This is a genomic window from Paenibacillus sp. RC73 (assembly GCF_044908085.1).
Classification (GTDB): domain Bacteria; phylum Bacillota; class Bacilli; order Paenibacillales; family Paenibacillaceae; genus Paenibacillus; species Paenibacillus terrae_A.
Genome location: NZ_JBIYCV010000010.1, coordinates 1 through 57,671, shown reverse-complemented (window position 1 = coordinate 57,671; position 57,671 = coordinate 1). Strand labels below are relative to the sequence as shown.

General features: G+C 46.2%; 54 protein-coding genes and 1 pseudogene (1 of these 55 running past the window's edge). 13 read left to right on the top strand and 42 right to left on the bottom strand.

Features of this window, described 5'->3' with window-relative positions:
* The 16 genes from ABH897_RS21520 to ABH897_RS21445 all read right to left on the bottom strand — a co-directional run.
* A protein-coding gene (locus tag ABH897_RS21520) for an aminotransferase class V-fold PLP-dependent enzyme (protein ID WP_404581206.1) crosses the window boundary here: on the bottom strand, nt 1–982 show its 5' portion. It extends 146 nt beyond the left edge of the window; 982 of the gene's 1,128 nt are visible here — the first part of the coding sequence; its start codon is at nt 980–982; its stop codon lies off the left edge, out of view.
* A 165-nt stretch (nt 983–1,147) separates the two neighbouring features.
* Nucleotides 1,148–2,023, bottom strand: coding sequence for a sulfate ABC transporter permease subunit CysW (gene cysW, locus ABH897_RS21515; RefSeq protein WP_283653373.1), 876 nt, complete (start codon nt 2,021–2,023; stop codon nt 1,148–1,150).
* A gap of 75 nt (nt 2,024–2,098) precedes the next feature.
* A complete protein-coding gene (gene cysT, locus ABH897_RS21510) occupies nt 2,099–2,932 on the bottom strand; it encodes a sulfate ABC transporter permease subunit CysT (protein ID WP_283653374.1) in 834 nt (277 codons plus the stop codon).
* Nucleotides 2,933–2,959: 27 nt separating this feature from the next.
* Nucleotides 2,960–4,021 (bottom strand): sulfate ABC transporter substrate-binding protein, encoded by a 1,062-nt coding sequence (locus ABH897_RS21505; RefSeq protein WP_404581205.1) that lies wholly within the window; start codon nt 4,019–4,021, stop codon nt 2,960–2,962.
* A 372-nt stretch (nt 4,022–4,393) separates the two neighbouring features.
* A complete protein-coding gene (locus tag ABH897_RS21500) occupies nt 4,394–5,077 on the bottom strand; it encodes a hypothetical protein (protein ID WP_283653376.1) in 684 nt (227 codons plus the stop codon).
* A gap of 121 nt (nt 5,078–5,198) precedes the next feature.
* Nucleotides 5,199–5,693 carry a hypothetical protein gene (locus ABH897_RS21495; RefSeq protein ID WP_283653377.1) on the bottom strand — a complete coding sequence of 165 codons (495 nt, stop codon included), beginning with the start codon at nt 5,691–5,693 and terminating at the stop codon, nt 5,199–5,201.
* 63 nt (nt 5,694–5,756) lie between these two features.
* Nucleotides 5,757–6,803, bottom strand: coding sequence for a leucine-rich repeat domain-containing protein (locus ABH897_RS21490; protein WP_283657327.1), 1,047 nt, complete (start codon nt 6,801–6,803; stop codon nt 5,757–5,759).
* Nucleotides 6,804–6,915: 112 nt separating this feature from the next.
* Nucleotides 6,916–8,106 (bottom strand): MFS transporter, encoded by a 1,191-nt coding sequence (locus tag ABH897_RS21485; protein ID WP_404592685.1) that lies wholly within the window; start codon nt 8,104–8,106, stop codon nt 6,916–6,918.
* A gap of 47 nt (nt 8,107–8,153) precedes the next feature.
* A complete protein-coding gene (locus tag ABH897_RS21480; RefSeq protein WP_283653381.1) occupies nt 8,154–8,726 on the bottom strand; it encodes a TetR/AcrR family transcriptional regulator in 573 nt (190 codons plus the stop codon).
* A 252-nt stretch (nt 8,727–8,978) separates the two neighbouring features.
* Nucleotides 8,979–10,280: a pyrimidine-nucleoside phosphorylase gene (locus tag ABH897_RS21475; protein WP_283653382.1), complete on the bottom strand. Its 1,302-nt coding sequence runs from the start codon at nt 10,278–10,280 to the stop codon at nt 8,979–8,981.
* Between the two features lie 32 nt (nt 10,281–10,312).
* Nucleotides 10,313–11,020, bottom strand: coding sequence for a purine-nucleoside phosphorylase (deoD, locus tag ABH897_RS21470; RefSeq protein WP_025686143.1), 708 nt, complete (start codon nt 11,018–11,020; stop codon nt 10,313–10,315).
* 54 nt (nt 11,021–11,074) lie between these two features.
* On the bottom strand, nt 11,075–12,256 hold the full coding sequence (deoB, locus tag ABH897_RS21465; RefSeq protein ID WP_404520750.1) for a phosphopentomutase: 1,182 nt from the start codon (nt 12,254–12,256) through the stop codon (nt 11,075–11,077).
* A gap of 32 nt (nt 12,257–12,288) precedes the next feature.
* On the bottom strand, nt 12,289–13,467 hold the full coding sequence (locus ABH897_RS21460) for a NupC/NupG family nucleoside CNT transporter (protein ID WP_283653385.1): 1,179 nt from the start codon (nt 13,465–13,467) through the stop codon (nt 12,289–12,291).
* A 77-nt stretch (nt 13,468–13,544) separates the two neighbouring features.
* Nucleotides 13,545–13,940, bottom strand: a complete 396-nt coding sequence (locus ABH897_RS21455) for a cytidine deaminase (protein ID WP_044644559.1) — start codon at nt 13,938–13,940, stop codon at nt 13,545–13,547.
* A 30-nt stretch (nt 13,941–13,970) separates the two neighbouring features.
* Nucleotides 13,971–14,633 (bottom strand): deoxyribose-phosphate aldolase, encoded by a 663-nt coding sequence (deoC, locus tag ABH897_RS21450; RefSeq protein WP_404592684.1) that lies wholly within the window; start codon nt 14,631–14,633, stop codon nt 13,971–13,973.
* Between the two features lie 312 nt (nt 14,634–14,945).
* Complete coding sequence (locus ABH897_RS21445) at nt 14,946–15,881, bottom strand: DNA-binding transcriptional repressor DeoR (protein WP_283653387.1); 936 nt, start codon at nt 15,879–15,881, stop codon at nt 14,946–14,948.
* A 266-nt stretch (nt 15,882–16,147) separates the two neighbouring features.
* Between ABH897_RS21445 and ABH897_RS21440 the strand changes: the two genes are divergently transcribed.
* Nucleotides 16,148–16,561 carry a chemotaxis protein CheW gene (locus ABH897_RS21440; RefSeq protein WP_283653388.1) on the top strand — a complete coding sequence of 138 codons (414 nt, stop codon included), beginning with the start codon at nt 16,148–16,150 and terminating at the stop codon, nt 16,559–16,561.
* Nucleotides 16,562–16,660: 99 nt separating this feature from the next.
* Here the strand turns inward: ABH897_RS21440 and ABH897_RS21435 are convergent, their stop codons facing one another.
* The 5 genes from ABH897_RS21435 to ABH897_RS21415 all read right to left on the bottom strand — a co-directional run bounded on the left by ABH897_RS21435 (nt 16,661) and on the right by ABH897_RS21415 (nt 22,012).
* Entirely contained in the window at nt 16,661–17,779 is a 1,119-nt protein-coding gene (locus ABH897_RS21435; protein ID WP_404592683.1) for a slipin family protein, read from the bottom strand.
* A 361-nt stretch (nt 17,780–18,140) separates the two neighbouring features.
* The gene (locus ABH897_RS21430) at nt 18,141–18,263 is read right to left on the bottom strand and encodes a hypothetical protein (protein ID WP_283653390.1); all 123 of its coding nucleotides are present in this window, start codon (nt 18,261–18,263) and stop codon (nt 18,141–18,143) included.
* A gap of 712 nt (nt 18,264–18,975) precedes the next feature.
* Entirely contained in the window at nt 18,976–20,076 is a 1,101-nt protein-coding gene (gene ribD / locus ABH897_RS21425; RefSeq protein WP_404592682.1) for a bifunctional diaminohydroxyphosphoribosylaminopyrimidine deaminase/5-amino-6-(5-phosphoribosylamino)uracil reductase RibD, read from the bottom strand.
* Nucleotides 20,073–20,837: a GTP cyclohydrolase II gene (locus tag ABH897_RS21420; protein ID WP_404581197.1), complete on the bottom strand. Its 765-nt coding sequence runs from the start codon at nt 20,835–20,837 to the stop codon at nt 20,073–20,075. The genes ribD and ABH897_RS21420 overlap by 4 nt, the downstream gene beginning before the upstream one ends.
* 71 nt (nt 20,838–20,908) lie before the next feature.
* On the bottom strand, nt 20,909–22,012 hold the full coding sequence (locus tag ABH897_RS21415) for an FAD-dependent monooxygenase (RefSeq protein WP_404592681.1): 1,104 nt from the start codon (nt 22,010–22,012) through the stop codon (nt 20,909–20,911).
* A gap of 351 nt (nt 22,013–22,363) precedes the next feature.
* On the opposite strand from ABH897_RS21415, the gene ABH897_RS21410 reads away from it, so the two are divergent.
* A complete protein-coding gene (locus ABH897_RS21410) occupies nt 22,364–22,699 on the top strand; it encodes a winged helix-turn-helix transcriptional regulator (protein WP_069290443.1) in 336 nt (111 codons plus the stop codon).
* 125 nt (nt 22,700–22,824) lie between these two features.
* Here ABH897_RS21410 and ABH897_RS21405 read toward each other — a convergent pair whose 3' ends face one another.
* The gene (locus ABH897_RS21405) at nt 22,825–23,208 is read right to left on the bottom strand and encodes a winged helix-turn-helix transcriptional regulator (RefSeq protein ID WP_404520744.1); all 384 of its coding nucleotides are present in this window, start codon (nt 23,206–23,208) and stop codon (nt 22,825–22,827) included.
* 160 nt (nt 23,209–23,368) lie between these two features.
* Between ABH897_RS21405 and ABH897_RS21400 the strand changes: the two genes are divergently transcribed.
* On the top strand, nt 23,369–23,887 hold the full coding sequence (locus ABH897_RS21400) for a DJ-1/PfpI family protein (protein ID WP_404520743.1): 519 nt from the start codon (nt 23,369–23,371) through the stop codon (nt 23,885–23,887).
* A gap of 36 nt (nt 23,888–23,923) precedes the next feature.
* On the opposite strand, the gene ABH897_RS21395 is transcribed toward ABH897_RS21400, so the two are convergent.
* Nucleotides 23,924–25,000 carry a DUF1835 domain-containing protein gene (locus ABH897_RS21395; protein WP_404592680.1) on the bottom strand — a complete coding sequence of 359 codons (1,077 nt, stop codon included), beginning with the start codon at nt 24,998–25,000 and terminating at the stop codon, nt 23,924–23,926.
* Nucleotides 25,001–25,115: 115 nt separating this feature from the next.
* Between ABH897_RS21395 and ABH897_RS21390 the strand changes: the two genes are divergently transcribed.
* A complete protein-coding gene (locus tag ABH897_RS21390) occupies nt 25,116–25,820 on the top strand; it encodes a YoaK family protein (RefSeq protein ID WP_404581192.1) in 705 nt (234 codons plus the stop codon).
* Between the two features lie 7 nt (nt 25,821–25,827).
* On the opposite strand, the gene ABH897_RS21385 is transcribed toward ABH897_RS21390, so the two are convergent.
* Both ABH897_RS21385 and ABH897_RS21380 read right to left on the bottom strand, forming a co-directional pair.
* On the bottom strand, nt 25,828–27,003 hold the full coding sequence (locus ABH897_RS21385) for an alanyl-tRNA editing protein (RefSeq protein WP_283653396.1): 1,176 nt from the start codon (nt 27,001–27,003) through the stop codon (nt 25,828–25,830).
* A 22-nt stretch (nt 27,004–27,025) separates the two neighbouring features.
* Complete coding sequence (locus ABH897_RS21380) at nt 27,026–27,901, bottom strand: LysR substrate-binding domain-containing protein (protein ID WP_404520741.1); 876 nt, start codon at nt 27,899–27,901, stop codon at nt 27,026–27,028.
* Between the two features lie 117 nt (nt 27,902–28,018).
* On the opposite strand from ABH897_RS21380, the gene ABH897_RS21375 reads away from it, so the two are divergent.
* The 4 genes from ABH897_RS21375 to ABH897_RS21360 all read left to right on the top strand — a co-directional run bounded on the left by ABH897_RS21375 (nt 28,019) and on the right by ABH897_RS21360 (nt 32,514).
* Nucleotides 28,019–29,179, top strand: a complete 1,161-nt coding sequence (locus ABH897_RS21375) for an MFS transporter (RefSeq protein WP_283653398.1) — start codon at nt 28,019–28,021, stop codon at nt 29,177–29,179.
* A 117-nt stretch (nt 29,180–29,296) separates the two neighbouring features.
* Complete coding sequence (locus ABH897_RS21370) at nt 29,297–29,827, top strand: MarR family winged helix-turn-helix transcriptional regulator (RefSeq protein ID WP_283653399.1); 531 nt, start codon at nt 29,297–29,299, stop codon at nt 29,825–29,827.
* Between the two features lie 133 nt (nt 29,828–29,960).
* Nucleotides 29,961–31,280, top strand: coding sequence for an HlyD family secretion protein (locus ABH897_RS21365; RefSeq protein WP_404592679.1), 1,320 nt, complete (start codon nt 29,961–29,963; stop codon nt 31,278–31,280).
* The gene (locus tag ABH897_RS21360) at nt 31,264–32,514 is read left to right on the top strand and encodes an ABC transporter permease (protein ID WP_283653401.1); all 1,251 of its coding nucleotides are present in this window, start codon (nt 31,264–31,266) and stop codon (nt 32,512–32,514) included. Before ABH897_RS21365 ends, ABH897_RS21360 begins: the two co-directional genes overlap by 17 nt.
* Before the next feature lie 89 nt (nt 32,515–32,603).
* Here ABH897_RS21360 and ABH897_RS21355 read toward each other — a convergent pair whose 3' ends face one another.
* On the bottom strand, nt 32,604–33,164 hold the full coding sequence (locus ABH897_RS21355) for an NAD(P)H oxidoreductase (RefSeq protein WP_044644578.1): 561 nt from the start codon (nt 33,162–33,164) through the stop codon (nt 32,604–32,606).
* A 164-nt stretch (nt 33,165–33,328) separates the two neighbouring features.
* On the opposite strand from ABH897_RS21355, the gene ABH897_RS21350 reads away from it, so the two are divergent.
* A complete protein-coding gene (locus ABH897_RS21350; protein ID WP_283653402.1) occupies nt 33,329–33,715 on the top strand; it encodes a winged helix-turn-helix transcriptional regulator in 387 nt (128 codons plus the stop codon).
* Between the two features lie 108 nt (nt 33,716–33,823).
* Here the strand turns inward: ABH897_RS21350 and ABH897_RS21345 are convergent, their stop codons facing one another.
* Nucleotides 33,824–34,408 (bottom strand): LysE family transporter, encoded by a 585-nt coding sequence (locus ABH897_RS21345; protein WP_283653403.1) that lies wholly within the window; start codon nt 34,406–34,408, stop codon nt 33,824–33,826.
* A gap of 112 nt (nt 34,409–34,520) precedes the next feature.
* Here ABH897_RS21345 and ABH897_RS21340 point away from each other — a divergent pair, with 112 nt between their 5' ends.
* Nucleotides 34,521–35,075 (top strand): helix-turn-helix domain-containing protein, encoded by a 555-nt coding sequence (locus ABH897_RS21340; RefSeq protein WP_283653404.1) that lies wholly within the window; start codon nt 34,521–34,523, stop codon nt 35,073–35,075.
* Between the two features lie 17 nt (nt 35,076–35,092).
* A complete protein-coding gene (locus ABH897_RS21335) occupies nt 35,093–36,319 on the top strand; it encodes a sugar efflux transporter (RefSeq protein WP_404520807.1) in 1,227 nt (408 codons plus the stop codon).
* 176 nt (nt 36,320–36,495) lie between these two features.
* Here the strand turns inward: ABH897_RS21335 and ABH897_RS21330 are convergent, their stop codons facing one another.
* Both ABH897_RS21330 and ABH897_RS21325 read right to left on the bottom strand, forming a co-directional pair.
* A complete protein-coding gene (locus ABH897_RS21330; RefSeq protein WP_404581187.1) occupies nt 36,496–37,713 on the bottom strand; it encodes a macrolide family glycosyltransferase in 1,218 nt (405 codons plus the stop codon).
* 275 nt (nt 37,714–37,988) lie between these two features.
* A complete protein-coding gene (locus ABH897_RS21325; protein WP_404581186.1) occupies nt 37,989–41,354 on the bottom strand; it encodes a pectinesterase family protein in 3,366 nt (1,121 codons plus the stop codon).
* A gap of 231 nt (nt 41,355–41,585) precedes the next feature.
* Here ABH897_RS21325 and ABH897_RS21320 point away from each other — a divergent pair, with 231 nt between their 5' ends.
* The gene (locus ABH897_RS21320; protein ID WP_404520736.1) at nt 41,586–42,425 is read left to right on the top strand and encodes a helix-turn-helix domain-containing protein; all 840 of its coding nucleotides are present in this window, start codon (nt 41,586–41,588) and stop codon (nt 42,423–42,425) included.
* Nucleotides 42,426–42,653: 228 nt separating this feature from the next.
* Here ABH897_RS21320 and ABH897_RS21315 read toward each other — a convergent pair whose 3' ends face one another.
* From ABH897_RS21315 to ABH897_RS21260, 12 genes are all read right to left on the bottom strand, one after another.
* Nucleotides 42,654–43,691, bottom strand: coding sequence for a threonine aldolase family protein (locus ABH897_RS21315; RefSeq protein ID WP_283653409.1), 1,038 nt, complete (start codon nt 43,689–43,691; stop codon nt 42,654–42,656).
* On the bottom strand, nt 43,684–44,106 hold the full coding sequence (locus ABH897_RS21310; RefSeq protein ID WP_044644586.1) for a MarR family winged helix-turn-helix transcriptional regulator: 423 nt from the start codon (nt 44,104–44,106) through the stop codon (nt 43,684–43,686). The genes ABH897_RS21315 and ABH897_RS21310 overlap by 8 nt, the downstream gene beginning before the upstream one ends.
* A gap of 207 nt (nt 44,107–44,313) precedes the next feature.
* Nucleotides 44,314–44,778, bottom strand: a complete 465-nt coding sequence (locus ABH897_RS21305; protein WP_283653410.1) for a hypothetical protein — start codon at nt 44,776–44,778, stop codon at nt 44,314–44,316.
* Nucleotides 44,771–46,795 (bottom strand): S9 family peptidase, encoded by a 2,025-nt coding sequence (locus tag ABH897_RS21300; RefSeq protein ID WP_404581185.1) that lies wholly within the window; start codon nt 46,793–46,795, stop codon nt 44,771–44,773. The genes ABH897_RS21305 and ABH897_RS21300 overlap by 8 nt, the downstream gene beginning before the upstream one ends.
* A gap of 45 nt (nt 46,796–46,840) precedes the next feature.
* Nucleotides 46,841–47,845, bottom strand: a complete 1,005-nt coding sequence (locus ABH897_RS21295) for an ABC transporter ATP-binding protein (RefSeq protein ID WP_283653412.1) — start codon at nt 47,843–47,845, stop codon at nt 46,841–46,843.
* Complete coding sequence (locus ABH897_RS21290) at nt 47,842–48,819, bottom strand: ABC transporter ATP-binding protein (RefSeq protein ID WP_044644590.1); 978 nt, start codon at nt 48,817–48,819, stop codon at nt 47,842–47,844. The genes ABH897_RS21295 and ABH897_RS21290 overlap by 4 nt, the downstream gene beginning before the upstream one ends.
* 23 nt (nt 48,820–48,842) lie before the next feature.
* A complete protein-coding gene (locus ABH897_RS21285) occupies nt 48,843–49,775 on the bottom strand; it encodes an ABC transporter permease (protein ID WP_283653413.1) in 933 nt (310 codons plus the stop codon).
* 17 nt (nt 49,776–49,792) lie between these two features.
* Nucleotides 49,793–50,710: an ABC transporter permease gene (locus ABH897_RS21280; protein ID WP_044644592.1), complete on the bottom strand. Its 918-nt coding sequence runs from the start codon at nt 50,708–50,710 to the stop codon at nt 49,793–49,795.
* An 85-nt stretch (nt 50,711–50,795) separates the two neighbouring features.
* Nucleotides 50,796–52,349, bottom strand: coding sequence for an ABC transporter substrate-binding protein (locus ABH897_RS21275; protein ID WP_404592678.1), 1,554 nt, complete (start codon nt 52,347–52,349; stop codon nt 50,796–50,798).
* Between the two features lie 57 nt (nt 52,350–52,406).
* Nucleotides 52,407–53,603 carry a M20 metallopeptidase family protein gene (locus tag ABH897_RS21270; RefSeq protein ID WP_283653414.1) on the bottom strand — a complete coding sequence of 399 codons (1,197 nt, stop codon included), beginning with the start codon at nt 53,601–53,603 and terminating at the stop codon, nt 52,407–52,409.
* A gap of 48 nt (nt 53,604–53,651) precedes the next feature.
* Nucleotides 53,652–54,377 (bottom strand): FadR/GntR family transcriptional regulator, encoded by a 726-nt coding sequence (locus tag ABH897_RS21265; protein WP_283653415.1) that lies wholly within the window; start codon nt 54,375–54,377, stop codon nt 53,652–53,654.
* Between the two features lie 269 nt (nt 54,378–54,646).
* Complete coding sequence (locus ABH897_RS21260; protein WP_283653416.1) at nt 54,647–55,174, bottom strand: hypothetical protein; 528 nt, start codon at nt 55,172–55,174, stop codon at nt 54,647–54,649.
* Nucleotides 55,175–55,557: 383 nt separating this feature from the next.
* On the opposite strand from ABH897_RS21260, the gene ABH897_RS21255 reads away from it, so the two are divergent.
* Nucleotides 55,558–56,910: an alkaline phosphatase gene (locus ABH897_RS21255; protein WP_283653417.1), complete on the top strand. Its 1,353-nt coding sequence runs from the start codon at nt 55,558–55,560 to the stop codon at nt 56,908–56,910.
* 287 nt (nt 56,911–57,197) lie between these two features.
* Here the strand turns inward: ABH897_RS21255 and ABH897_RS21250 are convergent.
* Nucleotides 57,198–57,575: pseudogene (locus tag ABH897_RS21250) on the bottom strand (Rossmann-fold NAD(P)-binding domain-containing protein); the annotation flags it as partial.
* Between the last annotated feature and the right edge of the window lie 96 nt (nt 57,576–57,671).

Below are 57,671 nucleotides of genomic sequence, written 5' to 3'. Positions count from 1 at the left end.
CCTCAACAGCGATGAGGCCAGGTAAAGCTCCTTCCCCGGAAGGCAAACGTATGCTTAACCCTTTGCGGCGGCCATACTCCATAGAAAATTCCAGCAATTCGCTCATATACGCCTGAATGTCCGTGACCCCGATTTCCAGCAGCAGCTTTAAGGCCGCATTGGCGGCAAAGATACTAATGAATGAAGGCAATCCCGTCTCAAAGCGTCGGGCTCCTGCCGCCAGAACCGAGCGTGTAATATCAAACCGGGAAGCGGCTTCCTGTCCGAGCCATCCGGTAAGTTTGGGCTTGAAGCGGTCTATCCAATCGTTGCTTACATAAAGAAAAGCGACTCCCGGAATCCCCAGCATATATTTGCGGGCTCCTGCCACCAGAATATCCACGCCCATCGCTTTTACATCCATAGGTATGATTCCCGCAGACTGATAGGCATCTACAAACAGCAACGCCTGATTTCGGTGAGCCACATCCGCCATAGATTTTAGATCCTGCTGAAATCCGTTGGTGTAGTTCACATGGGACACCATAACAAGTGCAGTGTTTTCGGTAATGTGTTTCTCGTACTGCTGCAAAGTAACCTCACCATGCATGGAGGGGATACAACGAATGTGCTCACGGAATTGGTCCTGCGCTTGCCAGATGTGCCCTACGGTCGGGAAGTCAGTATCTGCGTACACAATACCTTCTTTTCCCGATACATAAGGAAGTGCAGTTGCCACCCTGGCAATCGCCTCGGAGGCTGAGGACAGCACCGCAATCTCGTCAGGCTCCGCCCCGATCAGTTTGGCAAAATGTCCTCTGGCCTCCTCCACCCGTGCCATAGACAAGTCGCCATTATGCCCGTGTTGCAGCAAGCTTCGATGGTATTCCTCGATTGCAGCAGAAACTGGCCTTGATATGGCTCCTTGGGAGCAGCTCCCTAGATGAATATGTGAGGACAGCACTGGAAATAGCTGACGGTAGGACTGAAACGGATGTTTCATAATTCCCTTCGCTCCTCTTGGGCACAGCTGCGTGCCTTGATATGATCATTTTATTATCCATATAAGTCATCTTAGAACAAGGGTCTCCCTTCCCATCTTATCGCCAAACATCGACGATAGACGCGAAGAGAGACCCTGTGGAATCAAGCATGTTCCTGCGTTTCATTAATGAACCCGTTTGCGCCCAAACCAGCTTTTAAGCACTAAGGTGGCGAGAGCCAACAATAACAGCAGCGAGGCCACCGCAAAGGATGCCGAGAATTGATATTCGTTATACAAAATTTCCACATGGAGCGGCAGTGTGTTTGTCTCTCCACGGATATGTCCCGAGACCACGGACACCGCCCCGAATTCACCCATCGCTCTCGCATTACACAAAATAATGCCATACAGCAGACCCCATTTGATATTCGGCAGCGTCACCTTCCAGAAAATACGCCAGCCGCGTGCGCCCAGCGTAACCGCCGCTTCTTCCTCCTGGTGTCCCTGATCCTCCATTAGCGGAATCAGCTCCCGCGCTACAAAAGGAAACGTGATGAACAGCGTCGCCAATATAATGCCCGGCAAGGCAAAAATAATTTTGATATCATGCTCGTCCAGCCACGGCCCAAGCCAGCCCTGTGCGCCGAATACCAACACATACATCAATCCGCCGACGACAGGAGAGATGGCAAAGGGCAAATCAATCAGGGTGACCAGCAGGCCCTTACCACGAAATTGAAACTTTGTAATCAGCCAAGCCGCCGCTACGCCAAATACCGTATTCAACGGTACTGTTATCGCCGCCACCAACAGCGTCAGCCGCAGCGCCGACATGGCGTCCGGGTCGCGTAACGCTTCAACGTATACGCTCCAGCCCTGCTTGAGCGCTTCGGTAAGTACGACGATCAGCGGCAGTACCAGCACCCACAGCAAAGCCAGAAAAGCGGCACCGATCAGCGTCCACTTCACCCAAGGGGCTTCGGTTGTAACCCTGTTGGGCGGTGCAGATGAAGGCACAGATGCATGGGTAAGCTCCTGTCCGGTTATCGCTTGTGACATGATGTTTCTTCCTCCTTAAACAGCGGATATACCGCTATCGTATGAACCAAACGCATACTGTCCTGCGTGATAACGTTAGACAGTACGTCGCCGCGACCAGCGCTGAATGCTGTTAATCACCAGCAGCAGCAGGAATGAAATGACCAACAGCATCAATGCTACCGCCGTAGCTCCGGCATAGTCATTTTGCTCCAGCTTGGACATAATGAGCAGCGGCGCGATCTCGGTCTTCATCGGCATATTGCCGGAAATGAAGACGACTGAGCCATACTCCCCGATGCCACGGGCAAAGGCGAGCGCAAAGCCCGTCAGCAGCGGTGGTATCAGCTCGGGCACAATAACGCTGCGAAAGGTACGCCATCTGCCCGCTCCCAGCGTAGCGGCGACCTCCTCCTCGTCCTTGTCCAGCTCCTCCAGCACGGGCTGGACCGTCCGCACGACGAACGGGATGCCGATAAACATCAGCGCGAGCGTAATACCCGTCTGCGAGTAGGCCATCCTCCAGCCAAGCGGTTCGAACAACGAGCCGATCCAGCCATTTTGCGCATATAGAGCTGTCAAAGCAACACCCGCAACCGCTGTAGGCAATGCAAAGGGCAGATCAATCACCGCATCAAAAATCCGTTTTCCCGGAAATTCATAACGCACCAGCACCCAGGCGATCAGAAAACCGAGGAACAGGTCAATCAGCGCCGCAGCGGCAGCGCACAAAAAGCTTACCTTGTAAGAAGCCAGTACCCTGACGTCAGTCGCCACATCCCAAAACTTCTCCCACGTCAATCCGGTTGAGTTCAGAAGCAGCGCCGATAAAGGCACCAGCACCACCAGACTGAGGTACAGCACACTATATCCCATCGTTAACCCGAACCCGGGAAGTACGCGTTTTCGGGTGACTTGCACTTGACTCATGTTCTGTCCATCCCTCTCTGAAATCCATTAACTTCCAGGTACATAAATTTGGTCAAAGATGCCCTTGTCGCTAAAATGCTTTTGCTGCGTCTCCTTCCACGTTCCGAATACATCCTTCAAGGTCACCAGTTCCAGCTTGGGAAATTGATCCTTGAACTTCGCCTTTACGCTATCCAGCGTTGGACGATAATAGTTCTCGGCAGCAATGGTTTGCCCCTCTTCGCTGTACAAATATTTCAAGTACGCATCCGCTACCTCTCGTGTACCTTTTTTATCCACAACCTTATCGACCACCGCTACCGGAGGCTCGGCCAAAATGCTGATCGACGGGTATACGATATCGAATTTATCCGTACCCAGCTCCTTCACGGAAAGCAGCGCTTCATTTTCCCAAGCGATCAGTACATCACCAATTCCGCGCTCCACAAAGGTCGTTGTCGCTCCACGCGCACCGCTGTCCAGTACCGGCACATGTTTGTACAGCTCCTGTACAAACTGCTGGGCTTTAGCTTCATCGTTATTGTTTTTCTTGAGCGCATAGGCCCATGCCGCAAGGTAGTTCCAGCGGGCTCCACCTGACGTCTTGGGGTTCGGCGTAATAACCTGCACATCACCCCGGATCAGATCGTCCCAGTCTTTAATCCCTTTCGGATTACCTTTACGCACCAACAGCACAATGGTTGAAGTGTATGGAGAGCTATTATGCTCATATTTATCCTGCCATCCCTCTTTAATCAGCCCTTTTTCCTGTAACGCATCAATATCGTAGCCCAGAGCCAGAGTAACTACGTCCGCATCCAGCCCGTCCTGCACAGAACGGCTTTGTTTACCAGATCCTCCATGAGATTGCTTGATCGTAACCTTCTGCCCTTTCTCCTTCTCCCAGTGAGCGGCAAACGCCTTGTTATACGCCTCATACAGCTCACGGGTCGGATCATAAGAAACATTGAGCAGCTCCACATCTTTGGAACCCGCAGCAGAGCTGCCATTCGCCTGTGTTTCTCCTTTGCTTGCTCCGCAAGCACTTAACGTCAACGTCAAAACCAAAGATAGCCCGAGAATAAGTCCACTTTTCCATTTCCCTTTCATCAAAACCCTCCTAATTCTATGTAATTAATAAAAACAAATTCATTTACGCCTGTTATTGACAGACGTATCCAAAAAAAAGAGCGGAGAATTCCCTGATGCAGCCCTGATAGGTCAAACCTGTCGCTTGGACAGTGTCTGCCTGCTGTTCCTAGAGGTTCTCCGCCACAATGGCGAGATCATACTTTAATACTTTAATTCTTTAATTCCTACCTGTTTAATGAGTTATGTAGATATAATACGAGAGTTTATGAGCGTTGTCAAACCTTTTTTTGGGATGGATGATCTGTGCTTCGCTTCCTTCAGGGGATAAAAGTCAGGAACAACAGGATGTTCCCGACTGCTTACAGGCTATTTTCACACACGAGGTACTGCTTAATTGGCGACCGTTTCAAGATTGACTGAAAAAACTCCAAAAAGCTTCGGATTGTTTGTATCTCTTCTCAACCACAGCTCGCCTGAGCCAACCATGACTCCCTGATAATTGACAAACAAGTCGTCTGTCTTTTGATTCACCAACGCTTCACGAATTGCGTCCGTAAAAATCTGATCGTACTTGGCAATGAACTCTTTCTTATTCGGAATTGTTAGTGCCTTTTCACTGTCGTTGACGCGCAGAGGATAGAAAATGTAATTGGCCACCTTTTCCTTGTCATTGTCGGCAACAGCCTTCTGCAACGCTTTGAACGTGTTCAAAAACGCCTTAGGGTCCTGAATACCTGCTACCTCAAAAGGATTGTGGGATGGATTGGCGGATTTTGGGGAGGAAGAAACATCCGATGAAGTAGCCGGGGCCGATGGACTTGACTTTTCCGCTTCATTTCCGTTGTTTTCCGCACTCTCGCTCTCTTTCGCTACTTTTTCATTTGGGGCTGAACCACTACGATCCGCATCAGCTCCATGCTCTATCGCACTTGTATTGCTTCCGGTCTCGACGGTTTCAGCATTCTTATCCTGGCCGCAGCCAGCGAGAGCTACAAATGTAAGTGTAAGTAAAATGGCTGTGAGTGACAGCCTCCGTGACATTTTCTGATTACCGTATTCTTGGTTTTTGGGCACAACGGGTCATCCTTTCTGCTTCTGCTTTCTGCTCTGACCTATTCTGTTCATTAAGTCTTCAACCGTTCTATTGTAACATAAGTAGGCTAATGACCGCATGTCGTGCCCATATGGAAGGAGCTTACAGTGTAATATAAGCGAACGTTTTCACTGATCCTTTGGAGCCATCGTCCGTATTTACATCCAAAATCAGCTCAGTTGTGGAATCCTTCGTTGCTTCATTTTGTTCCTCCGGCTTTACCAACAACAGATCATGCCGTTCTCCCGGCTGCAACGTTCGGCTGGAAAATCCATCTGTCTGACCTGACAAGCCTGACGTACCCGCGCTTTTAAGCTTATATCGTATAGGTTGCTTCCCTGTATTCTTGATGCTGATATACAGCTTCCGTCCCTCTTCAAATGTAAAGTTCGTATGAGCAGGCCCCTCAAATTGCATCTCCTGATCATGTACAATGCGCTTCGTTACGCCCCCTTGCTCATTCTGCACACTTAACGGAGCAGCCGGGTGCACCACACTCGCCGTTGATGTAGTATGCGTAGTCGTCGATAAGTTGGCAAAAGCGGCATACCCCACAATTGCCCCTGCGACCCCCATCCAAACCCACTTATCTACCATTTCATTTCCTCCTTTATAGAAATATGTTGAATCCTAAACGATATAAGCCATTTTCCATACCATTTAGTCGTCGCCGTGATTACACAGATGGAACGGCTTATCTTCCACAAGAAAACGATCCAGCCAGGTCATTTTGAATATAAAATCGGGGGCAGATTCAATCAATCCGTTCACAACATTTAAGGAGCGCAGATTTTTCAGATTTTGTATTTCAGGGGGCAGTGTACGAATTCCGCTATATTGTATATCCAAATACTCCAACTGTTGTAGCTCTCCTATCTCAGGCGGCAAATGCCGGAATGACAACTCATCCTTGGGAATCACCTTGTAATCCGGTGCTGGACGGTCATAGCTCCCACAAGCGATATTCAAGCTTTGGAGTCGGGTTAGCTTGGCAATGTTGGCTGGTAGCTCTTCCAGATCCGCTACTTGTATCGTCAGTGACTCCAAGGATTCCAATTCGAACAAAGCTGGAGGTAATGATCGTATATCCTGCTCGAAGATGGTCAGATGCTGCAAAGAATACAATTCTCTGATCCGTTCCGGTATCTCCGTCAAAGCAAACCCCATCAACTCCAACCGATCTGGCTGATGCCGAATGGCATCGTTCAGAAAAGCATCTATATCCCGATGCTCAGGCTTGTGAATGAACACACCGGGGATAAGCTCCTCCAATGCAGCGACCTCTTCTCTACCCATGTTCAGTCTGCCTATTCGCTCGTGAGCAACGTTGATGATCCAATCCTCTCCTTCGGCATTCTGGAAACACAAATCCTCAGGTACTTTCGGATGCATCCAGGAAAACAAGCTGGACGCCGCTCGCTTTAACAGCTCCCCCGCCGCCGGCGTGCATTGGTATCGATAGAACGTTCCTTGTGTGTAGGCTACAGCATGTTTTCCTCTCATCTCCTCATAGGAATGCGTTGACAGCAAAAATGGATTCAATTGCTGTAACAGTTCCTTGAACATGATAGTCGTGTCGAAATCAATACCCATGTCCTCTGTCTCCCATTCATGTACGCCTAGCATAAAAGTGTCCGCTCGTTCCATAGCATAATCAATCAGCCGTTCATAGGCCGTTCCCCGGACATCGCTGTATAATTCGAACATGTCTCTCCCCCTCTATGATGCCCTTCTGCCTTACTATACAAAAAACCGAACTCATATCTATTATGAGTCCGGCTGTCATATTTTTCAAACTTGATCCAAGGCATCTATGCGCTTATACGTTCAGCGTGTTACGGGACTTTTTCTTATCCAATACACTATAAACCACAAATATAATTAAATATGCCGCAATCAGGAGAGTGGAGAACAAATACATCGTTTTATAGGAGGTTAATCCCGCAACCATACCCAAAATCAAAGAGCCTCCCCCGATGCCCAAATCGAAGAAATTATAAAACGAACCCACGGCATCCTCTCGCTCATCTTCTCCGACCACACTGATGGCCCAAGCCTGCAAAGCCGGGAAAATAGCTCCAAAGCTCAAGCCATACAGCACAGCAGCGACCAAAAATTGCAATTCCGTCCGCGATGAGGCCACCATGATAATGGCGGCGATAAGCACAACCCCTGCGGGAATCAGGATATAAGCCGGGCCTTTGGTATCAAAAATTTTACCGGACACCAGTCGGACGAGGAAGCTTGCCATAGCCACCGTAAAGAAGAACCATGCTACGTTGGTAAATCCCTGCTCCTTGGCAAATAAGGCCACGAAAGACATCACTCCACCTGCCACTACGCCGACCAGCAGTACAAGACAGGATTGCAGCAGCACTTTTTTTTCAAATAATTTGAGTGGAACCTTCGTTTTTTCCTTCGTTGTATCTGCACTCGTCGGTTGAACAGAATGGCGACGAGCCAATACGATCATAGCAAGAGCTAGCAGCATAATGACAGCGCCCATGGAAAACAGTCCGTTAAAGCCCGCTGCATGCAGCATCCATATGCCAATCAACGGCCCCACGGAGATCGCTACCGTCTCACCTACGCCAAAATAGCCCATTCCTTCTCCCATACGATGAGAAGGCAATTCATCCGAGGCAGAAGTCGCATATAGAGTACTAGCAATACCAAATCCAAAGCCATGCACCAGCCGGAACACCAGCAACAGCAGCAAACTGGTGGAAAACATGTAGCTGCCCGTGGCAAGTATACAAATCGCCACCCCGATAATGAGAACATACTTCCTGTCCATAAGCTGGATCAGCTTACCAGAAAATGGACGAATGAATATCGCTGAGCACACAAACACACCTGTCACCAGGCCGATCTGTGACGGACTACCACCAAGACTTTCCACAAACAGCGGCAGCGTCGGCAAAAGCATTTCGAATGCCATGAATAATATAGCATTGGAAATCATCAAAAGTATAAAGTTTCTGGACCAAAAGCTTTCCTTCACAGACACACTTCTCTTCCCCCAATAAAATTATGTTGACTCAAATGCCTGGATGCTCAGGCCTGAATCAAGCCATGCCAGTAAATATCCCAAGAGCTTTCCAGACGCGGATCAAAATCGGCGGTACCGTTATACACCAGCTCTACCAGCATGCCTTCGATCAAATTCATATAAGCTGTTGCAGCGGATCGAGCTGGAACACGAAGCTTAACCGATGTTTCGGCTGCCAGCCGCTCATATACCAAGCTGGTTTTATGCTCTACATAGCGTGTGACCAGGGCCTGAACCTGGGCTTCCAGCGTAGACGGAATTAGAAAGCCGACATACAGGATCAAACGCAAATTCATGGCGCTCTCATAGCGTTCCTTAAATTCAATGATTAACCCTCGCAGGACAGCTTCAAGGGACTGTTCGGATTGATCTTGAAAATAACGATCCAGCTCCAAAATCTCCTGATCCACCGCATCCGCAAATATATCCAAAAATAAATCGTCCTTGCTTTTAAAATGAGCATAAATCGACTGCTTCTTAATCCCTACCTCATCAGCAATCAGTTGCAGGGAGGCCGCATCGTATCCCTTTCTCGCAAATTGCTGCAAGCCAGCCGCTTTAATTTTCTGCAGTGTCATGTTCTTCCTCCAATAACCTTACGAACGGTCGTCAGTTTGTAGGTTCAGTATAGTACCCTCACTGGACATTGACAATAGCATTTTTTCCTTTCGGCTTAAAATAGCTCCGCTCATCCTTTCTTTTCATCATTGAAATTCCTTGTTGTTTGGTTAACCAAAGCGGGAGCTACAAAAGCCGGAAGCCCTCTAACTGAGGGTCTCCGGCTCGATAACCACGATATCTATTACAACCTTATGAGTACGGCTTAACGCTTACTCTGTCACCGTTCCGTAGATCAGTACGGGAGCTTCGGCGTGATCCGCAATGCGGATGTTCGCGTAAATTTTCTCCAGCACTTGGGCTACATCTTCACGGTTGGCATGAATGGTAACCAGTGAATCGCCCACTTTTACAGCATCGCCGACCTTTTTGTTCAGCATCAGGCCGACAGCCAGATCAATCTCGGATTCTTTGGTTGCGCGTCCTGCTCCAAGCAGCATCGCAGCCGTACCGATTTCGTCAGCCACGATTTCAGCGACCACACCATCCTGCTTCGCAGGTACTTCAATAAGATACTGTGCTTGTGGCAAGCGTTCTGGATGATCCACAACCGAAGCGTCACCGCCCTGGTTTGCAATAAACTCTTTGAATTTCTCCAGCGCTTTGCCGTTGCGAATGACTTCTTTGAGCTTCTCTTCGGCGTCTTCGAGGGAATTGGCTTTGCCAGCCAAAAATACCATCTGACTGCCCAAGGACATACACAGCTCTTCCAGATCCTTTGGTCCTTGACCGCGAAGTGTATCAATCGCTTCTTTGACTTCCAGCGAGTTACCAATGGCAAGACCCAGCGGCTGACTCATATCGGAAATGACAGCCATCGTTTTGCGGCCGACGTTGTTACCGATGCTTACCATCGCGTGTGCCAGTTCTTTGGCATCATCGACGGTTTTCATGAACGCACCTGCACCTGTCTTCACATCGAGTACGATGGCATCAGAACCGGCAGCGATTTTTTTACTCATAATCGAGCTGGCAATCAGCGGAATCGAGTTTACCGTAGCGGTAACATCACGCAGCGCATACAGCTTTTTGTCCGCAGGTGTCAGGTTGCCGCTTTGTCCAATGACCGCAATTTTGCTGCGATTGACCAGATCCACGAATTCGTCCTTACTGATTTCTACGTGGAAGCCTGCAATAGCCTCCAACTTATCAATCGTTCCTCCGGTATGTCCAAGGCCGCGACCTGACATTTTCGCTACCGGAATATCCAAAGCCGCTACGAGCGGAGCCAGCACCAGCGTTGTCGTATCACCCACACCGCCAGTAGAATGCTTATCGACCTTCACGCCTTCAATCGCGGACAGATCAATTGTGTCACCTGAATGAACCATTGCCATCGTCAGATCCGCGCGTTCGCGCTCGGTCATATCTTTGAAGAAAATGGACATCGCTAACGCACTCACCTGATAGTCAGGAATTTCCCCCTGCGTGTAGCCCTGGATAATAAAATTTATTTCCTCGGTGGTCAGTTCTTTTCCATCACGCTTTTTCTCGATCAAGTCTACCATTCTCATATGTCATTTCTCCTCACTGTGCGTATGATCGTTTACAGGGATATTGCTGTATCCAGGGCAACTTCCATCATTTCTTTAAAGGTCGTTTGCCGTTCTTCCGCTGTCGTTTCTTCACCCGTCAGCAAATGATCGCTTACCGTCAGAATCGTCAACGCGTTTACGCCAAATTTGGCTGCCAGCGTGTACAATGCCGAAGTCTCCATCTCGACACCCAGTACGCCGTATTCCATCAGCTTTTGTGTAATTGATTTGTCATCACGATAAAAGCTGTCCGAGCTGAACACGTTACCGACATGCATTTTTAAGCCCTTGGCAACACCGCGATCATAAGCGCCCTTTAATAAAGGGAAGCTGGCAATCGGCGAATAGTCGTAGCCGCCAAAAATATGGCGGTTCATGCCGGAATCCGTGCAAGAAGCCTGTGCCAAAATAACGTCACGAACGTGTACATGCTCCTTCATCCCGCCACATGTACCTACGCGGAACAAGTTTTTCACACCGTACTCACTAATGAGCTCATTGACATAAATACTGATGGACGGCAGTCCCATTCCGGTTCCCTGTACAGACAGGCGTTTGCCCTGATACGTTCCCGTAAATCCGAGCATTCCGCGTACCTCGTTGTAGCAGGTCACGTCTTCCAGATACGTTTCAGCAATAAATTTCGCCCGCAACGGGTCTCCAGGCAGCAGAATCGTTTCTGCAATCTCTCCTGGTTTGGCTCCAATGTGTACACTCATGTTTTTTATTCCTCCGTCCCATTTGTCCGAGCTTAATCCTGATTCTAATTCCGATTATTGAAGCTCTGCCAAAAAGCTCGTTCCGTGTTCAGGCAGCTTCACACCAAAGTTATCCGCTACCGTCGCTCCGATATCCGCAAACGTTTTACGTACCGCAAGCTCCTTGCCTCCAGCTGCAAAACGTGGGGAGTACACCAACAGAGGCACATATTCACGTGTATGATCCGTTCCCCGATACGTCGGGTCATTCCCGTGGTCTGCGGTGATAATCAGCAGATCTTCATCCGTCATTTTAGCGAATACCTCCGGCAGACGGGCATCATAATCGTCCAAAGCCTGACCATATCCCTGCGGATCACGGCGATGACCATATACGGCATCAAAGTCGACCAGATTCAAGAAGCTTAACCCGGTAAAATCTTCATCCAGCGTAGTCACCAGCTTATCCATACCGTCCATATTAGACACGGTGCGCACTGCTTTCGTAACACCCTCGCCGTCATAAATGTCGGAGATTTTACCCAATGCGATCACATCCAGACCTGCATCCTTCAACTCGTTCATTGTGGTACGACCAAACGGCTTGAGCGCATAATCATGGCGATTGGAGGTGCGGGAGAAGTTCCCAGCCTCTCCTACGAACGGACGCGCAATAATCCGGCCCAGCATGTACGGGTCTTCCAGCGTGATTTTACGACAGAACTCGCAAATCTCATAAAGCTCCTTCAAAGGTACAACTTCCTCATGCGCCGCAATTTGCAGCACCGAATCCGCCGATGTATAGATGATGAGCGCTCCTGTTTTCACATGTTCCTCGCCCAGCTCGTCAATGATTTCCGTTCCGCTGGCAGGCTTGTTGCCGATGACTTTGCGGCCCGTATGCTCCTCAATGCGCTGAATCAGCTCATCCGGAAAACCATCAGGGAATACGCGGAAAGGAACCGCAATATTCAAGCCCATGATTTCCCAGTGTCCGGTCATTGTATCCTTACCGTTGGACGCTTCCTGCATTTTGGTGTAATACGCCAAAGGTTGCTCAGCGGCTTGCACCCCTTCAATAGAACGAATATTGGACAGACCGAGCTTACCCATATTCGGCATGTTCAGACCGCCGCGTTCGCGGGCAATATGACCCAGTGTATCTACATCGTAATCATCAAACTGGGCAGCATCCGGCGCTTCGCCGATCCCCACAGAGTCCATAACAACCAAGTGAATCCGTTTGAATTTAGACATGATGAAATTCCTTTCCTAACTCGCTGTTTTTTTTACAAAAACAACCCTGCAATCGTTGCCGACAGCACGCTAACCAGCGTCGCGCCGTACAACAGCTTCAGACCAAAGCGGGCCACCACATTCCCCTGCTTCTCATGCAGACCCTTCACAGCCCCGGAAATGATACCGATGGACGAGAAGTTTGCAAAAGATACGAGGAACACCGATACGATCCCGATTGTGCGATCCGACAAGCCCGTTTGCTTGGTCAGATCCAGCATCGCCACAAATTCGTTAGACACGAGCTTGGTGGCCATAATGCTGCCCGCCTGAACCGCTTCGCTCCATGGAATCCCCATGACAAAAGCGATAGGCGCAAACACATAACCAAGCAAGGATTGAAAGCTTATTCCAAGCGCCCAGGAGAAAATCCCGTTAACCATGGCAATCAGCGCCACAAAACCGATCAGCATCGCAGCTACCGTAATGGCGACTTTGAAACCGTCCATAATATACTCCCCGAGCATTTCGAAGAAGGACTGCTTCTCTTCCTCCTGAACCTCCAGCAAATCATCTTCCTTCTCAATCTTGTACGGATTAATAATCGAAGAGATAATAAAGCCGCCGAACAGGTTCAACACCAAAGCAGTAACCACATATTTGGGGTTCAACATTTGCATGTAGGCTCCCACAATCGACATGGACACCGTAGACATCGCAGACGCACACAGCGTATATAGTCGATGCTTCGGCAGGAGACCAATTTGCTTTTTAACGGAAATAAACACCTCGGATTGACCCAGAATAGCCGAAGCTACAGCGTTGTAGGATTCCAGTTTACCCATTCCGTTTACTTTGCTCAAGACAAGCCCGATATATTTAATAATAAAAGGCAGCACTTTTACATATTGCAAAATCCCAATCAGCGCGGATATGAACACGATTGGCAGCAATACACCGATAAAGAACGGCGCCGCTCCTTCATTCGCAATCCCGCCGAATACAAAGTTAATTCCTTCCATAGCATATCCAATCAGACTATTAAACCCTTTTGCAAAACCTTTGACCAGAATTTCACCAATCTCTGTATGCAGCAATACAAAAGCAAGTGCCGCCTGCAATACAACCATTACCACCAACGGACGATACCTGATTTTACGTTTGTCACTGCTGGCAACGTAAGTAAGTGCAAATACAACAAGCAGTCCCACCAGAGCAATTACATATTTCATTTTATTTTCCCCCTCATTACATTAAGCGCTTACATTACCCATAAAAAGAATGCGCCCCGAAAGAGGCATTCTTTTTTTTATTTCCCCAGATCGGCAGGTCGAAAAGCACCCGGCAGTAGTTGGTCCACCGTCCACTCTTCCGTGTTGCCATGAAGGTTGGTCAGATACACTTTGGTATCTGGTTGAGCAAATTCGGAAATCACCTGACGACAGGCTCCGCATGGAGACACAGGCCCTTCCGTATCTGCTACAATCGCAATGGCATCAATTTTACGGCAGCCTTCGGATACCATTTTAAAAATCGCTGTCCGTTCCGCACAATTGCATAAGCCGTAGGAGGCATTTTCCACATTACATCCTCGATAAATCGTGCCATCGCTTCCGAGAACCGCAGCACCGACCTGAAAATTCGAGTACGGAATATATGCCTGTTTACGCGCCTCAAGCGCTTCCTGAATCAATTGATCCTTCATCGCGAATCCCTCCATGACTTTAAAATGAACTTAGTAGGAAGATGTAGACTGCTGGCCCTCGATGATTGTCACACCGGAACTTGCACCGATCCGGCTTGCGCCCGCTTCTACTAATTTCTGTACGTCTTCCAGACTGCGTACGCCGCCGGAAGCCTTAACACCAATCTCAGGTCCTACGGTTTTGCGCATCAAAGCCACATCTTCCACAGTAGCTCCGCCTGTAGAGAAGCCTGTCGAAGTTTTCACGAAATTAGCTCCTGCTTTGACCGACAGCTCGCAAACCAGTACCTTTTCTTCGTCTGTCAGCAAGCATGCTTCAATAATTACTTTTACCAGTGTACCCGCGGCTGCTTCCACGACTGCACGGATGTCCTGCTCAACGAGCTGTAAATCACGCGCTTTCAAAGCGCCTATATTAATAACCATATCAACCTCAGTCGCACCGTTAGCAATAGCATCCTTCGTTTCGAACGCTTTCGTTGCCGTCGTATTGGCTCCCAGCGGGAAACCGATAACGGTACAAATGTTCACACCTGTTCCTGCCAGTTGCTCTGCCGAGTAAGCTACCCAGGTCGGGTTCACACATACGGAAGCAAACTGATATTTCTTCGCCTCAGCGGTCAATTTTGTAATTTCATCCTTCGTCGCGTCTGCACGCAACAATGTATGGTCGATCAATCCTGCAATGTTCATTCTCTAAACGCTCCTTCATTAGAGAGATCGTATTAGGACCGATGTCCTTTACTTCTCTGTGATAAGACCATCATAGCACGGCATTGAACATATGTAAAACACATTTTGAAATTATGTTCAAGCCTGCACATAAGACGTTATCTACAGTCCACATTACCCATCTATGAACTGAACTTAAAAGTTACCTATTGCGCCACTTTGCGCCACTGCGCAGTCGGATGGTGCTTCGCTTGTACAGCACCACTCCGCCTACTCCGTTTTAACTGTTCATTTTTTAGTTTAGCTTATATTTCCTCACGCCGAACCATATGTCTACTGTAAAAGTGCCTGTGCCGTAAACTGATCCGTCACCAAAATATTCGCATACTTACCACGCAGCGATGCCCGTATGGCCTCCACTTTGCGCTGTCCTCCTGCTACGAGAATCGCCTTCTCCTTCTTGCGCAAATCAGGCAAATCAATGCCAACGGTACGACTGTTAATTTCCTGACTACATATATTGCCCTCATCATCAAAAAAACGTGAGCAAATATCGCCCTTGCCGATTTTTTGCAACAACTTCTGTTCCTCATGGTTAAAATAGCCCAATCTGAACAACAGCGCATCCTCTTTGACCGTCCCCACCGTAAACACGGCAATGTTCGCCTGCTTGCCAAGCTCAATGATACGCTGGATGTGCCGATCCTCCTCGACCATTTTCTTGACGGCGTGGCTATCAAAAATCACAGGCAACGGCAAATACCGTGCAATCGTGTGAAAGGCTTCCGCGAACAAATTCACCGTCTCCACGGCATACGTGTTGACATGCGAATGGCTTACGCCTCCTTTGAGCTGAACGACCTCGACGCCCTTCACCTGCTTTTGCTGGAGATGAAGCGCCACCGCATGCATCGTCGTTCCCCACGTCACTCCAATAATATCTGCATCTTGTACCGTTTCATGCAAATAATCGGCAGCTTTTTTGCTAATATGCTTCTTGATCTCCTGATATTCATTTAACGGCGAATAGCAGACCAGAACGGTATCCAGCCCGTATTTCTTCTTGATCTGCTCTCCGAGCTCATCCATATCCTCCATCGGATCAACAATACTGATTCTCACATATCCCTGTTCCTTGGCAGCTTGAAGCAACCGCGATACCGTGGGACGCGATACCCCGAGTCTGACTGCAATTTCTTGCTGGCTATAGTCGTTCAGATAGTATAATCTGGCTGCCTCGATACTTAGACGCTGCTTTTCATGATCCATTCTACCTCAACCCGCTTATCTTAAAATGTAGTGCCACCGGACACAACTTCAATCTCCTAAAGCATCTCATATTAGGAGAAACTGAGCGCCATGCCTTGGCCATTTGGAAGATTTAACTGCTATTTTGTGATATTCTGTGAATAGAACCTGGCTACATAGCACCTTCAACTTTATCTTTCCATTTGTTAAAACGCAATAGTTAACCCATTTTAACGTCACTTCACAACCTGTAGTAGTCTTATCTCAAATGTAAGGAGAATTGGCCTATGTCCGAATTTATTGTGTGCAAACTGGCGAGCAAAACGTTCGCTTTAAACTTTGTAGAAGTGGAAGAAGTCATGAATGCCAAGAAAGGAACACCGCTTCCTTTTTCCGAGTCATGGCATGAAGGAATGGTCACCATTCGCGGTGACGTATTTACGATCCTGAATTTGCGCAAAAAACTGCTGCTCCCTGCTTCAGGCGAGTCCTCCGAGGACAAAATGATTTTGCTCAGCCGGGCAAAAATTGCTCTGCTCGTCGATCAGGTAGAGGATACGGCTTCCGACCTGGACAGTCAGTTGAAAAGCAACGAGGAAGAGTGGCAACGCGAGCTGTTTCCTACCGTACTGGAGCATCAGGGCGCTCTCGTTCCGGTGATTGATATGGACGCTTTTCTCGCTTCGACTAAGACGAATTAAGCGTATTGATGTAAAATACCACCCAAAGCTTGAGCCGTCTCGCGCTCATCTTTTGGGTGGTATTTTGCGTTAAGGGGCGTGAAACCTACCGCTATCCCTCTATACGGTCCCCTGTCCATCCTTCATGTGAACCAGCGTGTTCAACTGTTCCAGCAGCGTATTCCCGCCAGTCAGCGAAATGGTACCAATCTTCTCGCAGATTTTTTCCAGAAACTCCAGCTCTTTGAGACGGTAGAGGGTGGCATTTTCGTCCATCAGCTTGGCGGTATTCAGCAGACTGCGAGTGGACGCCGTTTCTTCGCGCCGTGTGATGAGATTGGCTTGAGCCTTTTTCTCTGCCAGCAGCACCGTGTTCAAAATATCCTTGATATCCCCCGGCAAAATGATATCCTTCACCCCTGCCGACGTAAAAGCGACCCCATATTCGCCGCTTTGCTCATTCAGTCGGGTCAAGACATATTCCGCAATTTCCTGCTTCATTTTCAACAAATCATCCAGCTTCATCGTTCCGACATACTCACGCAGCACCAGTTGAAGCATAATGTACATTTGCTCCTCGAATGCCCGGAACTCCAGCGCCCGCAGCGGGTCAACAATGCGGTACTGACAGACGAAGTTCAGGCGCAGTGTGATTTTGTCCTCTGTCATGATTTCCTGCCCCATCAGGTCCATCTGCTGCTGACGCAAATCTATCGTTCTGATCTCCGTGTTCACCGTCGACATCCAGAAGTAATATTTACCCGGCTTCAGCTCGCCTTGCAACACGTTATCATAATACAGGAAGCCCAGCTCATAGCTTGCCACCTGAAGCGCCTTCCAGAAGCCCTGTGTCTTGGCCAAAAAGGCTTGCCCCAACGCCTTATCAATCGCAGGCTGCCGGGTATCCGCATGAACAAAACGATGCTCCTTGAGCACGTTCCAGAAGGCATATTTCCCAGCGGGCAGCAGCTCCACGAACCGATTATCCTCATAATGCAGCACATATTCATAATCCTCTACATCGACGACACTCAATTGCTCCAGCAGAACGGAATCCGTCAAAAACAAACGAATATCATGATCCGGTACAAAAAACGGTTCGGCAACATTTAAAATTTCAACCGTTTCCTGCTGAAATGTCTTCAATACGTAAGTCCCTGGGAGCAGCAGTTTGTGATAGCTTCCCTTTTTAAACAGCAGCCCGCGCTCATCCGATTTAATCGTTATTTTCTTAAACATCGTATCACTCCTAGTATTTAAAATCCTCAGCTTAAAAGTGTGCTTTTTTCTACGTGTGGCGGCTCCGCGGTCCATTTGATCTTCCGATCGCTGTTGCAGTGGAATTCCTAGGATTGATAAAACATTTAAAGGTAGGAATTCTACTGCAAAGGCGAACGCTTCGCTTCTTCAGATTCAAATGGACCGCTCCGCTGCTGCCCGCCTTAAAATCAACACATTTTTAAAATGAGGATTCTTCATTTTTATTCGTTGTAGTAGGGTTAGTGACCCTTGCAGAGCATCCCTCCGGTGTGGACGGCGGGGCCAAGCTTGAGGAAAAAGGAAGGTTCCGCCTGTTCCCGTGTTGCGAGGATGGAATTCATCAGTCCAACATCGACTGTAAACTCATATCTCCCGAAGCTTCGGAGCCTGTCAGCGCTTGCTCTCCCCGGTATCCGCTGGCCGCATAGCCACCTCCCCGATTTCTGTCATGTGGACCAGACATGGGATACTCATTAGGGTCTTTGTAGTGGTTTTTTTCGATTTTTTAAATACTCTACCATGAGTCGCGTGGAAGGCGATTGGGATTCGAACCCTAATTTGGTGGATACATCAGATTTACAGGATACCTCACCCGATCAGGCAGGCACTGCGGGACCATTTGAAATCCTCACCTCGGTAATATCTTTCTGTATCAGCCTTTATCATTATCACGCACACCCGCACTCACGAACATGGCGAAAGTATTACGACTCCATAAAAAAAGACACCTGAGAAGCACATTCGCTTCCCTCGTGTCTTTTGCCATATTGCAATATATGTAAACTTCTTCATTCCCTAAACCATTCACACCATTAGGTGTTCACCCTATGAGTTATTCATCCCAATAACCATTCACCCTAATAAACGTTAGGTATACAAAAAAGAATCCTCCAGGCTTGTAGCCCTTCAGATCCTCAATCTTTGAAGTCTTTAAGTCTTTAAGCCTTTAAGTCCTTTTGCCCTTCCCCCATTGCTCCACACCATTTCGGAAAAATGAGTTACTTTGTGGCGGGTAGTAGCGGAGCGGAGGGGTTGAATCTGGAGAAGCGTGAGCGTTCGCCTTTGCAGTGGGATTCTTACCTCTACATGTCTTATACAATCCGAAGAATCCCACTGCAACAGCGATCGGAAGATCAACCCCTTCGCGGAGCGCTTTCTCCCACCCACAACCTCACTCATTTTTCCCGCCCAAAATACCCTTCTATTTTCCAATCCACGCCAACCTGCGTTACGCTCAAATCTTGTAGCCCAACCGCATCGCTCATGGCGGACACGCCTTCTCCCCCGAGAAAGCCCGGTGCTCCACGCCCTCCAACCAGCTTTGGCGCAATATACAGCACGAGCTTGTCTGCCAGTCCTTGCTGCACGAACGAAGCGTTCACCTCGGCCCCGCCTTCCACGAACACCGAAGATACCTCCGCCGTACCCAAAATATCCAGCATTTGCGGCAGGTTGACCCGATCACTGTTTTCATCCTGTGTCGGATATACCTTTACACCCAACTGTTCCAGCTGATTCCGCTTGCCTTCATCATAAGCACGTCCTGTAAATATCCAGGTAGGTGCCTCACCATCTGTAATAACACGGGCATCCAAAGGAATGCGTAGCGTGCTGTCCAGAATAATGCGAATCGGATTCCGACCTTCTGGCAGACGAGTTGTAAGCTGCGGATTATCGTGAATGACTGTCTGTACACCGACCAGTATCCCTACATGCTCGTGACGAAGGCGATGCACATCCTCTCGTGCAACCTCGGACGTTATCCATTTGCTTTCCGAGGTTCGAGTGGCAATTTTGCCATCCAGCGTCACCGCTGATTTGATCGTGATAAAAGGACGCTTGCTCACGATATATTGGTTAAACACTTCATTCATGCGGACAGATTCCTGCTCACATACCCCAACGATGACCTCAATACCCGCATCCTTCAGGATTTGTACCCCTCTGCCCGAAACCAGCGGATTAGGGTCCAGCGCCGCAATAACGACCCGACGAATGCCAGCCTTCACAATCGCTTCCGCGCACGGGCCTGTCCGTCCATGGTGGGAACACGGCTCCAGCGTCACATAAATCGTTGCTCCCTGAGCATGTTCACCCGCCATACGCAAAGCATGAATCTCGGCATGTGGCTCGCCAGGCTTCAGATGAGCACCAATCCCGACAATGCGGCCGTTGTTCACAATGACCGAGCCAACGAGCGGATTCGGTTCCGTTTGTCCCTTGGCACTTTTGGCATTTTCCAGCGCCAGGCGCATATATTTCTCGTGAGTGGTCATAGAACCTCCCTGAAATCGAAATCCCGCAAATGGCCGGACCGTTCCACCTTCGTATTTAAATACCGTTCATTATATTGCGACACATCGCCCCACAACGGCATACGCCCTGCGACATTCATACCGGATTGCTTCAAGGCTTCCAGTTTTTTAGGGTTATTTGTAATTAAGGTTACCGGTTTTTGTCTCAGATGACGGAGCACACTAATCGCATCCGCATAATTGCGAGTATCATCTTCAAAGCCCAATTGGTGGTTGGCTTCGACGGTGTCCATACCTTCTTCCTGCAAAATGTAAGCCATCGCTTTGCTAAACAAGCCAATCCCACGGCCCTCATGGTTTGCCAGATAGAACAACGCACCCGTTCCGTGCTCCACAATCATTTTCATGGACTGGTGGAGCTGAAATCCGCAATCACAACGCTTGCTACCAAAAATATCTCCAGTATGGCAAATGCTATGCATACGAACAAGCGCATTTTCCGACTGTTGAAGATCGCCGTACACCAGTACGCTCGATTGCTGCCCCTCTGCCAAATTCAGTGTGGACAAACGCTTCACAATCGTGTCAGCGTTGGCATTTATCAAGTCCTGACGATCTTCCTCATCCCGTACAGGCAACCAGCAATACCATTGAAAAACAACCGTTTCCCCTTCCAAATTGACTGGCAGCTTAATCGGCCCAACCAAAATCGTCGAAGATTGCTCTCCGCGAATCGTTTGAATTTTATCATTAAGTAACGTAGCTACGTCTTTTTGGTTCATCTCTCTGCACCATCCTTTATATAAGCTCTATCTATCCGGAAGCCCCGGCTATTTAAAGGCTAATCGCTGATTTATATGATTTGATTTTCTGCTTGTAAAAAATATTCATGAAACGTGGATTCCATCGTAAGCTGTCGTTCCTGAAGCTCTGTGACAGTCAGCCGCCGCTCGTCTTCGAACTCCTTTAGGCCCGCTGCAGTATATCCACCCTCCTGACGCAAACGAAGAAGCTCACTCGCCAGTACATCGGCATCCTTCAAGGCTGCGTTCAAGCCAAAAGCTCCGGTAGGTGTCATGGTATGCGCCGCATCTCCAATGAGGACCAGTCCGTTCCGCGACCACGTATCACTGCGGCTGCTGAAAATATCCAACGGTACGAAGTCCTTCCACGAACGAATGTGATCATGCACGTTATGCTCCAGATCGGGAAATGCATCTGCCAACAACTGTATGAACGGTTCAAACGACTGCTTAAACAAGGCAGGAAAGCTGCCTTCATCTACGTTCCAGCCAATTTGAATATAGCCCTCAGCCTGCGAAAATAAAGACAACTGCCGCCCGTTGACCAATGCCAGACGTGTGACAGGCTCCCATCCGGCAGGTGCCATAATTTTGGCCCACAGCAGATCATAGCCGTGTCTGATATTCGTCACTGGCATTTGCGCCAGCTTGCGCATGGTCGAATAGCGACCATCTGCCCCGACAATAACAGAGCTGCGAATCGTAACCTCATCGCCGTTCTTATCGCAAGCGATCAAGCCCGTGTATCCCTGCTCGCTATCGCCTTCCAGCGCAGTCACTGTCGTGCCCGCCAAATAACGAAAGGACTCATACGTAGCCGCCTGCTTGAGCAAAGCGTCCAAAAAATGAGGCTGTGGAATATGGACCCCTACATTACCGACCGCTGGCTCAATCGTCTTCACCTGCTGCTGATGCTCCCAATATTCGATTCTCGTCGAAGCGAGGATGTAGTCCTCATGAATTTGTTCGAGCAGCTTATGCTTTTGGATCACTTGCTGACCCTCATCATTTAAAATTTCGCCGCGAAAAGCCTTTCCCGCCACGCTCTGCCGCTCAACCAATATCGTCGAAACACCTTGCTCCGCCAACAAACAGGATAACAAGGCCCCGGCTGGTCCCCCTCCAACTACGCACACTTCACATTCCAGCTTCATCTGACTTCCTCCTGCGCCTAAACCATGACCTCAACAATTAGTCCGTACCTGTTAATTTAATTGCATCGTTATAATATCAAATTTTAAGCATTTTGCAACAATCCCAAGAGCGATTTCGAATCAGCAATATATAGATCGAAGCGGTTTAGTTCGTCTATATATTGTACTTTCGAGCGTGGGGAATCGAATGATGGAAAATGCTATATATACGTCCGTATCGAATCCGACAAGTTACTTTATGTAACAAAGTATATTTATATCATTCTATTTCGTCAAGTAATAAATTTATGTAAAGTAAAATCATTTACTTTTAACAGTGGATCGTTAATAATAGGAGCATGAGGTGATCACATGAACATTCCGCAAATGTGCCCACGGTTTGAAAAAGCCATGGAGCTACTGAGCAAACGTTGGACGGTATTAATCGTGTTTCAACTAACTAACGGTCCGCAACGATTTGTCGCGATTGAGAATTCAATCCCCAATTTAAGCGGGAAGGTCCTTTCCGATCGCTTGAAGGAGCTTGAGGAAGAAGGAATCATACAACGTATGGTTTATCCAGAGAAGCCGGTTCGGATCGAATACTCCCTTACGGATAAGGGACGCGATTTAGCGCCGTTGTTTGACCATATCGGGACTTGGGCTACCCGCTGGATTGAAGTTCTGCCAGCAATTGAGCAGCAATAACCTGCGTTAAATCAACACGGACACAGACTGCTAACATGCCAAAGAACGCCTTGCGTCATGAGTACAATTGTACTCATGACGCAAGGCGTTCTATTTTTCATATGACGGATTGCCCTATGATTTACTTATATATCGCCTCGTAGCATTTCCTCGCGAATAGACTGAACCCGCTTTTTCCCCCAATCATACATCATTTCTACAATAGGTAAAATCGTCATCCCCAGCTCGGTCATTGAATATTCTACCTTTGGGGGCACCTCGGGATACACCTCTCGATGTACAATGCCGTCCTCCATCAATTCTCGCAACTGATTGGTCAGTACTTTATGAGACAGCTTCGGAAACAGCCTTTGCAAGTCACTGAACCGGTGCGGCCCTTCCACACCCAGATGCCATAAAATGACGACCTTCCACTTGCCGCTTAACACCGACAAGGTCAGTTCTTTTTCACAGTTATAGTCTCCGTTGACGATCTTCTCCCGTATTTCTTCTCTCAGCGTATCAGACATATATCGGTTAACTCCTTCTATTCCATCATGATCTTGCACCGTACTTGCACCGTAATAGTAACCTGCAGGTAACCTCCGCACTTGAAAGTGCATTCTTCACAGCCGGACGAAGCCATTCTACAATAATAGATATCGTTTCACATTCAAGGAGGAATGAAGTATGAGTAAAAAGGCTCTTTTTATTATACCCCCGGAACGCTTTAATGAAGATGAATTGTTTAAACCGAAGGAAGCGCTGGAGCAAGCAGGCGTTACCGTTACGCTGGCTAGTACCAAAACAGGTGAAATTATCGGTGACTACAACGGTAAAGCGACCGCGAATCTGGTTTTCACAGACGCTGTCCCTACTGATTATGATGTGGTCGCTGTAATCGGCGGATCGGGCACGAATGATCATCTGTGGAACAACACGGATCTCCAATCCCTGCTAAAACAAACGCATGAGCAAAAGATTCTGTTGTCCGGCATCTGTGCTGGCTCTGTAGCCGTGGCCCAAACCGGGCTGCTCTCCGGCAGAGCGGCTGCATGCTATCCGGTGGACGTGCAAAAGGATCAGCTCCAGACGTATCAAGTCGAATATGTGACTCAGCATGTGGTTGCCCATAGCGACATCATTACTGCTGATGGTCCAGACGGCGCACAGGAATTTGGCGAAGCCCTCGTTCAAGCCTTGCAATAGGTTTGAGCCGAGCCCCCCACAGAACAGGTAATACGATCAAGCATTTTCAGGCCCTTTTTTTATTGGACTTGGAGATGCTTTCTTTCTAATACTATAACGTCTCATGGCTCCTGGAACGCCTTTGATTTCCAGCATTCCCTCATAAATCAGGGCTCGAAGCCGATATTCGAAGAATTCATCTCCCATCTGCTGATCCAGGTGCCCCATAGCTTCTCCGATCACTCTTGCTGATTTGATAAAATCAGGCTGGACTTGCCGCTTGTGCAACTCATCCACCTTACTCAAAATATAGGCATCATAATCGTTTTCTTCTACATTAACGATGCTCCCATCCTTCCATATACGTAGCACCTCAGGCTTCATCGCCAGCTTACACCATTCTTCCGCCATTCGTTCTCTTTCTTCTGGTGTTAAAGAAACACCCTTGTCCTCTCGACTTAGAATAGCTTGTAGTTTGTCGGCAGGTATCTCGCCTGATCTTAGGCCTGTAGCATCCGGACGTTTAAATACGCGGCTGTAAGCATCTGCCGCATTTTTAATCCGAATATCGTTAGACATATTCCTCAGCAGGTACATGCTCAAACGAAGCCCCACCTGCTCAGGAGTATTGCTCCCCGTCCAGATCGTAATATCCGCCTGCGCTGGAATAGCAGCAAACTGCTCCAGCAACAGAAAATCATCCCTTTCAGCATCCTCATCATGCTCATCATGCTCATCATAAATATGATCTCTGAACCATTCCCGCCGTTGCCTGCGCCCCATTTCCTGCTGAAGCTGCCACAATGGGCCGATGGCATAGTTATCCCGAAAAGGAATAACCCGATGCGTATCTTCCCATCCCAGTTGTTTGAGTGCTATTTTCATACTCCCTGCAAAAGAATCGCCAATCACGATATGCACCTGCGTGCCACCCTCGTCAGGCTCCCACCATGAGTGTCTGTTTTGAGTTTCAAGCAAGTAATCATATAACTCTGACACTTGCTCATACAAATCATCTTTAGAAGCTTCGTTCCGTTTCACAGCTTCTGTCACTTGTATGATGTCTATCAGCCATAATCTTTGTTCGCCCGCAGTCATGCTGCGAATTGCCTCCACAAATCCTTTATTCTCCATGACTTTTTCTCCTTTTACACCTGTTTTTCGTGCCGCAGTGTCCAATGGAATTGTCGAATCGGAATAGTCGTGCTATGTTAAAGGAATCGACGTTGTAGCATAGGAGGCTTCTGCCGTGAATATGAAAGGCAAAATCCATTTACATCAAGTAACGTCCGAATCGTTACGACTGGGCGCCTTACTTTCTTTAGTAGGGGGGTTTCTGGACACATACACGTTTGTCGGAAGAGATGGCGTGTTCGCCAATGCACAGACAGGCAATATCGTACTGCTGGCTGTCAAAGCCATTCAGGGAAACTGGGGTCAGGCGTTAGCCCATATCCCGCCCCTGATCGCCTTTTCGCTGGGTGTTTTTGTAGCTGAGGGGATTAAGAGAAAATCTACCCACCGCCTGACACCGGACTGGGCCCGTGCCATTCTACTGCTGGAAATTTTCATTTTTTTCATCGTGGGTCTGATTCCGCAGGGGGTTCCCAATACGGTGGTGACGGTGATCGTCTCATTCGTTGCTTCCGTTCAAATGACTTCCTTCCGCAAGCTCATTGATGCGCCGTACACTTCCACCGTCAGCACCGGGAACCTCAGATCTGCCACAGAGGCGGTGTATATCGCCATTACGACCAAGGACACGAATGCTGCCATTCGCGCCATGCGTTACGGTGTCATCCTGATCACCTTTCTGGTCGGGGCTTTTCTGGGAGGATTTTTGACGTTGGCTATTGGAGATAAAGCCATCTGGGGCGCTGTAGTGGCACTCATTTTTTCTTTTATTTTATTTACGGAAAAAGAACATAAGTGGAAGCTACCCCTGAGCCACTAATCCTGCATTAGCCCTGAATAAACTGTCGCTGGGCGGTTTCAAAAAAGTTCAAAAGGTCTTCACGGGACGAGAACGCTGCCTGAGCCGATTGGTTGCTGCCGCCACCCTTACCCTGAAACGCGCCCAGATGCTCTTTAAAGTATGCTCCGCAGGCAACATGCTGTGTGCCGTTATGCGTCAGAATGATTTTGTTTTCTGCTGTTGTGGCTAATAATACAAGTAAATCATGCTCAGATGTCAGCTTGGCAGCCATTTGCTGTAATTCCTGAAAGGTTTTTTGTTCAAAAATATGAGCCAAAACTTTCCCCTGAACAGCAGAAAGCAACTCTGCTGCCTGATACGAAGTATTTTCTTCTTGCAGGATGTCCACTTCCGCCTTGAGCTGCTTGTGCTCCTGCTCCCACTTTTCAAAGCGGGTCAAAATATCCTTGCGCCCGGTATTAAACTTCGCAGACAGCACGTCCAAAATCTGAAGACTTTCGTTAAAGTCCTGAAGCGCGCGAAGGCCGCATTTAAAATGGATTCTCGCTAGCCCCTTTTGCTTCTCCCATTTCAGACATTTGATCATTCCAATTTCCCCGGTTCGGCCAACATGTGTACCGCCGCAAGCATTGTATTCAATACCTTCAATCTCGACAATGCGGATATTCTCCGTTACTTTAGGCATTTTTACAAGTGGAATGTCCTTCAATTGCTCGTTCGTCACTATATAACTTTGGATGCTACGGTTACTATAGATTTGCCGATTCACTTCCTGCTCGATGGCGGATAACTGCGCAGGTGTCAGTTCAGAACAGTTTACATCAATTGTGGCGTACTCTTGTCCCAGATGAAAGCTTTCCGTCCGCGCTCCCAGCAGCTCCCGACAAATCGCCGACAACAAATGCTGTCCACTATGCTGCTGCATATGATCAAATCTGCGCTCCCAATCCAATGTGCAAGCCACCTTCTCAGCCTCCGGCAAACGTTCGACCTGATGCCAAATATCGCCCTCTTCCAGAAAAACATCCACCACCGGAACGCCCTGAATCGTTCCCGTATCACATGGCTGACCCCCTCCATGCGGATAAAAAGCCGTTTCCTCCAGCATAACAAAATATCCGCCGTCTCTTTCCATGCTGCGTGTAATATGAGTCTCCCACTCCGTAAGGGTCGGAGAAGAGTAGTATAGTTTTGTCGTCATTCAAGGTTCCTCACTTTGGATTTCAATTTTTAAAAAACGTCTCCATTTTTTGAATAAAGGCTTTTGCGGCTGGACCTACATATTTATCTACACGATAAAACATTTCCAAATGTCGGGTAGGTGCATGCTTGATCGGAATCGCGCGAATCCCCAGTGACCCGAAGCTTTCAATCAATTGGCTCGGCTGAATCGTAGCTCCTATGCCTTCTTTCACCAGTTGAAACAGAGATGTTGCTGAGCCTGTTTCCATCAAAGGATGGATTAAAACCCCCTGATCTTCACACCAACGATCCACCAGATCACGCCCGACAAATCCTTTGGGATACATCACTAAAGAAACTTTTGCCAAGTCTTCCGGTACAATTATATCTTTGTCTGCTAAATCATGTTCTGTATTTACATACAAGCTGTGCGTTTCCGTATAAAAAGGGATGCGGTGCAAACGGTGATCCGAATGAATCCCCAAGCCTACTCCAATATCCACTTTATTATCGAGCACTTCATTGTAAATATCAATCGAGGGAATGACCTGAACCTTCGTATGAGGAAACTCCTTGTGAAAGCTGATCAGTACAGGAGTCAGTCGATAATCCAGGTCAGAGGGCAGAACCGCAACACGCAAATGACCGGTATGGAGATGGGTCAGATCAGATATGGCGTTTTTTGCATTTTCCAATTGCTGAATGACTTGTGAAGCGTAGTGCTCCAGAAGCTCGCCTGCTTCCGTCTTTACGGTTTTCTTGCCAATACGGTCGAACAAAGGGACCCCCACCTCATCCTCTAATACCCGTATTTGCTGGCTCAGCGTGGGTTGCGAAATTCCCAGCTTGTAGGCGGCCTCAGAAAAATGCAGCTCTTTGCACAATCGAAGAAAATATTGCAATTGCCGTATTTCCATAGAATCTCGCCTCCAAATCATAGTTTATAACTATTGTTTATATAGAATAAATAGTATTGATCTATTATAGAGCGAAATCTACAATGAATTCAACGTTAAAGAAAAGAGGCGTTTTGTATGCGTTTGGTGTATCTTATCCTGATTATATTTTTTATCTCCTTAAATTTAAGACCCTCCATTACGTCCGTCGGGCCTTTACTGGATATCATTCAAGCTCATTTGGGATTAAGCGGGGTGACCGCCAGTTTAATTACGGCGCTGCCTATTTTCTGTATGGGCCTCTTCTCTCTGTCATCTATCTGGCTCCAGCATCGCTTAGGCGTTGAAAGATCTTTGCTTGCAGCCATGCTGTTGATCCTCATAGCCACGTTCCTGCGCATGTTCGTTCATCATACTTCCTTCCTGCTCGCTACCGCTATATTCTCTGGAATAGGTATCGGAATCGCAGGCCCCTTGGTTGCGGGGTTTATCAAAAAATATTTTCCCGAGAAACCAGGGTTAACCGGGCTTTATTCCGTTTCCATGGTAATCGGAGCAGCCGTTGCATCCAGCTTTTCTGTGCCACTTTTCCGACAAATGGACTCTTGGCAGCACGCTCTGAGCTTCTGGAGCATTTTAGCGGTTCCCGCTGTGCTACTCCTTCTCCCCCTGCTCCAAAAAAGAGAAGTTCCTGCAAAAAACCTGCGGAGTTCGTCTTTCTCGATCAGGAATAAACGGGTACATTTATTTACTTTATTTTTTGGCTGTATGGCGGGTATTTTTTACGCTGTGACTGCTTGGTTGGCCCCCATCGCGCAAGCTGCGGGTTTAGACCATGCTCAGTCCGGTATGGTGCTTACCCTATTTACCCTGATTCAAATCCCGGTAAGCTTCTTCATCCCTCTTCTTGCCGGTAAATCAGGAAACAGAACAACATGGCTGCTTCTATGTGGTCTATCTGAATTGATCGGCATTGTCCTGTTGATGACACACTCTTCTCCTTGGGTGGCTGCTATTTTCCTGGGCATTGGAGCTGGTGGATTGTTTCCTTTAGCACTACTCATTCCAATCGAAGAAGCAGCGCATACAGAAGAAGCTACCTCATGGTCTGCAATGATGCAATTTGGAGGATATTTGCTAGGCTCTCTGGGACCTGCCTTGATCGGGCTGAGCCTCGACCTTTTTCAGACGTTTATGCCAACCTTGTTCATACTGGCTATGATCATATGTACGATGATTTTGGTGGGATTAAAGATAGGGAACAAAGATAAACGTTCGCTTTCCGATAAGAATTTATAAACTCCGTAAACAAAGATTTCATCAAAATTTAGCTTGTAATTTAAATATTATTGTATTATGATTAGCCAGCTAACAAAATTCCGAATTGTAATAACTTCCAGTCGAAAGGAGAACCCTATGGATTTTGATTTACGGGATTTGCCCACTCGTGAAACACTTCAAGAATTTTCCAAGCGTATTCCCGAGATTGATATCAAAGCCACAGAAGCCATGCTATTCTTTATGCGCGTATCCTCCAGTACTTTTAAAGTTAGCTTTGAGGGCTTTGAACAATTCGGTATATCTCATGGAAAATTTTCAATATTAATTCTCTTGTACCGAAACATGAACATAGGACTGATGGCTACAGAGCTTGCGGAGAAAGTGGGAATAAGCAAACCTACTGTTACCGGACTCATTGACCGCTTAGAGCGCGATGGTTTTGTCATTAGACAAAGTCACCCTTCTGACCGTCGTATGAGCATCGTTAAACTGACTGATCAAGGGACAGCATTGATGGAGCGGCTGCTGCCTGTACATTTTACAAGCACCTCCAAGCTGATGAGCCACCTATCCACCGATGAAAAAGAGTTATTGCTGACGTTACTGCAAAAAATAGAACTCGGCATTCCCCAAGCACAAGAAATATATAAAAAAGCGAAACCATAATAACTCTAAAATTTATGCTTTAGTTAGCCGGGTTACTTTTTAATTTTAAAATAAATAATATCTACATACCCTATTATTTATTCTATCTCCATGCCTAAGCCAATTGATTAACTTAAAGGAGCGTATTTACTCAATGAATCGCACACAAATCACCAGTCTCATTATTCCTCTAATTTCTATTGCCTGTCTGATCGGCGGAGGTTTTCTCCTTCAAACCAACGGACAAGACCAAGTCAATGCTTCACGATCTGTTAAAGGTACAACCCTGAATTCGGACAGCATTCATGTATCCTTTGAACAAGTAGGTGGAAAAGTCCTCAGCATTCCAGTAAAAGAGGAAACTCCCGTAAAAAAAGGTACTATCCTTATGACGCTGGACGCCAAAGATGTAGATTTGCAAATGGAGCAACTACGAACGCAAATTGCCCAGTTCAATACACAGATCAGCCAACAGCAAAAATCAATTGACTTAGGTTATGCACGAGCTGCAACTCAGGAAAAGCAGGCACAGCTCGATATTGCACAATCTCAAGTAACTCAAAGCAAGAGTCAAGCAGCATTGCAGCGGGCAGAAGCCGCTGAGCGTCAAGCCACGGCAGCGGAAAAGCACGTCAATGATGGTGCTCGGCATGAGGATGTCCAGCAACAGCGAATTGCAGTAGCCTCCGCAACCAAAAGCGTTCAGACGGCCCAAACTAACTATAATCGTAACAAAGCACTATATGATGCAGGCAGTGTATCCAAAGTTGCATTGGATGATGCCGATTCATCATTGACTTTAGCTAAAAATCAGTTGAGTCAGCAACAAGAGTCTCTGCAAAAGCTGCTCAATGGCGCAACCGCGGAAGAACGAATGCAAGCCAAAGAGCAAACGACACAAGCATCTGTTGCTGTAAAACAAGCAGCGGAAGAAATTCGTGGTGCCCAATTGTCCGTGGATCGTTCCAAAACACAACTGGAAACCATTCAGCAAAGTCGTCAACAGCTAGCAGATCAGAAGCTGGCCGTTGATCTTCTACAACAGCAAAAGGAAACCCAGGAAGTTCAGCTTAAAACGCTATTACTCAAAAAAGAACGTCTGGTGTTGAAAGCACCGCAGGATGGCAAGATCAGTGCTATCAGTACCAAAGTGGGCGAAAATGTGGGACAAGGGGCTCCCGTTATTACTTTAGAAACCAACGAGTTATATTACGATCTCTACGTGAACGAAGATCAAGTGGGGAAATTTAAAGCCAATAAAGAAGTTAAAACCCACATCTCGGCTCTAAATAAGGATTTGCAAGGTGTTGTACGCTATGTTACATCTGCACCACAATTCGCTAATGTAAAAATGTCTCGTGAAAAAGGTGAGGCGGATACCGCTACATTCCAAGTACGTGTATATGTACCAAAAGAGTCTACTTTGCTACCGGGTATGACAGTTGAGGTGAATACTGATGAAATCTCTTCGTGATGAATGGACGTACCTGGTTCATTCCAAGTATCCGATCATAGCTATCATTTTCCCGCTGATTGCAGTGCTGGGATATTCACTGCTACTCCCAAGCAGCCAAATTAACGAAGCTAACGTAGTCGTGGTGGATCAGGATAACACAGCCTATAGCCGTGAGTTCATCCAGAAAATAGATGCCTCCCCTAATATGAACGTGGCTGAGGTTGTTTCATACACTGACAACCCTGAACAATATTTTTATCACGAGAAATATTTGGCTGTTATTTCTCTGCCGAAGGGTTTGGAGGCCAATCACAATCGCTCCCTTTCCAGTCGTGTGGGGCTGATTCTGGATAACACCAATGTCCAATCTATTACTTTGATCCGCACGGCCATGCAGGAAATTAGCGTATCCGAGAATATGGGACTGTCCGTTCCAGCTATCATGAAAACCGGAATGAACGCGGAACAGACCCAGGGAGCATTAAATGGCATCGCTCTTGAGGTACGCTCCCTCTTTAATCCAACGAATGATTATCAGAATACAACAGTGCTTGCATTTACCTGTATGTTCTCTTTTATGATGCTTAATATTAACAGCTTACCTCTTATAGCCAGACTAAGGGTTTCCAGAAGGCTGGCTGCAGAACTTCAAAATCCGTTCAACATATTACTGCGTATTCTTCCTTACACGCTGTTTTCGACGGCAGGTTTAATCTTCTCTCTCGGAGTACTTAAAATGTTTGGGGGCAGCCGATTCGAGGCCAATCCGGTTCTCTTTATCATTCCGGTTGTTCTGTATGTATTCGGTACAGTTTGTATCAATATCCTGGTTGCTTGGGGCGCTGCACATCCGGGAGTAGCCATCGGCAGAATGGTTATTATACTCATGCCTGCTTTTGTTCTCTCGGGAGCCGTTCTCTCAAGATCGTTGTTTCCGCCTTTAGCAATCCAAATCGGTGATTTCTTCCCATTTGCATGGCTGTACAAATTTGTGCGCACGATGGGACTTCGTGGTGCGCCTTTACAAGAAATGCTTCCCGAACTTGGATCACTGTTGCTATATGTCGGTGTACTCTCCATGCTGGTCATAGCCAGAGCGCTGTGGGAAAAGCAAAAGCTGGCCAAAAATGCTACAGGCGATGCTCCTGGAATGGGGGCAGCTCATTCCGCTGGTCCAACTAGCACGCCTGGCGGCGGGATCTCTGTTCAAGGAGGAGCTCCAGCGCCTATACACGATCCAATAAAAGGGTAGCTATCCCCAATTCATACTTAAAATAAAAAGCACCTTTGAAATCACTATAAAAGTGGTTTTGAAGGTGCTTTGGGATAGCTCTTTCAAGTTTACTTATATGCTCGACCTAATTGATAGGCGTGCTCCAGCAGACCTTCAATGTATTCTTTCGATTCGGACAAGGTATCGTAGAAGAACTCAACCCTGGACTCTCTTACTCTCGCGTAGACAGCAATCACTTTGTTCAAATAATTAGTAACTATATCGTGGTATTCATACTTGATCAAATGTTCTTTCGTTCCTCCCGCCAAGCACAGCCACAAGACCTGTTTTGTCTTGAACTCCTCAAGTAAACCTATGTTCCACACTTTATCCAGGTACCCTTTTAGCATGGAAGGAACACTGTACCACCATAGAGGAAATACAAAGACCAGAGCATCCGCAGCAGCAATTCTGTCCATCTCTCTCCGTGTTTCAGGAGCATATTGTTTATGAGGCGTATTCCAATCCAGCTCATCTGCCGCGCTATATACCGGATTAAACCCATCCCGATACAAGTCCAAAATATCTACCTCGTGCTTATTCTCCTTCAATCCCTCTACAAAACGATTCATGGCTGCAAGGGTAAGTGAATCTTCTCTAGGATGCGTAACGACCAATAGAACTTTCATGTTATCCGTAACCTTCTTTCTCCTCGTGATTGGTGTACCCTGTCTACAGATGCTATTATGGTTGATATATATGAAAGTGTGAAGTACGCACTTCAATGTACCGTAGGTACTTTAAGGTTCCTTAGTGCTTTTTTTGCACTACAGATCCGAGAGGAGAAAAGCAAATGAAAGATAATACCAAAACATATATGCACGGTATTGAAGCGACCTTCGAGGTCATCGGCGGGAAATGGAAAGCCACCATCCTGTATCATTTAACCAACGGCAGAAAACGTACATATGAACTCCGTCAACTCATTCCAAAAATCACCCAAAAAGTGCTTACCCAACAGCTTAGAGAGCTGGAAAAGGACGAGATCATCCACCGAATTATCTATAACCAGGTTCCACCCAAAGTAGAGTATGAGCTTAGTGAATACGGAAGGAACTTTAAAGATCTGCTTGATCGTTTTTGCTTATGGGGGGAAGAACACTTAGACAGGGTTTATGGTGATAAAACAACGGTGCTGGAGGAATTTTCTGTGGAAGAGCCTTGTGTAGAAAAAAAGTAAAGCAGACTGAACGGCCTTTTCGCCATCGCTTCATCTGCTATCCACCAAAATACAAACAGTCCCAATGAAGGGTCCTTCAAAGGCGCTGTTTGTATTACTTGCATGTCGTCATTCTACAAGAATCGAAATTGCACTATATACTAATAACAAAGCCATTATTATATTAAACTGACTTCTATATTTTGATAAGAACTTTTGAAAAACGGAGCCAAACACACTCCAACAGAATGTACTCATAAAACCAACAAAAGCTAGAAATAACGAATACAATATCAAGCTGAAATTTGAATGGTGATATGGAAGGATGAAGGTTGATATAGCAGTGATACCATATAAAATTCCTTTCGGATTGATAAATTGCAAAAGCATACCTGTTAGAAAACTGTTATTCTTGCCCTCATCATTATCTTTACCACTATCTTTACTCATAATTATTTTTACAGCCAGATATAGCATATAGGCTGCACCCAGGATCGTCATCACAAATTGAATTTTGGGAATGAAATTTTCAAGTAAAAGATTAAAATAACTACTCAATAACATGATTACAAAGAAACCTGCACCTACTCCTGAACAAAATCGAATTGTCTTTTTAAGCCCGAATTTATTAGCAAAGAGCATGGCCATAATGTTATTGGGGCCTGGCGTAAAACTGGTAACAAAAACATATAGCAAAAATGATAATAAAGGCACTTTGGAACCCCCTCTTCGATGTATGCTATAATGTACAAAAAGAACAATATAACGTTTTACGTTTTATTGTACAATACAGACGTTATATTGTACACAGGTGCAGGAGGTATTTATGGAAACCATCAATCTGATCATTGCCAAAAACTTAAAAGCCTTTAGAGAAAATAAGAAATTAAGTCTTGAAAGAGTTGCAGAACTCACTGGAGTAAGCAAAACGATGATCGGTCAAATTGAAAGAGGCGAATCCAGCCCTACGATTACAACGATTTGGAAAATAGCGAATGGATTAAAAATTTCTTTTTCTTCATTAATAAATAATCCGCAGCCAGATACAAAAGTGGTTTTAGGAAGTGAAATTCAAATATTAACGGAAGACAACGGAAAATATCGAGTCTATCCCCACTTCCCCTTCGAAGATAATAGACGCTTTGAAGTTTATTCAATCGAGATAGAACAAAAGGGCTTCCTAAGTGCTGATTCTCACGGAGAGGGAACGGAGGAGTTCTTGACTGTTTTTGATGGAGAATTAACTATTCGTGTAAATGACCTTGAATATACAGTAAAAAGTGGGGATTCCATCCGATTCAAAGCGGACAGACCCCATACCTATCATAATTCAGGTGAAACATTAACTCGGTTAAGTATGGTTATATACTATCCAATTTAAAGGAGTGTAAAATGGGTATGATAATGCGTATTAAAAATCTTTTCTTTATCCGTAACTACCCGCTATTCATGATCTGTATGTTATTGCAAGGTATGGCGATATCGATAAGTGCACCTTTTTTGGCTGTATATTTCACAACTACACTAGGCGTATCTGTTGGAACCTTTGGTGTTTTTACAGCTGTGACTTTGATTTGTGGTATATGGATAAGCTCTCTTATTGCCAAACGTTCTGATACTGGATTGGATCGTAAACAAATTTTGGTTATTTGTATGTTATTTAATGCCGTAGCATTTGCAGGATATCTTGTCATTCAAAATTTTTATGTACTTTTTGTATATATGACTGTCTTCACAGCAGTGGGAGCACCTGGAATGCCACAGTTATTTGCTAGTGCACGTGAAGCGGTAGATCGCAGTAAATCAGCTGATCATGCCTTTGCCAATTCAACACTTCGTTCTATGTTTTCTCTTGGGTTTATCACTGGGCCTCTATTGGGCTCCTTCTTGATTGCACATACGGGTTTTCAAGGTATCTTTATGGGTACGACCTCCATTTTTGTACTTATCGCAGTTCTACTATTCTGTTTTATTAAGCAGCCCCCTGCTCAACTCAAAAGTAAGGCTCAACTTTCACTTCATAACATTACATTGCATAAAAATATTGAGATTCTGATACCGTTCTCAGTTCTCACTTTGCTCTATGTGGCACACTGGATGAACAGTTTAAATATTTCATTGTTTATCATTCACAACTTAAAAGGGGACACGAATGACGTTGCTTTAGTATCCAGCATTTGTGCAATATTGGAAATACCTTTAATGATCATGTTAGGTGTATTTGCCGCTAAATATTCCAACCGCCTGCTTGTATTTCTGGGTTCTTTAACAGGGGTTGCCTATTACATTCTCGTCATTATGTCTACAGAAATGTGGCAGTTATTAGTGGGGCAGCTTCTTCTGGCCTTCTTTGTTGCAGTGATATCGGCCATTGGCATCAGTTACATGCAGGATTTGTTGCCTTCTCTTCCTGGTTATGCATCGACGCTGTACTCCAATGCGACAACCATTGGAAGACTGGTAGGCAGCTTAGCGGGTGGATTAACCGCTCAATGGATTGGCTATCGGAACTCCTATTGGGTATGTTTGTTCCTGATCCTCTGCTCCATCTGCCTTCTAGCGATATCAAAAAAATTAGATATTGCAAAAACGGTTGCTTTAAAACAAAAGGAACACAGTCTATAGAACCGTTTCATTGAAAAGTAGTAGACTGGACCTCATTAAAAAGAAGCAGCGGCAACCTTGGACGAAAAAATAAAGCCCAAACTGCCGCTGTTTTATGGAGCGATCTGTGCCCCACTAGCTTAATGGATGATTCGCTATAGTCTCCCCTGAATAAAAATGATTTCTTTACTGTCATATTATTTTTCTATTGTGGAGAAATGACTCCTAATTGTATCTGCCGCATGTCTATACCTGCCAGCCTGACGTAATGATTCACCAATCACATGGGCCTGCTGCTTATAGGTTGAATGATTCAAAACCTCTAATAAGGCAGCTTTTAAACTCGCGGGTGAAAGCTCATTTTTATTCACAGCAATACCCGCCCCCAGCTCTTGCACCCGATTGGCCACGATAGGCTGGTCTGATGTCATGGGAACCATAACCAGAGGCACATTGTAATACAAGGCTTCGCTTGTGCTGTTCATCCCCGCATGTGTAATAAATGCGTCTACATGCTGCAGCATTTCCAGTTGTGGAATATAGGGCTTGACAATAAAATTGTCAGGGATACAATCGGCCAATAGCTCCATATCTGTATATTTGCCTGATGAAAGTACAAACTGCACAGGTAAATCGTGAAATGCTGCAAAGCAAAGCTTATAAAACTCCAGGTCTTTATTCAAAATGGTTCCCATTGAGATGTAAACCGTCTGTGGATGCAGAGCACGAAGTTGTTCGAATGGGAAAGAGGGCGCATCTTTACGTGGTACAATAGAAGGACCTGTAAAAATATAACTGTTATCCAACTTTTCAGCTTGCGGTTGAAAATAACGGCTTGTATAAACAATTTTCAAGCGCCCGGCATGTGGAGCGATCTCATCCATAGCCGGGATGGCAACCTGAAGCTCATGAGCTAATTGATGCGTTACTTTCATCGTGGCCGTATACAGCTTTTTTACCTCTGGATCATTTTCATCCATGCCTTGGCCAGACCCCAAAGGTTCTACGAAAGCAAAAGAAGCGATAGAGCATATTGCAGGTATTTCCAGCTTCTCTGCTATAATCTTACCTCCCCAGCCCATCAAAGAGTCATAGATTAAATAATCATAGGTCCTGTTCTCTATAACTCTCAAAACCTCTGGAATGATCGGCTGAATCATACCTTTAACCATCATGTACACAAATTGATAATGATGTTTGTACTCCGCTGGCTTTAAATCAGCGTCTTTGGAAAAAGCATCATCAACAAAAGGATAGGTTATCAGTTTTGCTCCCGTTGGCTGAATTCTCGTACGAAATTCCTCCGTACATACATAATCCACTTCCTCACCACTGTCGACCAGCTGCTTAACTAATCCTAATGACGGATTAACATGGCCTTCAGCAGGCGTGATCACTACCAACACACGTGCCATCCCTACACCTCCGACATAATAAATTTACTAGAAATAAATGGGTGTATTTTCATGATGAACTACGAACAACATACAAGATGTAGTTTTTTTCTATTAAAAAAATACATCTCACACTTAATATATAGAATATTTTCCATAAAAACAAATGTATTCAATTTTAAAGTTATGTATTTTCCGAATTCAAAATTACTTGCACACCACACCAATAAGCGAGGTGAACGCTTGAAGCGCACACCCCGCTTATCTATTGAACATCACATTTGGAAGAAGCCGATTTATTTATTCAACTGTGGATTCCAATGATCTACCCCGCCCAAAACGGCTTTAACGGTGTACTGACTGGCTTCGTCAGCAGTAAGCTGCTTAGCCCAAGGTACACGTCCGGCACTCGCTGCACCTGGTCCATCATTATCAAACTCTACGAATCTTGCGGTCTGCTCATTGGATACCTTTCCCCAATTGTTCCAGCCGCCCGGCTTGATATGGTTATCCATGTAAGATTTTAGATAAGCAACATGGGCGTAAGGGCGCCATGGCCGTCCAAGATCTACCTTGCCTGTCAACCCATTTTCGGCTGTCAGACGACATTGAATAAATACCAAGCCCGGCATATTCTCTTCAGTTGAAGCTGCTGTTACATATCCGGCACGCAAGCTGTGTATCACCGAATTTTCAAATACGGCAGGTGAATTGCCAAAAATAAAATCAACGCTGCCGCTGATATAGCTGTCCTTAAAATACTGTCTGCCACGATTCACAAGCAATGTATCCTGTAGTCCTGTAATTTTGACATTGCGATACTGTCCACGATCACCTTCCGCATATAACGCCACGGCCTGCACCTGCCCGGTCCCTTCTGTATTCGCAACCGTCACATTCTCCAGTATAAAATCTGGACTTTGCACACGCATCGTATAGCTGTTGCTTGTTCCTAATTCTTTTCCGTCCACCACAGTTTTGGCCGTATCGTTAAAGGAGATAATCGTTTTCTCCCTATCCTCTCCAATAATGCTCAGATTTTTTTTGGAGGAATTCACTTTTATTTTTTCACGATAGGTACCATTTTTGAGGCGAATAACTGTCCTGGTGTTACTGTTGTCAGGGACTGCATCAATAGCTGCCTGTAGAGATGTAAAGCTGGCAGGGCCATAGGTCGCTACAACAACGCTATTCACCTCACGGGCAGCAGCTTCTTGTTCTGTTTTAGCGGAAGCCACCGCTGTTTCTGCCAGCTTGCGGATCGTAACATTTCTGAATTCCGACGTATTGTAATTCCATACATCGTTTTGTTGTTTGGATGCATCGGTAGCTAGCCCGAACAATAGCGGTTGATTATCCGGCAAATTCATAACGGTTTCACCAACTTTCTCCCAGTTCGTCAGACCATCTGTGGATACCCAGCCGGTAATCTTTTGTCCTTGTCGTACAAGACGAACCGAATATGGCGTTGTTATAAACGTCTCCATGGACGCACGTTTCGTATTGCCATCCGTTTGATCACGACTGATGAGAATACCCTGTTTACCATATTTAACAAATGCTAAAGCCATATAAGCCATTTTCGATCCAGGCTCCAGCGATTCACGAATCATGACACCCGCTTCGGCATTATCATCCACCGGGGTAATCTTCTCCACACGGGCTGTAATTTCAGCGTCTCCCTCCCATTTCTGATAAGCATAATGGAAAAAGTCAGCCTTGCCGTCAATGTCTCCCGCCGACTTCAGCCGTATGCTGCTTCCATTCTCGTCAGCCTTTAATACTTGAGTATGTCCTTTGATATAACCGCTGAGGCCCTCAGAGCCAATGTCTTCACTCAGCCAGCTTCCCGATGATGCAGTCGTGTTGACATGAATGGCAACAGGATTGGAAAATGCAGCAGTCCCCTTGCGGCCGGTCACCCGTGCAACAATATAATGGGTACCGTCCGTTACCTGGTTCCAATCGAGACGATAAGGCGCAGTGTTGACCTTGCCAGCAAGTACACCGTCAATGATAAATGCAACATGCGCAATACCATCTTTGTCCTTGGCCGTTGCTGTTAATCTGGCATTACGGCCTGCCTCCAAAATATCGTTATGCTTCAATGAACGGCCGCTTTCGTCAGACACCTGAACGACGGCCTCCGGATTATCTACCTCGTTTCCATCCGACAGCTTCTCGATCAGATCATTTAAATAGACCTCCAAATTGGTGTAGCCCTTGGCAAAATGAGCATACGCCCCTGAGCCGGCAAGCGTCTGACCATTACGGTCGTTGGCATTATAAGGGTCCAGCCCGCTGGCACGTTCCCACTCATCCGGCATTCCATCGTGATCGCTGTCGGAAAGCCCTGTCATAGTTACGTTATCATCATCATAAATCCATCCAGCTTCACGCGGGGAGTTGATAAACGCACCCGTTCCATTCTTCACGTCATTCATAATACGGGCGTCCACTGCATCTCTTCTTGGCAGCGTGGCTCCCGAGCCTGCAAGCACCTCTGCATATGCCGTCTGTGCATCTGTCGCTTGGTAGGGACCATACGCATCGGGGGAAATTCCGTTGTCGTATTCCCCTCTGACTTCAATCGGCTCCGCCAGCCGGGTGGAAGGGTCTATAATCGACCCAATGGATGTTCCAAGCTGCCAGTTATCTTGGGTAACCGATTCGTTGCCGTACATGTAGTTACCGCCAATGAACATGCGTGTTTTATATTTTTTACTACCCACGTCTACAAAGATTTGACTGCGAACATCCCGATATGTGCTGGGACCAGATTTATAATAGTTATTCAGCACATTATACGATCCTTCACCACCGCCGTATGAAGAGAAAAATCCCCAGTTATAAATTACATTATTGGTCATTTCCACTGCGTCAATTTCTCTTTTATCCGTTGGAAAACGCGGATTACGGCTTGCATTGTGAGCCAACAAATTATGATGATAGGTGGCGTTGCGTCCGCCCCAAATGCCGCCGTAGCCATGGCGTCCCTTTTGATGTGTAGTCATAAGCATACTCTCGGAGGCAATGGACCACTGTACGGTCGTATTTACGTTGTCATACAGGCTCAGCACCTCATCCACCGACCAGCTAAAGGAACAGTGATCAATCATAATGTTTTTATGGTATCTGGCTCCTAACGCGTCATCCTCACTGGGGTAACGGTCAGTTAATCGGAAACGCAGGTAACGAAGAATCACATTATCCGCATCAATTCCGGTTGTGTAATCGCTTACAGTAATTCCGTCGCCAGGAGCTGTCTGACCAGCAATCGTCAGGTTACTCCCATTGATTTTGAGCGGCTCCTTGAGATGAATAGTTCCACCAACCCGAAAAACTACCGTCCGGTTACCGGAACTGACCGCTGCGCGAAGCGAACCAGGTATGGTCTGTTCATCTTTGCCGTAGTCCGCCAGCGTGGTAACCTCGTATATTTCCCCTCCACGCCCGCCAGTAACATATTTACCGCCACCCTCAGCACCGGGGAACGCCGGAATATCCGTCGCGACTTTTGCCACCTTTGCCATCTCTGTCCCAACCACCGCCTGACTCCCCACACCAGCTTCCGCTTGGATCAGTGGTGGACATAAGGTCAACAACAATGAACCCACAACCACATTACATAACACCTTTTTCCATGTACGCTGCTTGTTCAAATCTATTTCCTCCCCTCAAATTTTCTTTCAAACCAGCCAGCAGTGTTTTTCACCTCCTTTCCTTGGCGAACAGACGAATTCTCCGACTTTCTTGTTGTAATAAACTGTTCACATTTCTACTCGCAACTGCTTGGTTCATCCATCTTTTCTGCTTTTACCGTTGGCAGGTGTCATATATACTGTTGATATATGAATGCGCTTACTTATCTTAACTTGTAAAGGAAGAAGCACATGACGGAAACGAACGACGACAAATATGTCATTGGGGAACAGCAATTCTCCATTCATCACATCTACCGTACCGGATTCACAGTTATGCCAAAACCTCATGTCCACGATAGCTACGAGCTGTACTATTTACTAAGAGGCGAACGCATCTACTTTATGAACGGTAAAGTATACATCGCCCGCAAGGGTGATCTGATATTTATCCTCCCTCATGATTTGCACTCTACCGCCAGTTCACAATTGGAGGAAACGGAGCGCATTTTGATTCATTTTTCACCGACGTTCCTTCCACAGCAGGATCGTGACATTCTTAACCTGCCGCCGTATCAGCAATCTGCACTACTGCGCCTACCGGTTAGAGAGCAGATCGAAGTTGAAAGATTGTTCCTGCAAATGAATACCGAATGTCGAAATCAGCAGCCCCTGCATGACCGTTGCGTACAGCATTTACTGCTGGAATTGCTTATCCTGGTGCACCGATCGGAAGCGGTTGAACGAAGTGAGCCTGTTTCCTCTCATCCGATGCATCAGAAAATAACGGAAATTTCCTCTTTTATTCAGGACCATTACCCTGAACCATTAACCCTTGAACAGGTGGCTGCCTACTACTTCATTAGTCCAGCTTACCTAAGCCGCATCTTTCCAAAATTGACCGGCTTTCATTTCAGCGAATACATCCGCGTGGTGAGGGTCAGGGCAGCCCAAACGAGACTGCGAACCACCAAAGACAAAATTCAGCATATTGCAGAGGATGTGGGATTCGGCCATGCTTCCCATTTTAATAAAATCTTCAAAAAAATAACCGGGCTCTCCCCTCTTCAGTACCGCAAGCAGATTCGTTAGATATTCAGTGTAAAGAATCAGAGGTAAATTTTATACATCTGCTCTTGTCTTGTTTTTCCATTTTTATATCCGCTTGCTCTTTCATGGAACTGAAGACAAACCGCTTTGGATTAAGTAAAATACACAACAAAAAAACCATACTTCGCTGCAATACATGCAACGAGGTATGGCCTATTACATAGTCATTCTACATCTTTAGGATTCTATGAACTGATTTTCACATTAAATTTACTGCAATGCTTTGATATCCTGAATCAGCATTTCAACATTGTCTTTCTTCGTAGCCCAACTGGTACAAAATCGAACGGCACTATGTGTAGCATCAACTTTTTCCCAAAAGGAAAAGGTATATTTTTCGCTCAATGCTTTTAAGATACGATCTGGTAAAATCGGGAACTGCTGATTCGTTGTAGAATGATATAGAAATTGAACTCCTTGTTTCGTTAACGAAGTTTGAATCAACATGGCCATATCTATAGCGTGCTTGGAAATTTCATAGTATAAACCATCTTCAAATAAAGTTTCAAACTGTATACCCAACATTCGTCCCTTCGCCAGCAGCCCCCCTTTTTGCTTGATCATGTATCGAAAATCTTTTTTCAAAGCATCATTGATAATGACTACTGCTTCTCCCATCAGTGCTCCAATTTTTGTACCGCCGACATAAAATACATCACATAGCTTCGCTATATCTGCTAAAGATACATCGTTGTCCACTGCAACCAGACCATACCCTAAGCGAGCGCCATCGATAAACAAGGGTAAGCCACATTCCCGGCAGACTTGACTTAACGCTTCCAGCTCGGATTTAGTATAAAGCGTACCATTCTCGGTAGGCTGAGAAATATAAACCATACCAGGCTGTACCATATGCTCAAAAGTGCCATCATTCCAGTGAGCGTCATACAGCTCTTTTACCTGTTCGGCCCGGATTTTCCCATCATCACTTGGCAAAGGAAGTACTTTATGTCCAGTAGCTTCAATCGCGCCAGTCTCATGTACAGCAATATGTCCAGAATTTGCAGCAATAACACCTTGATGCGGACGCAAAATAGAAGAGATCACCGTTGTATTGGTCTGTGTACCTCCAACTAAAAAGTGTACGTCCGCATTTTCGGAGTCACATGCTTTTTTAATATAAGCTCTGGCTCTTTCACAGTGCTCGTCCACACCATAGCCTGGGGTTTGTTCATCATTCGTCTCCAAAAGTCGCTTTAATATACGCTCATGGGCACCTTCGGTATAGTCGCATTCAAATCTAATCATTTTGTATTCTCTCCAATTTCTCTAGTTTGTTCTGAATGAACACCATAGAAGTATGTAATTCTTTAATCTCTTCTTCTGATAGACCTTGAACTAATTTTATGACTTGTTCGTCAGATCTTTCATCCAGTTGGTGATAAAACGCTTTTCCTTTAGGCGTCAAACGAATCAGATTTGTTCTATTATCCACCGAAGAATTTTCCTTAACAAGGAAGCCCTCTTTGCAAAGTTTAGCAATGATTCTACTCATATAACTGCGATCAATTTTAAGAGAATCGACTAACGTATTGGCTATACATGGCTCGATCATACCGATCTCTACAATGACCCGTGCCTCGGTAAAGGAATACCCGCTATCCAGCACATGTCTATCTAATAATCCAAGTATATTGGTATAAAATCGATTGAAATGTCTCATATCTGCGATGACCTTAGCATCTATATTGATTTATAACTCCCCCTATTTAGTGGACTTATGCAACAATTATATTAATGATTTTTGTGGACTCTGTCAACGAAATATGATGCAATTCAGTTTATTAATTAGCCCATAAAATAAAAAACAGTCCCGATCAAAAATGCTCATCAGGACTGTTGGGCGCAGCTATGGTAACTGATCTTCCCTTTAAAAGCTATCATCATTTCGATATAAAAGCTTAATACTTACGGGCTTCTGCACACTGCCTACTTCATTTTCTTCCTTTATCACCTGCCACTGCCTGCCAATCAGCCCTTGCAAGGTATCAATTTCGATAGGATCAAGGTGCAGACCCTTCAACATGATTCCATCCTGCTTATAATCCTGATCTATGGTTCGATCAAAACGAAAATAAAGCAGCCTTTTCAGCCCATTGATGTGTAAAAACTTAAATTCATACCCGCTGCGGATCGCTTCTTCCCACTCGTCCCCTATGTCTTCTGCCGTTTGACAACGTTCTTTGAAATCCATTGTTTTTTCTTTAACTTTGCCGAGCAAAGGAGAAAATTCCTGTTTTTTGATACACTCAATGATGACGTCTTTCGGTTCACCACTTGTACGCAAGTTCTCGATCAGCAAGGCAACCGGAATCGACAATTGCACTTTACTCATCGGAGTCAACTCCTTTACTCAAGTAGGAATTAAACCAGGACACCACTTGCTCAAAGTTATCTACACGTAGAGATGGTTTACCACTCTTCAGCAAAGAATGATTGGACCCGGGATAGCGAATGAGGCGTGTTGTTTTGCCCAGCCGCTTCAGGGCTGTATATAACTCATCCCCTTGTCCAACCGGGCAACGCAGGTCTTCCTCACCGTGTAAAATCAGCAGCGGAGTTTCGATGTTATTTACATGTGCCAGTGGGGACTTGGACCAGAGCAGCTCAGGATCTTCCCACGGGTTAGTCCCAACGATACCCTCCGTGTAGGAAATACCGATATCACTCAAACCATAGAAGGATAGCCAATTGGAGATGCATCGCTGCGTAACGGCGGCGCGGAATCGGTTCGTGTGAGAAATGATCCAGTTGGTCATCAAGCCTCCATAGCTGCCGCCAGCCACGCCGAGCCGGGTTTCGTCTATATAATCAAACTGGTTCAGCGCAAAGTCCAAGGCGTTCAGTACATCCTGATAATCTCCTCCTCCAAAGTCTCCCCGACAGGCTTGTGCAAAATCCTGACCATAACCGAAGCTACCGCGTGGATTGGTCATCAGCACAGCATATCCCTGTGCAAGGAGTGTCTGCATCTCATGGCTATACGCGCCGGTATACATTGCATGGGGTCCCCCATGAATTTGTAAAATCAAAGGAACCCGTTCTCCAGGGCCCAGTCCAGTCGGTTTGAAGATCCATCCTTGTACCTTGAATCCATCCGAAGCCTCGAACCAAAAAGACTCCGGTACACTCACCTGCAAGGAGGCCATGTAATCGTCGTTATGGCGTGTGAGCCGCTTCTCTTCCCCTGTCTCCAGATTCATTTGATACAGCTCTCCAGGCCGGTCCGCATCAAGTGCAGCGAAAACCAGATAGCGACCATCAGCAGATAGCGTGTACTGATAGATATCTCTATCACTTCCGCCAGTCACCGCTTGAACATTCCCGTCCATTGTGATGCGGTATATATGAACAGCACCCTGCACTGTCCCGAGCACATACATTTCTGTCCTCAACCGCGCAGGAGCATATAATGGAGATAGAGACGGACCAAAGGATTTCATATCGCTTAAAGCGAAGTTGCCGATTTGCATGTCCAATTCAGGAAACAATAGTTCCGAGGCTCCCCCCGTAACAGGCACGGTATACAGTCGATTCTGGCTACCACTGCCATAAATACGATCGCTGGCGATCAGAGTCAATGTTTTGCCGTCCGGTGCATACGAAAATTGGCTGATCGCCAAGCTGGAATCCGTAACCTTCACCAGATGACTGCCGTCGCAATCGACCGTATACACATCCGAAAACGAAAACAGGTCTGCATCCAGCTTGTCGTCTTCTACACGTTTGGACAAAAACGAAATCCGCTTGCTGTCTATGGACCATACAGGGTAAGAAGCATTGCAAGGTCCCGAGGTTATTCGGGTTACCCGGCCGTTTTCAAGCTCCAGGACAAATAAATGACTAAATAGACCGTTCCACCAGCCCGATCCCTCAGCTTTGGGAGTGGTGCGATCCACGATACGCCCCCGCTCACCAGACTGCTTGCTATATTCCTCAAGCGCCATGGCTTCTCGCTCGGCGTTTATACTAACCATACTTGTAAATACAATATACTTCCCGTCCGGCGACCAGACGAATGCACCCACTCCACGCTTCACCTCGGTCAGTCGCTGTCCCTCTCCACCATCAGCCGGAACCATCCATAGCTGCTTGCTTCCATTCACCACACGTAAAAAAGCAAGCTGTGATCCATCGGGTGACCAAGCAGGAGCTGAATCCTTATTGCCATCGGTCAACGGCTTATCGTCAGCCCCAAAAAGCGATACGACACAGATGTGCGTATGGTAGTCATTCTTTGAACGATCTATGCTTTTGTGGACGTAGGCAATCGTTCCATCGGGGCTTATTGCCGGATCACTGACCCACTGATATCCGTATAAATCCTCCGGTGCAATCTGTCGTTTATTCATGAGTAGCCCTCCTTTTTCGGTTAAATCCTACTTCCAAAGGTTTATCTATTCATAAGCCATCTGCTTATGCAGGGGAAAATGGCAGGCCGCAATATGCCCTGGAGCATGCTCTTCGAGCAGTGGACTCTGTTGGCGGCATACCTCTTGTGCATATGGGCAACGCGTGTGAAAAGTACAGCCTGAAGGCGGATTAGCGGGATTGGGGATCTCACCCGTCAGTGTTATCCGTTCTTTACGCAGCCTCGGATCTGGAACGGGCACTGCCTCAAGCAGCGCTTTTGTATACGGATGCTGTGGCTGTGCAAACAACTCATCACGATCTGCAAGCTCCACGATTTTTCCCAAGTACATCACTGCGATGCGATCGCTAATATGCTTGACGGAGGGCAGACCGTGAGCGATGAAAATGTAGGTAAGCTGGAACTGCTGCTGAAGCTCTTTTAACAAATTTAAAATCTGAGCCTGAATCGACACATCCAGCGCAGATACAGGTTCATCGCAAACAATGAGCTTCGGTTTCATGGCAAGCGCTCTCGCTATGCCGATCCGCTGCCGCTGTCCACCACTGAATTCATGGGGATGCCGATCTGCTAAATGAGCACCTAATCCTACCGTCTGCAACAGTCGAAAAACTTCAGCTTTAAGCTCTTTCCCTTTAGCAATCCCGTGTATCTGAAGCGGTTCGGCGACGATATCAAAGACCTTCATCCTCGGATTTAAAGAAGAGTACGGATCTTGAAATACAAACTGTAAATCTCGTCTGACTTTGCGGACTTCTTCGTCCGTTAAATCAGACAGGCTTTGCCCTTGAAAACGAATTTCGCCTTCCGTGGGTTCCAGCAGTTGTGTAATCATTTGTCCCGTTGTTGATTTGCCGCAACCCGATTCACCTACAATACCTAAGGTTTCGCCAGGCATCACCTTAAAGCTCAATCCATCAACCGCCCGTACATAACCGCTTTTTTGGGAAAACCAGCCCTTTTTCATAGGATAATATTTTTTAAGCCCATTCACTTCGAGAAGCGGTATTCCCTGTGCTGTCTCATTCATACTGACACCTCCTCCATCCGCAAACATCTGACATAGTGTCCTTGATCCTTTGCTTGTATTTCAGGATGAATCTTGGTGCACTGTTCCTGGGCATAAGGACAGCGGGGATGAAATGGACAGCCGCTCGGCATCTGCATCATATTAGGAACGGTACCGGGAATGGAATCCAGCCATTCTCTCTGTTCAGTAAGCTTGGGGAGTGATCCTAGCAAACCAATCGTATAAGGATGACCCGGCTTTTCAAACAAATCAAATACGTCCGCTTCCTCGACCACTTCCCCGGCATACATCACGACCACCCGGTCCGCCATTTCCGCGACGACACCTAAATCGTGGGTAATGAGAATGATGCCTGTATTCTCTTCCTTGCTCAGCTTGTGGATTAAATTCAAAATTTGAGCCTGAATCGTAACGTCCAGTGCCGTCGTCGGTTCATCAGCGATCAGCAGTTTAGGCTGACAGGCCAAGGCCATGGCGATCATCACCCGCTGACGCATTCCTCCAGACAGCTGATGCGGAAAGTAACTTACCACTTTCGATGCACCAGGTATGCCTACCCGTTCTAGCATCTCAATACTTTTCTGCCGTGCCTCCGATTTGCTCAGCTTCTGGTGCTGCCGGATGACCTCACTGATTTGGTTACCAATCGTAAATACCGGATTCAGCGAACTCATCGGCTCCTGAAAAATCATGGATACCTCGTTCCCCCGATATTTTCGCATTTCCCCCTTGGACAGTTTGAGTAAGTCTCGGCCTTCAAGCAGAATCTCCCCGCCCACGACTTTACCCGGCGCAGCCACTAAACCCATAATAGACAAGGAGGTTACACTTTTACCGGAACCGGACTCTCCAACAATAGCCACCGTTTCGCCTGGATTCACAGTGAAGCTGACACCGTTGACCGAAGGAACGATGCCATCCTCCGTTTTAAAGTAGGTTTTCAAATGGTTCACTTCAAGCAATTTCGTGGTCATCTTTTCCGATCCCCCGCTTTCTGTTATTCTTTCGCTTTCATATGGGGATCTAACACGTCTCGAAGCCAGTCACCGAGGAAAATGACGCCCAGGACCGTGATGGTAATCGCCAGACCGGGAAACGTTGCAACCCACCAGCTCGTGGCTACATACTGTCTCCCATCGCTCAGCATGCCACCCCAGGACACTGCTGGCGGTGTGATCCCTAATCCGAGAAAACTAAGAGAAGCTTCCATAATAATCGTTGTCGCCACGCTCATACCAGAAATTACAATGAACGAAGACAAGACATTGGGTAAAATGTGCTTCAACAGAATCCTGCTATTTTTTGAGCCAATCGCCTTGGCTGCTTTAACGAAGTCCCGTTCCTTGATACTCAATACCTCGCCCCGGACCACCCTTGTATAGGAAACCCAATTCGTAACGCCAATAACAAAAATAAGCGTAGTCATTCCAGGACCCACCACGGCCAAGACGACCAGCATCAGCAGAATAGCCGGAATGGCCAAAAAGGCATCGGCAACTCTCATAATGATGGCATCCACCCATTTACCATAAAAACCGGCGAGGAGTCCGAGAATTGCGCCAATAGTGCCTGAGACCAGAACTGCACCGACACCGACGATAAGCGAAACTCTCGCCCCGTATACGATACGGCTCCACATATCCCGTCCCAGGTTATCTGTACCCAGCCAATGCTCCGGCAACCCACCTGCCAGCCACATGGGCGGCTTCAGACGATTCAGCGGGTCAATATCCGCAGGATTGTGACTGGCCAGCAGAGGGGCACATAGTGCCGTTAAGCAAACGAGCAGTATGATTATTGCACCGACCGTTCCGGTTTTACTTCGTAACAGTTGCTTCCATATACGCCCGATACTAGACGGTTGTGCTTGCTTTTTGCCATCCAGGTCTGGGTCTGGACCAAGGGCTTGTACATCATGAATACCTGCCACACTTCCTCCTCCCCTCTCTAGTTGTATTTAATTCTTGGATCAAGCAGTCGGTAAACGACATCGGTTAAAATATTGCTGATAACCACAATAAAGGCAATCACAAATACAGCGGCCTGAACGATAGCCATGTCGTGGGTATTCACAGCGACGACAAGTAACTGCCCCAAACCCGGCCATGCAAATACCGTCTCTGTAATCAGTGTGCCGCCGATCAAGCTCGTAAATTGCAAGCTCATAATCGTGACGACCGGAATCAATCCATTGCGAAAAGCGTGTTTTCCGATCACTACGATTTCGAGAATCCCTTTACTTCGGGCTGTTCGTATATAGTCCTGATTCAAAATGTCCAGCATACTGGAGCGAATGAGTCGAGTCATCTGTGCAGAAAGACCGACACCCAGTGTAAATGCCGGAAGTATCAAATGCTCCATCCCGCCCCGACCGGACACCGGAAGCATCCCCAGCATGACGGAGAATAACAATATGAGCATAATCCCCATCCAAAAGTTAGGCATGGCCTTTCCGACTACGGATAAACTGGAAATGATTAAATCGGTAAAGGTATTACGTTTGACTGCTGAGATGACGCCCAACGGCACTGCGATGATAACCGCAAAAAACATGGCGGCTACTGCTAATTCAAAACTGGCAGGCAGCCGTTCCAGCACTAATGGCAAAGCCGATTCACCATAGCGAAACGAGGTGCCAAAATCGCCTTGTAAGGCACTGCCAATAAATTTAATGTATTGTGCATATAATGGCTGATCCAGCCCAAGCGCTTGTGTCAGTACTGCACGGTCCTCAGCTGTAGCGGTCTCCGGCAGCATCAGGGCTACAGGGTCCCCGGTTACCCTCACCAGGATGAATACAATCAGAGAGACAATCAGCAGTACAGGAATCACCTGCAGCAGCGATTTGGCGATATAAGTTTTCAATCCGTCACCTCCATAACCAGCAGGCTTTTTTTTAAAAGGACGGGCAGGAACCTTCATTGAGGTCCCCGCCCGTTCACTTCTCGTTTTATTTTGCAGGTGTAATATCTTCTGCATAGAACATCTCATCACTTCTCGGTTGGAAATTCACACCGTTACCAGTGCCATAAATCCCTTCCATTTGGAAAAGATAGACGGCCGGACGATCTTCAGCCAATATCTGCTGCACTTGCTGATACTCTTTTTCACGCGAGGCTGTATCCAGATTCGTCAGGGCATGCTGCAACAGCTTCTCTACCTTCGGATTGTTATAATCCGTTTCGCCTTTAGACTCTTCTAGCAAGTAGCGATTATAGTTATTGGAAGCATCAAACAGGGAATTACCAATGCCGATCATAAACATTTCTTTGAAGGATTTGGAGCTATAACGCTCACTGAAAGCACTTGGCTCCAGTACGTCCAATTTAATTTTGAAGCCTTCTTTATTTAACATGGCGGCTACGACCTCAGCATACTCTTTGTATATTGAGGATACCGATAAGGTTAATTCTGGACCTCCACCAGTGTAACCGGCCTGCTTCAGCAGTTCTTTGGCTTTAGTCGGATCATATAATGATTTCTCATACAAGGAAGGATCGGCACCAAAATTACCTGGTGTAACGGAAGTACGAGTAACAATCCCCGCACCGCCTGCGATGCTGTCCACGATTCCCTTTTTATCGATCGCGAGGTCTATCGCCTCTCTCACTTTCGGGTTAGCCGTAACACTGCCTTGGCTTTGACGTAAAATCAATTGCAGCACTCGCTGAATCGGTGCCTTAACGATTTTTTTGCCGTCTTCGCCTTGAATACGTTCTATATCGGTGGAAGGGATTCCGGAAGCAATGTCAATCGAGCCTGCGAGAAGCTCAGATACACGCGTAGAGGCTTCCGGGATGGAGCGAAAAACAACTTGATCCCATTTCAGCTGACCTTGATAATACTTATCGTTTTTAACCAGTACTACACGATCATCCTTAATCCATTGACTAAACTTATAAGGGCCTGTACCGATTGGATTTTTAAGGAATGCCTCTATCCCATTTTTCTCAATATATTTGGAAGGTAAGATCCCAGCTCCCATTTTGGATAAACGATTGAGCAGCAGCGGATCTGGCCCGTCGGTTATGATATCTGCTGTATGTTCATCCACCACTTTCACTTCTTTAATATTTTTAAAGTAGGAATTTTGTTTGAGCGTGTTATCCTTTGCAACTCTTTCTATCGTATACTTCACATCTTCCGCCGTGAATGGATCACCGTTATGGAAGGTAACCCCTTCGCGCAAGTGAAAACGCCAAGTCGTATCATTTACCTTTTCCCAAGAAGTTGCGAGTCCAGGTACTTTCTTCTGCTGACTATCATTTTTCAACAAGTAGTCAAATACGTTAACCAGAACGGCTTCACTTGCAGTGTTGTTATTGTTATGAGGATCAAAGCTCTCAATATCCGTAGCATTCGCTATCGTCAGCACTTTACTGTCAGTCGATGTCGATGCTGCACTGTCTTTACTACCGCCTGTGGATGGGGCACCGCAGCCTGCCAGGATAATTGCTGCAATCAGTAACGTAATCCCGCTTGTAAACCACTTATGTCTATTCATCTTGTCCACTCCAGTCCATTGAGGTTGTATATTGCCACACAGCTGCTTCTGAGCGTCTCAAACCCGATTTTTATTTTGTTTCAAAAAATTCAGCGCTATGGCCGACATCATGGCTACTCCATAAGGCAGTACCGATTCATCCAAATCAAACTTGGAATGATGCAATGGATAGCTTGTATCTTCATCTCCTCTCCCCGAGCCCAACCGGAAGAAAACACCGGGTACCTGCTCACAATAAAAAGCGAAATCTTCCCCGCCTGTTGACGGTTTGATGTAGTTCCACTCCTTGGAGCCAAACAGTTGCTCACTGGTTTCGGTCATTAAATCAACCATATCCGGGTCGTTCTGAACAACCGGGTAGCCAAGCCGATAATTCAACTCATATCCGGCTCCGAACGATTCACATGCTCCACGGACTACCTGTTCGATCAGTTCAGGCATCCGGCTGCGCAACTCTGCCGACAAAGTTCGCACGGTGCCGATCATCTCGACTTCCGGTGCAATGGCTGCCCCCATGTAGCCACCACTAATTTTTCCGATCGTAATGACAATGGTCTCAAGCGGATCAACCAGACGGCTTGGTATATTTTGCAGGGCAGAAATAACCTGCGCGGACACGGCAATCGCGTCTATCCCCTCATGCGGACGGGCAGCATGACCGCCTTTGCCTATAATCTTAATCGTTAAGCTATCTGCGGAGGCAAAAGCTACCCCTTTGCTGACCCCAAGCGTTCCTGTCTTTAGACCCGGGAACATATGTAGTCCTGCCATCGCATCTACTTTTGGATTTTCCAACACACCATCATCAATCATAGCCTTGGCCCCGGCTAAACCTTCTTCTGCTGGTTGAAAGACAAATTTGATATTTCCTCTTTCAGGCCGTTCCAGCTTCGTAAGTAACTGCGCGGCTCCCATCAGTATTGCGGTATGGGCATCATGCCCACATAAATGTGCCTTTCCCGGAATCTGTGACCGATAGGGAACCGTTTTTTCATCCTGAATCGGTAAAGCATCCATATCTGCCCTTAGACCGATTGTAGGACCCGGGCTTTTTCCTCGTAACAGACCTACAACCCCGGTTTTACCTACATTTGTTATCACTTCCAGCCCAAGTTCACGTAAGTGTTCAGCCACAATTCCCGATGTACGAACCTCTTCATAACCGGTTTCAGGATGGCGATGAAAGTCTCTGCGCCAAGCAATCAGCTGATCTTGAAGCGGTCTGGATAATGCTAAAAGTTCATTTATATTCATTTTTATCATCCCCGCTCGAATCATCTTATTTTTTCTGTATAGTACCGACTAGCCTTTTGCAACCAGTCTTGCATAAATGGCGTCTGCGGAATGTCCGATATGGTGCCTCATCACTTCCCGCGACTTCTCAGCATCCCGTGCCCGAAGTGCACTCAGAATTTCCGTATGGACGTCGTAGTTCACCGTCCGAATCTGATCGTCATAGGGCATGAGATCTAGCGATGGGTTAATTTTGGTCCGAATCTGCCTCACAGCGGCTTCACAAAATGGGTTGCCCGATGCCTTGGCAATGGCTAAATGAAACTTTACATCCAAGGCCCGAAACCATTCGCGAGTACAGTCCGCTTCAATGCTCTGATCCAGATAACGCTGAAGCAAGTCCAGTTCATCTGTGGTGATCCGCGCAGCCGCTAAAAAAGCACCCTCAGGTTCCACAATCATCCGATATTCAAAGACCTTCAACATATGCTCCCAATCTTTTGCGATTTCTGCTCGGGTACGTTTATGAGAGTTTGCTGTCACGGGAAGAACAAAGGTCCCTCCCTTGGCACCTACTCTCTTCTCAATGAGTCCCTTCGACTCCAATTGGGATAGCGCCTCACGGACTGTAATTCTGCTGGCATTAAATATCTCTGCGAGTTCCCGCTCTGTTGGTAGCTGCTCCTCGCTAAGCAACTCTTTTAGAATAATAGCCTCTTCCAACTGCTCTCTAATAAAATCACTCACTTTTTTAGCTGATACTTTCTCAAAGCGCAGAGGAGATTGGATTATCATACGAACACTCCGATCCATAAATCTTTAAGGTCTAAACCTTATACCTTTTTAAAGAACGAAAAAATATAAATCTGTTGTTATCATAATGCCTAGTAAACCTATATGCAATACTTTTTTCTAATATTAATGAATGATTTTGTAATAAATATAAAGAAGCAGCCCCTTTATAGAGCTGCTTCTTTAATATTTCACATTTTTGCGGGATGACAAAGGCTGAAAATTCTACTCCCAATCTTTGGCCGGTTATCTATAATCAAAATCTAAAGGTTCTAGTTGTCAACCGAGCTATACCTCTGAGTATTGAAGTCACGCTGACGCTTTTCAATATCCTCTCTTAAATACGTGCTGGCATCGTCTGCTGAAATATTCAAAACATACATTAGCTCGCTTTCCAGCATCTCTCGTGCCAAGCTTAGAATAGACCTGTCATGAGAATTCAGTTTGAGATTGTAGCCTTTGGCACAAATCATATCCCTGATTATGCCAAAATGGTCATGAAGACACCCCGACTCGATCCTGGCTTGCAGAACGATACGACGTTCAGACGTGTTAAAGGGCAATCGAGCATATTCTCCAAAAAATAGAGCCCTTGAACTCAGTATGGAATCTACATTGGACAACGGACGAATGCCCTTTTGTTGTGCTCTCTGTTTGGGAATTAACATGTGTAGTTCTTGTTTTGGAAAATACAAGCTATAACAACTCAATAGATCTTGTAAGTCACTTTTCTCCTCCCCAGTCTCCATAGAGCAGACGCCATACATTGGATAAAAAAGAAGTTCTCTAGACGGTACCATACAAAAACCTCCATTCACTTCAAAGCTTAGTGTCCATCAAAATGAACACCTTCATATTCCTGATCCTTGTATTGATACACTATATACCTCCAGCATTAGTAGATGTTTGAACTTTTTTTTCAATATACCACATGCCTGTCAAGTACCTGCCTAAAATCGAACAAAAGTCAAGCCTCTTTTTTATAAAATACTTTGAACACGTCATCCCCTACTCAACCAGTGGTGCTTTTCCAAAAAAAATGATATGGCTCTCCTTTCTTTTTCTTCCTCTTTACATTTTGATTACATAAAACTATCTTTCCCTTCATATACGAATACTAATATTATCTATGTGTTAGCCGATTATCATCGGTAATCTACGAATAAATAATAGGGGGTACTTTATGTTAGGCCATTTTTTCAAAAAAATATTACCTATCGTTATGGTGTCATCAATCACAATTACTGGCATTGTGTCAGGAGGAGCTTCTACACAAGCAGCTTCAGACACACAAAAAATTAAAAATGTAATTTTTTTAATTGGTGATGGCATGGGTCCATCATATATTTCTGCCTATCGGTATATGAAAGATAACCCGGCAACCCCTCTCATGGAAAAAACAGAGTTTGATCAGTATCTTGTAGGTGCTCAAACGACGTATCCGGAAGATGAGGCTCAAAATATAACAGACTCCGCTTCAGCTGCCACAGCAATGTCTGCTGGTGTTAAAACATACAATGCTGCCATTGCCGTAGATAACGATAAAACTGATGTCAAAACGGTATTAGAGCAAGCCAAGGAAAACGGGAAATCTACCGGCTTGGTTGCAACATCTGAGATCACTCATGCTACTCCTGCAGCATTTGGCGCACATGATGTTAGCCGTAAAAATATGAACGCTATTGCTGATGATTACTTTGATGAAAAAATTAATGGAAAGCACAAGGTGGATGTCCTGCTTGGTGGTGGGCTAAGCAATTTTGTACGTAAAGACCGAAACTTAACTGAAGAGTTCAAGAAAGCCGGTTACGGTTATGTCACTGACCGGGAAGGATTGCTGAACAATAAAAACGATCAAATTCTCGGTCTATTTGCCCAAGGTGGACTAGATAAAGCAATCGATCGTGCCAAAGAAACACCTTCTTTAGAAGATATGACTAATGCTGCAATCAGCCGATTAAATAAAAATGATAATGGTTTCTTCCTGATGGTTGAAGGAAGCCAAATTGACTGGGCAGGTCATGACAACGACGTGGTTGCTTCCATGAGTGAAATGGCGGATTTTGAAAAAGCATTTAAAGCAGCGATCGACTTTGCCAAGAAAGACGGCAATACATTAGTAGTTGCAACTGCTGATCATTCTACCGGCGGATTTTCGGTCGGTGCAAATGGAGAATATAACTTTAATGCAGCACCAATTAAAGCAGCAACGCGCACACCAGATTTTATGGCTAAAGAAATTGTTGCTGGCGCAAGTGTTGAAGATACACTTAAGAAATATATCTCCTTAGATCTTACAGAAAGTGAAGTTCAATCGGTCAAAACTGCTTCTGCTACAAAGGACGAAGTTAAAATCGATAATGCCATTGAAGCCATCTTCAACACTCGTTCATTTGCTGGCTGGACAACAGGTGGTCATACTGGAGAAGATGTGCCAGTCTATGCTTACGGGCCAGGGAAAGAATTGTTTGCGGGACTTATCGACAATACAGATAATGCAAAGATCATTTTTGATATTCTGAAAAAAAACAAATAAAATAACAAAAGAAAATAAGCTGCTTCCGGTACTCAACCGGAGGCAGCTTATTTAATCTTCGTTGCGGTCGATGTTGGTTATAGATTTTGAATATAGGCTTGAATTCTCCTTTGTGCCTCGTCCACATTTCCGATATCATAAGGGTAGAGTCCTTTCGTCGTCCTCGCTGATCCAGAAGTCCGAACTCACCGAGCCCCTTATATTTCCACATACATTGTTTCAACCGATGTCGATCTGCAATTTCTAACTCCTCCATCAGCCTATTTACATAAGAAAATTAATGAAAATTATACTGACTTACGAATTTCATCGATGATTTGAGTTAGAGCTTCTTTAGCGGGAGTAACTGGACGACCGAGAAGTTTCTCTAAGTCGTTGCTCTCAACTTCTAATGCACCATTACGAAAGCCCTTTTGGGTTTTTACAAGCATCGGAATATAGGCTTCGGGTACTCCAGCTCCTTTCATCATTTCTGCAAAAGTAGCGTCATCTACTTGTTGTACAGGTATATCTTTACCTAATACATCACTGAGAACGGTAGCAAATTCCTCTTGAGTCATTAATCTACCTGACAGCTCGTAAACGGTATTTTCATGCCCTTCACCAACCAATACTTTTGCTGCCGCCTCTCCTAAATCTTTTCGAAGTACCCAGCCAACTTTCCCTTTTGGATTGTCAACAGTAAATCAAACAACTTTTTTAAGGGCTGCAAGGCGATACTGAATAGGCGTCATATAGCCTAAAGTTCCATGAATGCGATG

Coding starts and splice junctions, on each gene's coding strand:
- cysW (WP_283653373.1), bottom strand. CDS start 2,023: ATGTCACAAGCGATAACCGGACAGGAGCTTACCCATGCATCTGTGCCT.
- ABH897_RS21315 (WP_283653409.1), bottom strand. CDS start 43,691: ATGATTAGATTTGAATGCGACTATACCGAAGGTGCCCATGAGCGTATA.
- ABH897_RS21255 (WP_283653417.1), top strand. CDS start 55,558: ATGTTAGGCCATTTTTTCAAAAAAATATTACCTATCGTTATGGTGTCA.
- cysT (WP_283653374.1), bottom strand. CDS start 2,932: ATGAGTCAAGTGCAAGTCACCCGAAAACGCGTACTTCCCGGGTTCGGG.
- ABH897_RS21495 (WP_283653377.1), bottom strand. CDS start 5,693: ATGGTAGATAAGTGGGTTTGGATGGGGGTCGCAGGGGCAATTGTGGGG.
- ABH897_RS21355 (WP_044644578.1), bottom strand. CDS start 33,164: ATGAAAGTTCTATTGGTCGTTACGCATCCTAGAGAAGATTCACTTACC.
- ABH897_RS21310 (WP_044644586.1), bottom strand. CDS start 44,106: ATGAGACATTTCAATCGATTTTATACCAATATACTTGGATTATTAGAT.
- ABH897_RS21445 (WP_283653387.1), bottom strand. CDS start 15,881: ATGGATCATGAAAAGCAGCGTCTAAGTATCGAGGCAGCCAGATTATAC.
- ABH897_RS21415 (WP_404592681.1), bottom strand. CDS start 22,012: ATGAAGCTGGAATGTGAAGTGTGCGTAGTTGGAGGGGGACCAGCCGGG.
- ABH897_RS21290 (WP_044644590.1), bottom strand. CDS start 48,819: ATGACCACGAAATTGCTTGAAGTGAACCATTTGAAAACCTACTTTAAA.
- ABH897_RS21375 (WP_283653398.1), top strand. CDS start 28,019: ATGCGTTTGGTGTATCTTATCCTGATTATATTTTTTATCTCCTTAAAT.
- ABH897_RS21440 (WP_283653388.1), top strand. CDS start 16,148: ATGTCCGAATTTATTGTGTGCAAACTGGCGAGCAAAACGTTCGCTTTA.
- ABH897_RS21385 (WP_283653396.1), bottom strand. CDS start 27,003: ATGACGACAAAACTATACTACTCTTCTCCGACCCTTACGGAGTGGGAG.
- ABH897_RS21305 (WP_283653410.1), bottom strand. CDS start 44,778: ATGAGTAAAGTGCAATTGTCGATTCCGGTTGCCTTGCTGATCGAGAAC.
- ABH897_RS21335 (WP_404520807.1), top strand. CDS start 35,093: ATGATAATGCGTATTAAAAATCTTTTCTTTATCCGTAACTACCCGCTA.
- ABH897_RS21320 (WP_404520736.1), top strand. CDS start 41,586: ATGACGGAAACGAACGACGACAAATATGTCATTGGGGAACAGCAATTC.
- ABH897_RS21275 (WP_404592678.1), bottom strand. CDS start 52,349: ATGAATAGACATAAGTGGTTTACAAGCGGGATTACGTTACTGATTGCA.
- ABH897_RS21340 (WP_283653404.1), top strand. CDS start 34,521: ATGGAAACCATCAATCTGATCATTGCCAAAAACTTAAAAGCCTTTAGA.
- ABH897_RS21475 (WP_283653382.1), bottom strand. CDS start 10,280: ATGAGAATGGTAGACTTGATCGAGAAAAAGCGTGATGGAAAAGAACTG.
- ABH897_RS21490 (WP_283657327.1), bottom strand. CDS start 6,803: ATGTTCGAATTATACAGCGATGTCCGGGGAACGGCCTATGAACGGCTG.
- ribD (WP_404592682.1), bottom strand. CDS start 20,076: ATGACCACTCACGAGAAATATATGCGCCTGGCGCTGGAAAATGCCAAA.
- ABH897_RS21270 (WP_283653414.1), bottom strand. CDS start 53,603: ATGAATATAAATGAACTTTTAGCATTATCCAGACCGCTTCAAGATCAG.
- ABH897_RS21505 (WP_404581205.1), bottom strand. CDS start 4,021: ATGAAAGGGAAATGGAAAAGTGGACTTATTCTCGGGCTATCTTTGGTT.
- ABH897_RS21405 (WP_404520744.1), bottom strand. CDS start 23,208: ATGTCTGATACGCTGAGAGAAGAAATACGGGAGAAGATCGTCAACGGA.
- deoB (WP_404520750.1), bottom strand. CDS start 12,256: ATGTCTAAATTCAAACGGATTCACTTGGTTGTTATGGACTCTGTGGGG.
- ABH897_RS21300 (WP_404581185.1), bottom strand. CDS start 46,795: ATGAATAAACGACAGATTGCACCGGAGGATTTATACGGATATCAGTGG.
- deoD (WP_025686143.1), bottom strand. CDS start 11,020: ATGAGTGTACACATTGGAGCCAAACCAGGAGAGATTGCAGAAACGATT.
- deoC (WP_404592684.1), bottom strand. CDS start 14,633: ATGAACATTGCAGGATTGATCGACCATACATTGTTGCGTGCAGACGCG.
- ABH897_RS21410 (WP_069290443.1), top strand. CDS start 22,364: ATGAACATTCCGCAAATGTGCCCACGGTTTGAAAAAGCCATGGAGCTA.
- ABH897_RS21360 (WP_283653401.1), top strand. CDS start 31,264: ATGAAATCTCTTCGTGATGAATGGACGTACCTGGTTCATTCCAAGTAT.
- ABH897_RS21370 (WP_283653399.1), top strand. CDS start 29,297: ATGGATTTTGATTTACGGGATTTGCCCACTCGTGAAACACTTCAAGAA.
- ABH897_RS21350 (WP_283653402.1), top strand. CDS start 33,329: ATGAAAGATAATACCAAAACATATATGCACGGTATTGAAGCGACCTTC.
- ABH897_RS21395 (WP_404592680.1), bottom strand. CDS start 25,000: ATGGAGAATAAAGGATTTGTGGAGGCAATTCGCAGCATGACTGCGGGC.
- ABH897_RS21265 (WP_283653415.1), bottom strand. CDS start 54,377: ATGATAATCCAATCTCCTCTGCGCTTTGAGAAAGTATCAGCTAAAAAA.
- ABH897_RS21260 (WP_283653416.1), bottom strand. CDS start 55,174: ATGGTACCGTCTAGAGAACTTCTTTTTTATCCAATGTATGGCGTCTGC.
- ABH897_RS21435 (WP_404592683.1), bottom strand. CDS start 17,779: ATGTTTAAGAAAATAACGATTAAATCGGATGAGCGCGGGCTGCTGTTT.
- ABH897_RS21430 (WP_283653390.1), bottom strand. CDS start 18,263: ATGTCTGGTCCACATGACAGAAATCGGGGAGGTGGCTATGCGGCCAGC.
- ABH897_RS21330 (WP_404581187.1), bottom strand. CDS start 37,713: ATGGCACGTGTGTTGGTAGTGATCACGCCTGCTGAAGGCCATGTTAAT.
- ABH897_RS21295 (WP_283653412.1), bottom strand. CDS start 47,845: ATGAATGAGACAGCACAGGGAATACCGCTTCTCGAAGTGAATGGGCTT.
- ABH897_RS21455 (WP_044644559.1), bottom strand. CDS start 13,940: ATGAAGGATCAATTGATTCAGGAAGCGCTTGAGGCGCGTAAACAGGCA.
- ABH897_RS21380 (WP_404520741.1), bottom strand. CDS start 27,901: ATGGAAATACGGCAATTGCAATATTTTCTTCGATTGTGCAAAGAGCTG.
- ABH897_RS21460 (WP_283653385.1), bottom strand. CDS start 13,467: ATGAAATATGTAATTGCTCTGGTGGGACTGCTTGTTGTATTTGCACTT.
- ABH897_RS21480 (WP_283653381.1), bottom strand. CDS start 8,726: ATGACACTGCAGAAAATTAAAGCGGCTGGCTTGCAGCAATTTGCGAGA.
- ABH897_RS21420 (WP_404581197.1), bottom strand. CDS start 20,837: ATGAACCAAAAAGACGTAGCTACGTTACTTAATGATAAAATTCAAACG.
- ABH897_RS21400 (WP_404520743.1), top strand. CDS start 23,369: ATGAGTAAAAAGGCTCTTTTTATTATACCCCCGGAACGCTTTAATGAA.
- ABH897_RS21365 (WP_404592679.1), top strand. CDS start 29,961: ATGAATCGCACACAAATCACCAGTCTCATTATTCCTCTAATTTCTATT.